The organism is Phormidesmis sp. 146-33, assembly GCF_052939515.1.
Map to the genome: position 1 here is coordinate 1 of NZ_JBJPHU010000035.1, position 56969 is coordinate 56969.

The window sequence follows — 56969 nt, forward strand, 5'->3', positions numbered from 1 at the left end:
CTGACTATTACCCATAAGTTCGGCTTTCACTAAACGGGAACAGGACAGGAATATGAGCAGAAAGGTTAGCTTTAATTTTTGAATTAAGAGTGCATGACCATCAGCCAGATGACCAAAGAGCAAACTTGGAGCGAGCGGGAATTTGAATCGGTCGATTTGGGTGATAAGCGCCTAAACACAAGACTAAAGAAGCTCGCAGAAGACTTGTCAACCGCACCAGAAGCGCCCATCAATCAAGCGAGCGAAGACTGGGCGGCGACCAAGGCTGCGTATCGGTTCTTTCAGAACGACCACGTTACGAGTGAACAAATTCTAAGCCCCCATCGCACTCGAACGTTAGAGCGGATGAAAGCGGAAGCCGTTGTGCTTGCGGTTCAAGATACCTCGTATTTAAACTTTTCAAGTCATAAACACACCCAAGGATTAGGTCCGATTGGCGACAGTCGCTCTGCTAGTCTTGGCTTAGTGACTCACAACATTCTAGCGGTCACGCCTCAAGGTTTGCCTTTGGGATTACTGAATCAAACCGGATGGGCAAGAAGCGGATACAATCAGCAGAGTGAGCGCGAACGCAAGAACACGTCGATTGAGCATAAGGAGAGCTATCGCTGGATTCAAGGACTTGAGCTGGTTCAAAAAATCAAACCTGAGAACACGAGAGTGATTACACTCTGTGACAGAGAGCGTGATATCTACGAGTTCTTGGTCGCCGCCGAGCGTTGCCATGCAGAATTTGTCATTCGCGCTGCTTGGAATCGCCATCTCAAAGACAGTGAATGCCCTCGCCCATGGGAACACCTGCAAGCCCAACCTGTGGCAGGATGCTACCAAATTACGGTGCCATCGCGGGACGCTAAACCGGAACGCACCGCGACTCTTGCAGTTCGGTTTGGAGCGGTGACTTTAGAACCCACACAGCGCCCGAAACAGTCGTTATTCTACCCGCTACCACCAGTCATGCTGAATGCCGTCTATGTGACGGAAGTCGATGCTCCAAACCTCGAAAACCAGATTGAGTGGATGCTTTTGACCCACATTGCGCTCACTTCATTCGAGCAGGCATTGGAAAAAGTGATCTGGTACTGTTGTCGCTGGCAGATTGAGGTCTTTCATAAAATTCTCCAGCACGGTTGCACGGTCGAGCAGTGTCGCTTGCAATCAGCGGAGCGCTTGAATCGCTACATCACCTTGATGAGCGTAGTGGCATGGCGGCTTTTCTGGATCACCTGGATGCACAGAACTGCTCCCACCGCTTCAGCTCGGACGATCTTGACCGAACTTGAGAGCCGCATCCTGCTACTGCTGACAAATCGCACCAACGATGCTCAACCCTCAAATTTCTGTGTGGCTCAAGCCGTGATTGCCATTGCGAAACTGGGTGGCTTTTTAGCTCGCAAGGGCGATGGCGATCCTGGACCAACGGTCATCTGGAGAGGATGGGCAGTACTTCAAAACACAGCTCGACTTGGCTTTCACCTCTTCCCTCAAAGTTGTGGGTAATAGTCAGGCCTCTACCAGAACTACCCTTTCAGTATGCAGACTTTGCGATCTGGCAGCGTAACTATTTTAGTGAAGAAGTTTTGGCAACCCACTTACCATACTGGCATCAGCATCTTGCCAATCTACCAGTCTTGCTCGATCTGCTACCTGCCGCTCAATCTCTGCAAAATGATTACCCTGCTTCCGAGCGTCAAGTTTTTCTACCTCAGAACTTAACAGCCGCGATCGTGGCCTTCAGCCATACTCATAGGGTCACGCCATTCACTGTCTTCCTCACTGCACTCAATATTCTGTTGTGCAAATGGAGCAATCAGACAGATATTCTGGTGCTGGGTACAATGGCAAATCGCACCATACCAGACATTGAAAAGCTGCTGGGTTGTTTCATTAGCGATCTACCGTTGCGTACTCAATTAGACCATGACCAAACTGGGATTTCTCTGCTAGAACACGTCAAGCAAATGGTAAGTGCAACGCTCACCCACGCAGTTCCACTAGAAGGAATCTGGGAGCCATTCGAGAACAAGATAGAGGTTTTGCGAACAGTTAATCTTGTGCTAGTTCCTGCAACGAACTGGTTAAATCAAACGCTAAAGTGTGACATTTTGCCTATTACCACTAGCCGTGGAGTTTGGAATGAACAATGTTGCCCTTTAGAGCTTTATGTTTCTTATCCTGAAGAAAAGACTCAGGCGATCGAACTTTTTGCCTCATATAGTTCAACAACCTTTACTAATGAGTCAATTGATTACTCTCTGAGTAGTTATCAAGCAATTCTCCAAAAGCTAACTGAGTCTCCAGAAACGCAACTTTCTAAATTTCAGTTGTTCCTCTAAGGCGTGTTCATTCCATTTGGGAACACTCTACTCAAACGCTGTGATTCGATCGCAAGTTTGAGTAAATTCAAGGATTGAATGAAATGATGAACAGTATGGTCGCACTATGGGAACGCTTCTTTCTAAGGCAATCAAACAGAGCCGAACAAGCCGCAGAGGAACAACAATTAACGCCAGAAAGCTTGAGCGATCGCCTTGAGATTTACAAGCAATTTAATCTAGAAATTAAAGAAGAGCGAGGGGGTTACGGTGATTCTCGATTTTATCGACCTGCACCCCGCACTCGCTATATCCAACGGTACTTCTAGAGCCGCTTACTGAAGCCCGCTCCATTCACGCAGAAAGGGTAACAGAAACGTAATCGGTGCGCGTTCTTCCACAGTTACACGCACCGCAGCGGTCGTACCCGAAGTCAGCTTGTTCGCGGGCCCCTTCGAGGACGACCACTTGTAACCACTGATCGTGTTCGTCTCTGGTTGCAGTTCCACTACCACTTCGACTTTGGCAGACTTACCCGTTAGAGTATCTGCCAATTCGGGATTGCTAACTTTGACGGCGGCTCGACTTGATGTTACTGGGTAGGGCGACACTAATTTTACCGCCCCCACAATGCCCCCAAACTGCTCTCGCTTTACTGTGTCTGGGGTGAGTTGCACCTTCATGCCCGGTTTGATCTGCTTGCCGTCTTTGACCTCAAAGTAAACCACTCCGGTTAAAACAGCCGATTCTGAACCCCCAGTTTGCAGCGTTCCGAGTCGCGTTCCTGAACTGACGACCTGCCCTAACACGCCACTCATGTCAAGAATCGCGCCATCCTGCGGACTCCGAATCAAACTACGATCGCTGATTTGCTGTTTCAGTTGCGCGATCGCGCGATCGACCTCCGCAATCTCATTAGTGCGCGTATTCGAGGCTTATAAATTCTCTTGATTCAGTCGCTTGCTGCGCGTTTCTAGTTCTTCGAGTTGCGCCCCAATTTCGGCGATCGTACTCTGACTTTGAGCATAGCGTTGCTCGGTTTCGGTCGCGTTCACTGCTAACTGACGCAGTTGTGCCTGCAAGTCTTGAATGTTCTGCATTTCCTGACGATACTCCCGTTCAGCAAGAATCAGAACATCTTGCTCGATTGCGCCTTGCTTCGCCAACTGTTCGCGTCGCTCCCAACGATCTTTTAGCGCAGGCAGCATCGCTTGAGCATTTTGTATCCGTTGCTCCAGACTTTGCCGCTGTTGTGCAATCGTGGTCAATCCTTGTTGCCGATGGAAATCGCTTGATAAAACCGGGTGGCAAAACCGCGGTCGCGCTTCAATTTTTCCCACAACAAGTCTTGCGGTAATGCCAGCAACAGGGAGTGTTCTGCACAGCGAATCGAAGCCGAAGCGACTCCGGTTTCCACAAACGACATTTCTCCCACGATTTCGCCACTCGCACGCCGCGCAATCTCTTTTTCGACTGGCTGACCGTCGATCTCAACCGTAAAGGTAATCGCTAAGTTACCTTTGAGGACAATGTAAATTGCCTCGACGGGTTGCCCTTGCTGGATGATCACGGTTCCGGCAGTGATTTGTTCGCGTCGTCCGTGTGTGGTCATCCAGTCGATGTCGTTGTCATTGAGGATCGCAAACACAAACAACACTTTTCGTAGTGCCTGTCCGGGCACAATCTGACTTTGTGCCAGCAGTTTAGACAGGCTGCGGAGACGAACTGACAGCGTAATAGCAATCTCTTGATAAAACCGGGCGGCAAAATCTGTATCCAGAGTAAGTTTCGTTTGGAGCGATCGCTTGGGAATTGCCAAGACTTGACTTGGTTCGGCGGCGCTGACGGTGGCAGAGGGTGGGCGATCATCAAGTAGTGACATCTCACCCAGCAGTTCGCCGACCCCGCAGCGGACAATTTCTTGATCGGTTTGGAATTGGCTCTGAGAAATGGAGACGATAAACGTGCCGCTCAACACAAGGAAAACAAAATCTGATGTGATGCCCTCGTGAATCAGAACGGTGTGAGTCGGGCAGTCCTGTGGGTGTGCGATCTGCTCAAGCCAGTCGCAGTCTTGAGATTGTAATACTTTGAAGTTTGGCAATCGCGTCGAAATTTGAGGCATAGACTGACAAGTTGCAGGTCGATCGCAGATGGCAACGAGCGATGTCGGTAGAAGTAAGGCTCCCCCTACACAGTCTCACAGGCATCTGCCTCCGTAGAATGCCCAGAAGGATGCCGCGTCTATCGGTTAAAGAGCAACTTCCAGGTGCCCTAAGCAAGCGAGACAGTCGATCTGCTCGATCCGCTCAATCAACGTCACACTTCGGAGAGCGAGTAGTAGCTGTCTATTTTCCCAGAGGTGAAATTTTTCCAGAAGTGTGATAAGTTTCAGAGCAATTGTTCAGCGTCTGCGCTTGTTCAACCCATGATGGCAGAGGAGTACAGTATTATCCTATCGAAGCTAGGCGAAGAGATCGATCGCCTATCCAAGCGCGTGGAGGAGCTAGAGCAGCGCAATCAAGAACTGGAAGCAGAGAATAAACAACTGAAAGAACTGTTACATCAGCAAGGCGCATCAAAGGATGCAAAAGCACCTCAGTTCAAAGAGAACGATAGTGTTGAGAAACATAAAGGCAAAGGGAAACGAGGGCAACAGTCAACGGGGCGACGTGCCCAAGATGAAAAGCTCGGCTGCGTCAGCCATCACGTGGATATCTATCCAGAGGGTATTCCCGCATCCGCGTGTATTGAACAAGCGTCAGCAATGTGCGTGGCGGCTGATATCGGGACGAGCGGAGTAAGTGCTGAACTCCGGCACTATTAAAGCCTTACACAGCGAGGGTTTGAGATACCCTAATACGAGAGAAGCATTTTTACCTAACCAATAATGAGAACACTTCAACGAAAACAGCCAGAGCGACGATTAATCTAGCTATCAGTCGGACAACCTTTGAAACATTGTTTTGAGGGGAAGCAGGACAACTTCTTCTAGAAGAGCTACTAGGGTTTCACCTCATTGTCTTTGACCCTAAAAGCGAGGAGATCATTCAATGGCTATACTCTAGTCGGCTAAGATCTGGATCTTGAAAGATTGAAACTTCCAACTCATCAAGCTTTTAAGCTGGTCGTGTTTGTCAATCGGAGCCGCCTCTATCACCGTTGAAATTGCCTGGTTGAACCGACAGCAGTCAGCATAATACTTGGAGTACAAACATTCCCGTCGCACAAACCGCCAGAGGCGTTCGATCAAGTTCAAATGCGGCGAGTAAGACAGCAAGTAGACTAACGTGATGCCCAAGCGTTCCGCACAGTCAAACACCGCAACGCACTGTTGATAACGAGCATTATCCCAAACTCAAGTCATCGGGATGCCCAAGGCTCACTGAGAAAGCTTCTGTAACATAATCTAACTGCTTGAGTCCCTCAATGCCCCCGGCTTGAGACTGTCTGAGATAAACCGTCAGCGTGGTTTTGCTAATATTGCACAGTCGTCGGATTTCTTGGTGGGCTAATCCTTGGCTTTTCAAGTACAACACCTCCAGTTTCTGTTGCACTCTTGGGTGAGGATAGTGATACCGTTCATAGTTCAGTTCAACCACCTTTTCGGGTGTGAATTCAATCCGAATCATGCTGACACCCTCTTTTCTCCTGCTCTAGGACAAGTCTCTTCTTATCCTTGCTGCGGGAAACCAACAAAAGTTCATTCCTCCGTGGCGAGGATAGACCGACCTCGCGAAAAGTCAGAGGGCAGAGTTGAGAGACCAGAAATACTAGCAGTGTCGCTTTCTATCAGTTGGATAAAGTCGAGCTAAGACACGATCGCTCAAAATCCGTAGGCCGCTCCTTCACCTCTGGGATCGGCAGCCCCTTCGAGAGAGCCGTCTGGCAAAACGACGATCGCATTCGCATTTCCCCAGCCCGATCGCTCCTCAACTTGATGACCTCGACGGCGTAGTTCTTCTAAGGTCAGGGTGTCCAGTCCCCAAGATTCGACGAGGAGGCGATCGGGAAGCCATTGGTGATGAATTCGCGGAGCCGCAATCGATCGCCGTGCATCCATGTCGTAGACCAAGACGTTTAATACAATTTGCAATACGGTCGTGATGATTGTGCTACCGCCGGGCGAGCCTGCTGCGAGGCGCAAGCGACCATTTTCGGTGACGATCGTCGGAGTCATGCTGGAGAGTGGTGTTTTTTGGGGGGCGATCGCGTTGGCATCCCCTCCCACTAATCCAAAGGCATTGGGGGTGTTGGGAGCGATCGCAAAGTCGTCCATTTCGTTGTTTAAAACAATTCCTGTGCCTTTGGCAACCATGCCTGCTCCAAATCCCAAATTGACGGTGAAGGTCAAACTGACGGCGTTGCGATCGTGGTCTACCACAGTTAAGTGACTGGTTTCAGTCGATTCCTTAGTTAATTGTTGAAGCACTGCGGGATCAATCGCTTTCACTTGGCTGGAAGGCGTGGCGTTTTTGGGATTGATTTCCTGGCGGCGTTTTTGAGCATAGCGGGGACTGATAAGAGACTGAACAGGCACCTTGACAAAATCAGGATCACCGAGATAAACGGCGCGATCGGCGTAGGCAATTCGCATCGACTCGACTAGCAAATGCAGGACATCGGGATTGTGCCAGCCTAAAGTCTTTAAATCGGTGTCGCTAATCAGGTTGAGAATTTGCAGTAAATGTACGCCTCCAGAAGAAGGCGGCGGCATCGAGCAAACTCTTGCCTTTCGGAAGTTTCCGCAGACTGGAGTGCGCCAGATTGAGCGGTATTGTTTGAGATCCGCTAGTGTGATCAATCCCTTATTTTTAGCCATGTCATCAGCGATCGCTTTAGCAATTCCCCCTGTGTAAAAATCGTTGGGATTTTGGGTAATCGATCGTAAGGTTGCTGCTAACTCTGATTGAATTAATATGTCCCCAATCCGATACGGCTTTCCATTTTTTAAGAATATTTTTCGTGAATCAGGATTTTCTAGCAGCGTTTTTTGTCGCATTTCCGTTGCTTTGATAAAATTCCAACTAACCGGAAATCCTTTGTCTGCCAGTCTGATCGCTGGAGCAATCACTGTTTTCCAGGGAAGCTTTCCATATTTGCGATGTGCTTCGTAGAGTCCTGCGATCGTTCCAGGTGTCGCGACTGCAAGATAACCGTTGATGCTGGCATTCGGCTTAACGTTGCCTTGAGCATCCAAATACAAGTTGCGAGTTGCTTTCAGTGGTGCCCGCTCTCGAAAGTCTAGTGCTTTCGTTTCATTACTTTTTGCTTGATACATTAAGAGAAAACCGCCGCCACCGATCCCTGCCGAAAAGGGTTCTACGACTGAAATTGCAAACGTAGTTGCCACCGCCGCATCGATCGCGTTTCCACCCTGTTGCAGCATCACCAATCCGACTTGACTAGCTAACGGATGAGCCGAGGTCACCATGCCTTGAGACGTTCGGGTGAGGGGAGGATTTGCCCTGGACGGAAGGGGGACTAAACAGAGAGTCAGGGTGAGAAAGAGGTGTGGCAAGCGATCGGTGCAGTTCATAGCATCCCCAATTTCAGGAAGTGTGTCAGAGTCCTTTGCAGAATAGCGCTAAAAGGGCAACACTGAGCCAGGTCAAAAAACACGATCGCGTTAGATTCAAGGCTGTTCGGATGCGCTCAGGCGTAATTGGTTGAATCGGATCTCCCAAAAAAGGCTTATGCTTTTCGACTCCGCGATACCAATTGGTGCCCCCAACCTGAACGCCCAAAACGGCCGCATAAGCGCATTCACTCCATCCAGAATTGGGACTGGGATCTTTTGCGGCATCTCGTTGACAAATTTGCCAAATCTGATGTGGCTTTTGAGACAGAATCGCTAACGTTAAGACAACCGATCGACAGGGCAACCAGGTGAGAATATCATCCACTTTGGCGCTACACCAGCCGATATGGGTAAAAGGAGCTTCTCGATAGCCCACCATCGAATCCAACGTACTGGCCGCCTTGTACGCCAACGCTAAAGGGACACTACCAATCACCGGAAAGAACACCCCCAGCAGTGCAAAAAACAATGGAGCCATGACCCCATCAGTTGCATTTTCGGTAACGGTTTCGAGAATGGCGCGTAAAATGTCTGACTCCGATAAAGTTTGGGTGTCGCGTCCCACATAGCGACTTAAATGAGAACGGGATTGATCAAGATTTCCATTCGCCAAAGGTTGCAGAACATCTTCTGCGGCCGATCGCAGACTTCGCCCCGCAAAACAGCTTGCCAACAAAACACTTCCTATCATGATCCCCAAAACTGGGTGTAACGCTTGAGCGATCGCAACGATGACCCAGCCAACAGCACCGCTGCCCACGATTAGAACAATCGCTAACACAATCCCCGCCAATCGGAGCGCCATCGCTGACTTCAACGCTCGAAACGCAAATTTGGTAAAGCGATCGATAACCCAGCCCATCACCTGCACAGGATGTAGCCACCCCCACGGATCACCGATCGCATAATCCAACAGAGCGGCCGTCAAAAGAATTAGCGCAGTATTTACAGTCAACACTCAGATTTAAACTCACAGCAAATCAGGATCAATGTTCAATTCTCGCAGTTTGTCGGACAGGCGTTGCGATCGTTGTCGTTCTTGTTCTAGCTGCTGTTCAACTTGATCGAGTTTTTCTTCAGGTTCCAAAAAGCGGTTGCCGCGATCGTCGTACCAGTAAAGCCATTCTCGCTCAATGCCCTGGTGAGTGCCGCGCGATCGTCCCAACCCCAGTCCGATTTCTGGCAGCCAGATTGGATTTCCGGTTAGCAGAACGTATTCACCATTTACGAGACGATAGAGTTCTAAAGGTGGCTTGCGGCGGCGACGAGACGAATAGACGGCGTAGTACAAAACGCCCATTTCAGCGTAGAGATTCTTTTTGCGGCTGTATTCGCCTCGATATTTCTGCGAAACGACCTCCAACACAAAAGTTGGCGGAATGTTGTTTTCCTCCCAAAGGACATAGCTGAGTCGCAGTTCTTCGTCAAAAATGCGCTCCACACCCAGGCTGAGAAATCCATCTGGGACAATGGCGGGTAGGTCGGGATCGTAATAAATTCCCATATCCACGCCAAAAAACCAGTCCATGCGATCGCCCCATAGATGCGCCAAAATCAGCTTGAGCAAACTGGGGATCAAATCTTGAAGTTCGTTATCCACGGGAGTCTCGTCCGAGTCAGGGAGTTCTTCGGAAGACGGCAGACAGAGCAGCGGATCGTATTTGAACATAGGGATTGCCTCGCAGTTGCCAAATGGGCGATCGATTGAATGCGAACTGCCTGTATCTTATCGAAATGCGTTGACTTTATTCTACCAAAAATAGTTCATTTGTTCTAAGTCGATCTCGCTTACTCTATAGATAAGAACCTGCTATATCCCGATGACTTATCAACCGCTCCATCACAAATATCGTCCCCAAACTTTCGCGCAACTCGTGGGTCAAGAAGCGATCGCCACCACCCTCACCAACGCGCTCACTCAACAGCGGATTGCACCAGCCTATCTCTTCACGGGCGCACGGGGCACAGGGAAGACTTCCAGCGCTCGAATTTTTGCCAAATCGCTCAACTGCATTTCTGGAAAGGTGCCGACGGCCCATCCTTGTGGGGTTTGTGAGACTTGTGTGGCGATCGGCAATGGTTCCGCCTTGGATGTGATTGAAATCGATGCCGCCAGCAATACAGGCGTAGACAACATTCGTGAACTCATTGAACGCGCTCAGTTTGCTCCCGTACAGTGTCGATACAAAGTGTATGTCATTGATGAGTGCCATATGTTAAGCCCTGCGGCGTTCAATGCCTTGTTGAAGACGTTGGAAGAGCCGCCCGATCGCGTCGTTTTTGTTCTGGCGACGACTGATCCGCAGCGCGTTTTGCCGACGATTATTTCTCGCTGTCAGCGGTTTGATTTTAGAAGAATTCCGCTCAATCCGTTGGTGCAGCATCTGAACATGATTGCCGAAAAGGAAGGAATTGAGATCGCGCCAGATGCCCTACAGCTAATTGGACAAATTTCTCAAGGCGGACTGAGGGATGCCGAAAGTTTGCTCGATCAGTTGAGTTTATTGGATGGAGAAGTGACGGTCGATCGCGTGTGGGATCTGGTCGGTGCCGTTCCGGAGCGAGATTTGATGGGACTGGTGGAAGCGATCGCCGCTCACAATCCTGAAGCCGTTTTGGATCACACTCGCCGTCTAATGGATCGAGGTCGCGAACCGATCATCGTGCTGCAAAATCTGGCCAGTTTCTATCGAGACTTATTAATCGCCAAAACTTCGCCCAGTCGTCACGATCTAGTCGCCATCACGCCGCCCACCTGGAAGAGATTGTGCGAATTTGCTAAAACGCTTGATTTGCAGACGATTTTGGCAGGTCAGCAACATTTACGCAGCAGTGAAACTCAACTCAAGCAGACCACTCAGCCGCGTTTGTGGTTAGAAGTGACATTGATGGGCTTGTTGCCTAGAAACACGTCTTCTCAGCCAGCTCTGTATCCAACTTCGAGTCAGCCTGTTGTATCTGTTTCAGAACGTCGATCGCCGCCCCCGATCGTTCCCCCAAAGCCTTCGGAGCCAGAACCTACGCTGTCAGAAGTTCCCCCGATTCCTGAATCGGTTCTAGAAGAAGCCAGCCAACCCGACGATCCCCAAAGTGAGCTTGCAAAAACCTGGCAACAAATTCTGGAAAACATTGATCTGCCCTCAACTCAGGGGATTGTCAGTGCTAACTGTCATTTGGTGGCGATCGACGGCAATGAGATCGTCGTGGGAGTTCGGGGAGAACACATGCTCAAAATGACCCAGCGAATGCTTCCTCAAATTGGCAAAGCTGCCACAAGAGCGCTTCAGACCAAGATTAAAGTCAGCATTCAGGTGTTGGATGCCGTTGCACCGTTACCGCTTCCTGAATCGCCCACTCAATCCCCTGCTGAACTACCGCCCCCTTCCAGCGATGTTGCAAATTCAGAAACCGCTTCTGCCCCTGAGCCACCAGACGTATTAGAGGAGTCAGTGGATGAGATTGCAGAAGTTTCCCCGCAGCGTAGAGAGTGGAAGGAAGATGATGAGGTCACCAAAGCCGCCAAGAGTCTAGCCTATGCCTTTAATGGTGCGCTGGTTAATTTAGATGACGATGAGTTGGCCGATGAAATACCAGATTCAGATCAGGTTGTTGAGGTGATTGAGCCAGACCCGATCGAGCCAGACGAGCCAGAAGAAGAATCAGACGATGAAGACGTAGATTTCTAGCTACTCGTCGCTTCCTTTGTGAACGGTCTTGACCCACTTCAAGCGCTTGGGACGAATGGACATGCGGGCAGTTGTGCTGGCGACGATCGGCAACCAGTGCATCATATACAACGCACCGCGCAACGATTGCAGCAACACGACCATGAATGAGAAGTCAATGCCTTTCAGCGTCAGGCGGCGTTGTTCATCTGATCCGCGCAGTCGTTGAATGCGTCGTAGCCCGCCCAAGGTGCCCGACAAAAATAAGAGAAGTGTCAGCGCAGACACCGGACTCAACAGTAAGGGACGATTGCGAACGATCGCCATCAAAAAGTCCGGAATCGCCGCCGTCGGCATCACGTATTGAATAATCCAGAACATCAGCAGGTCAATGCTTTTGCGCGTTCCCATGCGATTGCGGACAATCAGCCGCCAATAATCGAGATAGCGTTGATAGCCACCTTCTGCCCAGCGATTTCGTTGATGCCAGAGCGCGATCGCATTTGTAACGCCTTCCTCATACACAGCGGGAACGGTGATCACGTCAATATCCCAGTCGTTGAGATGCAGCCGAATCGTCAGATCCAGATCGTCCGTGATTGTTTCCTCATTCCAGCCGCCACACTGTTCGATCGCGGTACGCCTCACCAGTTGGCCATTCCCGCGCAGTTCGCCAATGCCACCGATCGCAATTCTTTGCTGATGAATAAAGGCATCCAGGGCCATCTCAGCCATTTGTCCCCGAATCCAAAAATTGTTGGTGTCTGGAGATTGAGAATTGGGTTCTGCTTGCACGATCGCCTTTCTCACCTGAACGGCTCCGACTTGTTCGCGATCGAAGACGGGCACGACTCGCCGCAAAAAGTCCGGTTCCACCTGAGCATCGGCATCAAAAACGACGACAATCTCACCCTGCGTCAACGGAAACACCTGATTGAGGGCACCCGATTTTCCGCCTCCCGCATTGAGCGGCCGATGGAATACTTGCAGTTGTGGATACTCTTTAGCCAACTGATCCAACAAAATCGGCGTTCGATCGGTGCTGTTGTCGTCGATGACCCAAACCTCGTAGCGATCGCCCGGATAATCCAACTGACACAGCATCTTTACCAGCTTACCGACGACCGCTTCCTCATTTTTAGCCGCCACCATCAGCGACACAAACGGGTAGGAGTCTCGCGTCTCGTCTGAAATCGGCTCCGGCAAATCTGAAGGACGGGCAAACAAAAATCTGACCGCATGGAAGCCCATCAGCGTGGTCAAGCCCAAAACCAGCCAATAGCCCCAGGTGACGAGATGGAGGGCGATCGTACCACTCCAAATCACCACCAAAACGGCTGCCGCTTTTCGCCTGCGTCCCCGATAGCCCTGAAACGGTTCAGGAATTTCGCTGTCTTCCTCTAAGATGGGCAAATCGTCGGCTGCGATCGGCTCAAACTCGTTGTAGGAATCGTTTTCGTGCCAGGAATTCTCCGACATAGGTTGCTTGGTTTAACACCCAATATTTGTCTAGACCTTTGAAAAAGCTGGGGATCAAGTAACACCAGACCGTACAGCCCTCACAGACTGATAGCTTACCCTGAGATTGTCGGAACTCCTCGACTTCTTCTGACTGCTTGTACATCTCATAGAGACGACCGTCGATCGCAATGCCTTTTTGAGCAAAGTGATAGCAAGGCAACAGCAGTTCATCGTTGGGCGAGATGGCGATCACTGCATCCACAGCTTTACAGCGAGGATTTTGAGTGTCGTTGCCGCCTGCTTCGATAAAGGCCAGTGCCGCTTTATTGTATCCAAGATTACTGTACTTCTTAGCAGCAGTTTCGATCGCCGTCACCATCGCTGGAGTCGGATTTTTCTTGGAATTGTAATTGCTGTGGGCGGTAAAAGCGGGATTGAGCCAAACTCTAGCATTCAGGCGCTGACCCAGTTCGGCGACTTCGGCGATGCGATCGTAGTTTTGCGCGGTGACGGTGTGGTTGAGAACGGGATATTCTCCTAGCGAATGGGCAAGTTGCACCGACTCGACCAGCGTATCGAAGATTTTGACCCCACGCGATTGATCATGAGTCTCTGCGTCGCCGCCGTCGAGGGAGAAGTTGAGAAAGTCCACTAGACCCTGCATCTCTCTGGCCCGCTTGGGGTAGAGAATCGTGTTGGTGGTCATGCTGGTGGTGAACCCCTGCCGTTTTGCTTCAGCAAAGATTTCATTCACGTCTCTTCTCAGCAACGGTTCGCCGCCTGTAAAGTCCACGTATCTAACGCCCAAGCGCCGCAGATCTGCCAGGTTTTTCTGAATGGTCTCGAAGGATGCTTCCTGTTTCGGTTCGAGGGCCCAGATGTCACAAAAGTGGCAACGAGCATTGCATCGGTAGGTCAGATAGTAGTTTGCTACCAGTGGAGCCATAAGTATTTTTGTCAAAGTCTCCTGTCAAACCCACAATAAATCTTAAGAGCAAGCAATACAAGCCTTTGCAAATTGCAATTCGTGAAGGCGATCTCTTCGAGTCATCCAAAAGGAACCGCTCTTCCTGCCCGATTGAATTGATTGAATAGATAAAACTCTTTGATAGGGATAGTTAAATGCTGCGCTTTGAAACCGATCGTCTTCTGATTCGAGACTGGAATCCGGCTGAGGATGCAGAACAAGCGTTTGAGATTTACCGCGATCCAGAAATTTTTCGCTTCTTTAGAACTGCTTTTAGCAATCCACAACCCTCGTCTAGTGTAGAAAGTCAGCGAGAACGACTTCAGAAAGTGGTTGATCTCTATGCTCAACTCAATGACGGAACGGGATATTGGGCAATCGTTCTCAAGACAACAGGAGAAATCGTCGGCAGCGTCATTCTCAAACAGTTACCCGATGGTGAAAATAATCCCACTGGAGACTATGAAGTTGGCTGGCATCTCAAGAAAAGCGCTTGGGGAAAGGGATTTGCCACAGAAGCGGGAAGAGGGGCGATCGAGTACGGATTCACAACGCTGAACCTGCCAGTGATTTACGCTGTCACGCATCCTGAAAACGACGCTTCCAAACGAGTCGCCCAACGGTTGGGAATGATCCCGCAGGGTCACACCGATCGCTACTACGGAGTCGAGACAGCGCTTTTTAAATGGGAACTGCACCAGTAACCGTTCATCCGTTTTTATCCGTTTCTCACTTACCCACAATTTTGGGAGCATCTACCTTCAAATCTAACGAGTCTGCGCTGACGGCCATCACAGGCGGGGAATTGATTAAACGTCCAAAGGGCGAAGACTGCGGAATATCCAAATTTACGCCAACCAGTCCAAAATTCGCCTGGGCCGTGCTGTTGAAGACCAGAAAACGGCCATCTTGTTGGCTAAAACCAGGGAAAGAAAACCGCTGACGTAGAAGGCTAAATCGTCCCGTCGATCGCATCGCACACAACAACTGATCCCCTTGCCGCACGGTCACGCTTCCCGACTCGCCCGACTCCCAGCGAAACTCCGCCATCTCCTTGGGCAAGCCCCAAATTTCTCGCCCCCCTGCCACAGAATCGGGATTATCGACATAGATATGAGATACCCAGGCTCCGATCGTTCCTTGCCAACTGACTAACCCCGCCACCACAATTAATTCGTTGTAAGTCAGGTCACCCTTTGTATACTGCGAGAGATAAACGCCCCCTAACGTCTTGCCCGGAAGCGAAGGAACGATCGCCAACTCTACCGGAATAAAGGGCGAAGCCTTGGCAATCTCAACTAAATGTAAGCTCAAAAAAGCGTAGCCTTTTAATGTCCAAGGTGCTTGCGGATATCCCATCTCATTGGCTCCCATGATTTAAGATTCAAAGGCTACTTTGCCTACCTGATCTTGGACAAATCAGCAATCAAAAAAGCATCTGTCTTAAGGAATAGTTGAGTATGTTGAACTGGGAGTGAGGGATCGCACTTTTTATTCAAATGAGCGATCGTAAAATCTGCAATTCATGACGGCTGACAGTCTATTATCAAAACATCTGTCCTTAATCTGATCAAAAACTGAGATAGCTCCTTCAAAGTGTAGATACTGGGCTGATGCTTACTTTCTACACTGTTGAGTAACTTTTAGTGGAGCGATCACGTCATGTCAGACGAGCAACGAATTGAGGAACAGGTGCTCTCAGAAATCGCTAGACAAGGACTCTTTACTCAAATCGAAACGGCTGAAAATATTGAGGTCGATGTCAAGACAGATCTTCTCAAAGCTGTTCAGGGGAAGGTCGATTCTGTTGCAGTGACGGGTCAAGGAATTGTTATTCAAGAAGAGATCAGAGTTGAGCAGTTAGAAATCGAAACCGATCGCATTTCAATTAATCCCTTGAGTGCAATTTTTGGCAACCTCGAACTAGATAAACCTGTTAACACAACTGCTCGAATTGTTTTGACCGAAGCTGATATTAATCAAGCTATTAATTCGGAGTTTGTGAGCCAAAAGATTCCCTCGATCGACCTAAATGTAGAAGGAAAAACCGTCAGACTTGAACTTTTGCTTCCCTTAGAAATTAAGCTGACCGAAGATACAAAAATGCACATCGGCGGTCAGGCAAAAATTCATCGGATGGAAGGCATTCAGGAAGTCCCTTTCGCGGCAGTCGCCTCACACCGTACCGATTCTCGCCCGATCTTGCTGGAATCTTTTTACTGTGCGCCCGATCGAGGACAATCGATTCCCTTCATGATTGCACTCATGCAAAAAATGCAGGAGATTGTCAACCAACCTTACTTTGAACTCGCACAAAATAAACTTCGCATTGTATCAATGGACGTAAAACCGGGAAGCCTATCCCTCGAAGTCGAAATTCAGGCGAAACAAATTCCTTCACTCTAAGTAGGGTAAGCTTGATTCGATTAGTATTTTTCTTTGATTAGTCTTATAAATTTTCTTTGCTTTTTTGGTGTTTGCTCATCTCGCCTGGGAATCTTAACAAGAACACTTTAGGTAAGACAAATCCCGGCGATGAGCCAAGTTCAAGACGTTGAGATGACCTTCTTCTTTCAGAAGGGACTGTATCTAAATAAGACGAAAGCTTACGAAGCTGCAATCTTAAGTTACGAAGCCGCTCTCAATCTTCAGCCCGACTACTCTGATGCGTGGTACAACCGGGGCAACGCCCTGTATCACCTGAAAGATTACGACAATGCGATCGCTAGCTACGATCAAGCGTTGGAGTATCAACCCGGATTCCCCGAAGCCTGGAACAATCGCGGTAATGCCCTGGATGAGCTAGGACGCTACTGTGAAGCCGTTGAGAGCTACGATCGCGCTATCAAATTTAGACCAAACTACTACTGGGCCTGGTACAACCGTGGTATCACGCTGCGAAACATGGAACGCTACGAAGACGCGATTTCTAGCTACGATCGCGCCATTGAGTTCAAACCTGATTATCACTGGGCCTGGTACAGTCGCGGTCTAGCACTTCGCAAACTTGGCAAACTCGAAAAGGTGATCGCCAGCTACGACAAAGCCTTAGAGTTTAAGCCCGATTTTGAGGAATCCTGGACGAATCGCGGCAATGCGCTCTACCACCTGGGTCAATTTGAAGCTGCGATCGTCAGCTACGATCACGCCCTCAAACTCAAACCCAACCTGCCGACGCTCTGGTACAACAAAGCCTGCTGTTACGCAATTCAGGGCAAGCCAGACCTCGCATTCGAGCATTTGCAGCGAGCGATCGAACTTAATCCCGACGAGTATCGAGAAATTGCTCAAAGCAACGCCGACTTTGATGGACTGCGCCAAGACAAGCGGTTTCGCTCTTTGCTGACCCATCGCTCTCCTCGTGAGGCCTAAACGCTCGCTTTATGTATCCCAGTGAAACCCCGCGACAGAACAGCTATCAGTGGGCCCGCTCGTTATCTCTTCTCAGCAGCTATGGGAAGCATGTTGCCAAACACGAGCAAGTCTTGATGGTCAATCCCGACCACACCAAAGCTTTAGTCTGTCGTGGGTATGCGCTTGAAAAATTGGGACGCTATGAGGAGGCGATCGCTAGCTTTGAACGGGCGATCGCCCTTCGTCCTAAGTTTGCGCTGGCCTGGCAGGGGCGAGGCATTTGTTTGGGCAGGCTGTGCCGCTATGAAGAAGCGTTGACTAATTTTAATCGCGCCCTCAAGTTTGAGCCAGATGACTATCGAGGCTGGCAAAATCACGGCAAAACTTTGATGACCCTCTGCCGCTACGAGGAGGCGATCGTCAGCTTTGATCAGGTCTTGACGCTCAAACCAGATAGTTACAAAGCCTGGTACAACCGAGCGATCGCGCTGGCTTCTCTCGATGATCTTGAGGCAGCGCTGCTTGATTTGGAAATTGCTCTCAAGATCAAACCTCACAGCGATTATGTGTGGAACTACCGGGGCGTGATTTTGAGCAAGCTGAAGCGCTATGAGGAGGCGATCGTCAGCTTTGACAATGCTTTGAAGTTTAACGATCGTAGTTCTGGTGCTTGGTATGGGCGTGCCTGCTGTTATGCCCTTCTGGGAAATGTGGATTTGGTGTTAGAAAGCCTACAGCAAACGTTTTGGTTGTCTCCGCGTCTGGGTCGGGCGATGGTCAGCACGGATGCCAGTTTTTATCCAATTTGGGGAGATGCAAGATTTCGGGAGTTGATGAAGGGCGAGTAGATTGCGGGGGATGGGTGCGTTTTGTGCCTCGACTGGCAGCAGATTTTGGGAAGATTTGATCCGTAACCAAACTGATTTCGATCGTCACGGGTCATGCCCATGCTCCTTAGAAATCGTGTGGCGGATTCTGCGGATTTGGGTAGTAGCTTCATGCTTCATCATTTTGCGCTCCAATTAGCTCTAATGGCGTGGAATCACCGAAAAGTAAAGGATTTAACTCCAGGACTCAGTGGTGAGGGGACAAACCTGCTGGATTCGAGTGAAGTCGCTGTCAGCCGAAACAAGAATAAGTTTGTGCTGCAAAGCGGTGGCAGCAATCCAAAGGTCGTGATCGTCGAAGCCGAGATTTTGAATGCTGGTTTTGCGACGCTTTGTCTGGTCTTTAGGTGCAAATTGGTTGAACACTGCAATTTTTAGGCGACTGTAAATCATTGCGGTTTCTTCATCAAGTTGATAGAGACCGATCGCGTCGAGAAATGATTGAATAGCTTTGTGGTTTTCAACTTTCTGTGTGGATTTCTCAACCATGTAGAGAAGTTCGCCGTAAGTGATGATGTTAATTCCAAAGCTTGTTTCTGATCGCGATCGTAATTCCGCGATGACACGAGGATGATGATTGATGATGTAACTACAGTGATTTGTATCTAGTAAGTACATGATGAGGGTCAAAATTCTGACTGGGAGCGAGTTTCCTGCACAAATTGGAGACAGTCTTCGAGATCATTTCCCTGCCATGTGTCCACAAATTTAAGCAGGTCTTTGCCCTGTGTCTCTTGTCGTAGGGGTTTAGTCCGACGGAGAGGAAGCGGTTTTAGGTCAGCCAGAAATGTGCTAAACGTCGCTCTAGGGTCGTCGGGTGGCTCTGCATTGGGATTCTCTGCGGATTTGGTATTTGTGGCTGAGTGCAAGACTGACTTTGTTTTCAAAAAGCGAATGAAGTCGATCGCTTCTGCTAAAACTTCGTCAGATGCAGTTTCTAGCTCTTGCAGCAGAATTTCTTTGTAAGTCATAAAGCATTTTCCCGGCAACTGCTTGTCTAGAATTCTAGCAAGAAGCCCGATCGCACGCCTGAAACTGAGAGATGCGATCGTATCCCTAAAAAAGAAGCCCGATCGACGCGATCGAGCCTTTGATATATTCGATCGCAAACGATCGGTAAGGGGGACTCAACTTCGGTTGTCCCGACTTTCTTATTGAGTTTCCAACTAATCCGATCGCAAGCAATCGGTAAGGTCTTCTGGTTCGTAATCTGATTGTGATCTTCTAATTTAATTCATATCGAGCTTTGAACTGTCTTTATGGACTGCTCTTTGAAGGATTTGAAATCAGGATATTGCTTTTGTAGCTCGATATAGTAATTCACTAGCTTTTGCGGGTCATGCCCATGCTCCTGAGAAATCGTGTGGCGGACTCTGCGGATTTGGGTAATAGCTTCATCCTTCATCATTTTGCGCTCCGATTAGCTCTAATGGCGTGACCAGTGTTGGAACATATAAGCCAAGCATAGCGTTGACTCGTCTAATGTGACCAAATTTATTCGCGTTTGCCAAGTGGCGACAATTCCAGGTTAATAGAAAGTCGCACTTGTGATATGAAGCTAGAGCAAGATGTAGGGCATCGCCGACTGGATCGACTGGCATGAGTTGTTGCCGGATGTAGGTTTCAACAATTTCCACGATCGCGGGTTCAATCGGAACAATGGTTAAGTTGCTGAGAAGCTCGATCGCTTCAGTTTTTCCCGGAAAGTCGCCTCGGTTAAGTTCATCTAACACTGCCAGACTGGTGACGAGGAGATAATTATCGCTGATGTTGTTCCACCAGTCCCGCGTCCAATCGCGCCGTGCTACCATATCAGGCTGAGTTCTGACCTCATAGTAAAAGCTGGGAATGGACGTTTCGATGTAGACTTTCGGCTTCATGAGTGAGCGTGAGGTACAAAGACATTTATATTACTGCGTTGCACGATCGCTCATTCAGAAATCTGCTCAATCATCCACAGAAGATTCTTGCAGTAAAAAGCGATCGCATCCATCTTTTTTAATCTCTGACAAATGCGATCGCAAAGGATCGGTACAACTTTCGTGGGCTACCTCGCCTCACTGGGTGCTGAAGAGTTTCCAACTAATCCGATCGCAAAGGATCGGTACAAGGGCGTGTTAGAAGAACCTCGAACCGCCGACTTCAAGTTTCCAACTAATCCGATCGCAAAGGATCGGTACAACAACTTGATTGCCGCGATCGGGAGCCAAATCTTACCGTTTCCAACTAATCCGATCGCAAAGGATCGGTGCAACCATAAAGACATTTTGGCAGCGATCGCTCCTTATGTTGTTTCCAACTAATCCGATCGCAAAGGATCGGTGCAACACTTGAAGATTGATGAAACTGCGGGCGATCGCAAGGGTTTCCAACTAATCCGATCGCAAAGGATCGGTGCAACTTCGATGCAAAGATACGTTGTCGAGCTTCTTGACAGTTTCCAACTAATCCGATCGCAAAGGATCGGTGCAACGAGAATTATTTGAAAATTCAAAAGTGGTTTGATGTGTTTCCAACTAATCCGATCGCAAAGGATCGGTGCAACAATTTCCCAACGGGCTAAACCGCAGTCCAGTCCCAAGTTTCCAACTAATCCGATCGCAAAGGATCGGTGCAACAATCGACAAACTTGAACGACAAACACAGCGCGAGAAGTTTCCAACTAATCCGATCGCAAAGGATCGGTGCAACTATCCATCACGCAAAGACCACAATCGCCAAGATGGAGTTTCCAACTAATCCGATCGCAAAGGATCGGTGCAACCAGCGAACGGAAACAATGGATATACGCTGACAACGTTTCCAACTAATCCGATCGCAAAGGATCGGTGCAACGAGTTCTAATTCATGGCAACCGATCGTCAGCACTTGTTTCCAACTAATCCGATCGCAAAGGATCGGTGCAACGAACTAGATGAGACGCTTTATGGGAAACAGTTTAAGGTTTCCAACTAATCCGATCGCAAAGGATCGGTGCAACAAGATGGATTGAAGATGATAGCTCGGCGTGGATACCGTTTCCAACTAATCCGATCGCAAAGGATCGGTGCAACAAAAGTACGTCAACAATAAAATCTCAGACGGTTCGTTTCCAACTAATCCGATCGCAAAGGATCGGTGCAACGGATGGAATATTCGCTTGGAATCCAAAGTATGCAAGTTTCCAACTAATCCGATCGCAAAGGATCGGTACAGGCAGGTGGATCTTGCCTGCTGTGAGCAAACGGGTGTGTTTCCAACTAATCCGATCGCAAAGGATCGGTACAGGTTTAAGAATTGGTTCACAGATCATATCAGCTAGTAGTTTCCAACTAATCCGATCGCAAAGGATCGGTACAGGCGCGGAGATCGTTACGTGCCAAAGCAAATACGAATTGTTTCCAACTAATCCGATCGCAAAGGATCGGTACAGGTTGGGATTATAATCAACGGTCACTTGAGACTTAGGAGTTTCCAACTAATCCGATCGCAAAGGATCGGTACAGGTGCAAACGGAATCTGCCTCACTAAAGCCCGTGCAGATGTTTCCAACTAATCCGATCGCAAAGGATCGGTACAGGGATGCTGTTGTTCCTAAGTTCGCGGCATGGAGAATGCGTTTCCAACTAATCCGATCGCAAAGGATCGGTACAGGGGCGAAGAATACGATCGGGCAAACGGTCTGTGGGATGGCAGGTGGTTTCCAACTAATCCGATCGCAAAGGATCGGTACAGGAGGAAATCAAGGCGCTAACCGGAAAACTCAACTGGGTTTCCAACTAATCCGATCGCAAAGGATCGGTACAGGGGGACGCTGTTGTTTTTCTACTCATTTCCACAGGTGTTTCCAACTAATCCGATCGCAAAGGATCGGTACAGGGTTTTGAACACGGCGCAAACTCAAGCAACACTCAAAGGTTTCCAACTAATCCGATCGCAAAGGATCGGTACAGGTCTGGCTTCTAGAAACCTCGCCCTGTCAGTATTGTAGAGCCAATTTTGGCAAACCGTTTTTTTGGGGTCAATAAGTCCTCCTTTGTTGAGAATGATTTGACCTCAAATCCTCGAAACCCCTGCTACAAGCAGATGACAAACCTCTAGGATAGAATGCGGGTTTCAGCCGACGGTCAACCTTTGCCAAACCGCCCTACTCCTCCCCCCAAAACGTGCTTCAACTTTGGAAGATTTCCCCACGTCAAAACCAGCCCCCGCTCCTGCAACGCTTGGATAAATGGCTGAAGTTGATCTTCCCCTTCGCGTTTCCAAGCATCGCGATCGCCATGAAACACAGTAACAACCTCCAAAAATCGATCACCCTCGATCGGCAGCATTCGATGCCATACCGAACTGACAGAAGTTGGACGTTTATCCCCTGGTATCTTCCCCCCGATCGCAGGCGTTGTCTTAAACACCTCATCATGAAACAAACGAATCGCCACCGACTCACTCACAACCTTGCTAAACACCGCCACTCGTTCAGGATTCCAGGACTCCTTCCAACTGAGCGCAGATTTAGAACCAAACTTACCTCGACACAACCGATACAACTCATCCAGAAAGCTCGTTAAAGCCTGAGACGATCGGATGCCCTCAATGTCTGGCGACTCCCAATGACACCCGATCGCAAACTTCCGATAATCAGGAAAAAAGCGATCGTGCCACACCCGCCGCCACGACTTCCCAAACCCACCCATCACAAACCCAAACCTCAGCACCTGCTGCAAAAACTCCCGATCCCCAGACGGAACATCAAGATGCAAAAAGCCCTCAGTCGCATAAGTTGGGTTCTTCCCTTGAGTGTCATAACTCTCCTGACGAGATTGCCACAACAACTGCACCACTCCCGGCTGACCCGTATGCCCAAAGAGCCGATCCGCCTCCTTCTGAACAACCTCTTTAGTGCCACAAACCCCCGCCAACAATCGCCGCACATGCCCTCTCAACGAAGCCTTAAACAAATTGGGGCGAAACTCAGGTACATCCGTTCTCAACAACGAACTCACCCCTACAGCCTTCAACTCCACACTCATAAAACAGCTTGGAGTAATCGGCGGCATACCCGGAAAATTTCCACCCAATCCATACCCAGTACTCGTCTTACCGCCCACCCCTAATTGCAGCGCAGCCAAAAGCAGCCACTTCACCTCCTTCCAATCAACGTCCGACTTCTGACTACTAAACTCAAAAACCATCTCTGGCTGATAGAAACTAATCAACGCTAAAGCCGTTGCGCTACCCGTTCCTTGAACCTGCCGTTCCTGTTGAGGATGCACCACATCCACCATGCGATTTGCCCAGTTTCCGCTCGGATACGCCCCATGAAATCGAAGACTTCCAGGCTGATCAGCATCACCACAATACAGTCTCACTTTGCTTTCCGCAGGACTCCGATTGTTCTGTCGATCGCTCCGCAGACAAGCCCGCCGAAACAGCCCTTTCACACTACTTCCCGGCAGAAAGGGAATCCCGTTTTTACCCATTACCGGACGATGAATACTATCCTGCCCACAATTGCTAAACAGACGAAATGGAAAATCAACTTGAAATCGATACACCTTTCCCACTTCACCCAGTTGGGGTTGCGAATGCTGATAGCGAGGTTGCCAACTTTTCAGATTAATTGGATCAACCCATTCCTCCTCCCATCGGCTCAAATCCTGATTGTTACCCGCAAACTGTAAGCTGCATCGTCCTTCAACTTGAGCGCGATACATCATCGGTACTTCTTGAGCGCTAGTCTGAGATCGCGCCAGATTCTTTTGGGAATTCTGCTCAACCTCAAACCCTAACTGTTGAGCTACTTGCTTCAGCCCTCGAATCATGTCCGTTCCTCCATTTCAAACTCCGGTCATCCCTCGATCGCTTAATTCCCAGGCTTCTTGATCTTGTAGCGTTGAGTCCACCACACTAACGAATCACACAACTGCGTTAACACCATTAATGCGACTCGCTGCTCCTCCAGTCCCAATTCCCAAAGCTGCTTGGCAACCGCTTCGATCTCTTCAGTTTTGCTTGACTTCATCGCCCGACCTGGAAGATCAATGCCTGCGGGTTCCAAGATTTTGCCCAGTGTCGCCCAAACAGACTTCCAATAATCTGCCTTCGGTTGTTCCTTACCTTGAAGCCGCAAATGCTCACCCCAAAAACGTTCTAAGCCATAGGCTACAGTCATTCGCATCTTGTGCGATTCATTCAACACATCTTTTTTGTCGCGATTTTGCAACACTAGCGATTGTGCATGCTGGTCTAATTTGTAAGGCTGCCAACCTTGCGGAGTTTGGGATTGTTCTACTTGCGTCATGACTTGCGCTCCTGTGTTGTTTTGTCTTCGACCGATTTCAACGTAACTTGCGATCGCCCAAATCCCACCGATTCCAACCCACCAAAATAGAGTTCCTGACCCTGCTCCATCTCAGCGTCTTCCAGAAATTTCTCCCACTCCACGACTTGACCCTCAAACATTTTGCGTAGCGCGATCGGAAACACCATCACGGTTCCCTCTGGTAATGCTTCTACATTAAAAAATGCTTTATTGCTGGCTTTTTTCTGATCGTCTTCCAAAGACACGCGACTCTGACGATACAACGCCATATCGTGAATCATCGCCATTTCCGTATCATCCACCACCACAAGGAGATACGAGCCTGCATCAGAAACCTCAGTAGGCATGTAATTCTTAAGAGTTTTGTCTTCCGTTCCCAGTGGTAGAAAGCCCAAATTAAAAAACAACCTGGAACTCGACTTCTTCCCGTAGTAACTGTAAGGCTGAAAGTCACGCGCTGGTTTTCCCGTCAGCTTGCCATAACGCTTTAGCAATCGTGGGCAGGAAACTCGCACAACTGGCTGATTTGGGCAATAGACTGGCAACCACAGAATAGATGCGTACTCAAATTTAACAATTCCTTCTGTCGTCCCATTTGAGTCTGACTGACTTTCGCTTGACTTACCAGATAGAGCATCTCTCCCATACCAATAATCTACTTTTTCTTTAGCAGATTTCCCACGCATATCTGCCCGAAACCGACCGCGAATCGAACTCCCTGGAATAATGCCCGTCTGCGTAAACTGATCCCGAAAAATCAGGTTGAGATTGCCCGTCTCTTCTCCCGCACTCGCCCCGATATGTAAGGGAGCCAGCGTTTCCAAAATGCCATAACGTTTGGTGTACATTCAGCGGTTCCTTTTGTGTAAATTATGCACTCTTCTCAGCGTTGAAGATTATTTTTCTAATTCGATCGCTCCAACGGTAACGCCAACCCACAGCCCCACCGCTTGAGTGATGGCCCCTCTTTTGGAAACCATTCGATCGACCATTTCTGCCAGGATTCTAACGGTTCCTCCAGCACGTACACCGTTCCAGCAGAGACCGCATAGCGTCCACGTGAGAGCAATTTTGGCTGATGCTGTCCGTGGATATCATTTTTGTCTTCATCAATGCGATTGCCCAACCGATATCGAAAGGGAGTTGGTCGATCGGTCAGCATCGTTTTCACCGACCACACAGTAGTATTCTCGTCGGACTGCCCCAGCGATCGCTGATGATTTTGAGGAATTGGTTCTCGATAAGACAATCGATTCGATCCCCAAATCGCAGGCGTGATCAGCGCAAAGCGTCGTCCCACAGCTTGCTTAAATAAGTCATGAGTCGATTGGCTCAAGTCGTGACAGGTGACCTCGACCATGTGCCCCTCTCCGCCAAAGCGATACCATCCCGGCTCGATCGCCAGATTCGAGAGATAGATCAAACAGGTTTCGGGGTGCATCTGCACTGAGTTTTCGAGAAACAAACTCCCCTGACCGTCTTCTGAATCGACCACGCGGCGCTCATTCTCTCGCAGCCTAGGATGCAAATGGGGCATAAATTTCCACGGGTCAGCATAAACGGGAATGTCCTTGAGGTGCGAGATATCGTCTCCAGTCGTGGGTGTTGCCAGGGTTTGCCAATGGTCGATCGCCACCCATCCCCCGCTCTGAGCTTTGCCACCCGGTTCTTTGTCGGTACTCTGCCATTGCTCGCCATCCCACGTCAGTTGAGCCGTGATGTGTCCTGGCTGAAGCGGTTTTTGGGGCTGATGCGGAGGCGTGTGAGTGTGAAAGTTGAGCGGCATGGGCACGCAGAAGTTTTGCGGCTCGTCACTCTTTGCCCAAAACGGCCCCGCAAGTTGTAAGTCCTGAATTGCAGTATTGCCATCATAGGCAGCAGCAAACAATCCCGATACAACCGCAGCACTGGGCGGAAAATGGCTCCCCGATCGACCCACTAAGTTTTCGGGTGACAGAAACCGTCCGGCGCTCCCGTAGAGCAATCCCAACGGCTCAATTTGAATCAAATAGTTGAACATCAGCTAACTCCAATCTCGATGCAAATGAAACCCAACTTTGGCTAAGTTAATCACCCAATCGTTGAGCGCTGGGTTAACTTCGTCAGGAGGACAGTGTTTCTTGTCGCCCAAAATCCCTGCAAAGATTGGACGATCGCGTTTATCGTAGCAATTCCACCAGTTTGTCTCGCTGAGTAAGTCGTTCTCTTCACCGAAGTATGCCTGAAACAGTGATTTAGTGACTTCTATATCGATGTCATTCCCATTACCAAAAGCGTGTCGAGATTCGAGCACAGCGACATCGTTGTAGAGATGAACCCATTTCTGTTTGCCTTCACGATCGCGATACTTTTCCAATAATCCGTCTTCCAAGATCCACCACGGACAGACCCATTCTAGATAAGTGCCACTGTTGAATAAGATGCGAAAATTGATACGATCGCGCCCTTTCCGTTTCGCAACTTTTTCAGCTTCGCGGCAGTGTTGCAAAACTTCTCGCTGAGGTACTTTCGCTCCTGCCCACACAAACCCCACGCTGACATTAATAGGCTTACGACTTCGTTGATTCCAAACCTGTGTCTTGAAGTGTGTAAAAAACTCTAAGCATTCTGTTGTTTCGATTTGCTTGTCTGCATTGAACAACACACCTAAAAAGTCATCTCCTCCAGCGTAAACAATTCGACTATCTTCGCCTGCAAGAAGTCTTTTTTTACCGTTGCGCGGATTTGATTTAAACCATTCTCCCCATTTACGCATCGCTAAACTGAATTCATGAATTTCCTGGGGTGATTTGTCTTTCAGATAACTTCCCGCACCGTCCCCATCGCCCTGAAACCAGCCTGTCCAGTATTCTGGCTCATTAGGATCTCGTTTTCGTTTAAGTCGATTCAGTTCTTTAAACGAACCAGGTCTGAGATGTTCCTTGATTTCTTGAATGAGCTTATCCAATTCATCTGGCTTTTTTGGCTTTGCTTCACCTAACAATTCGCGAAGACGATCGCCCACTTTTTGAGCGACTTCTCCATGAGTAATCATCCGCTTGACTAACTCTGGAATACTCAGTTCTTCTCTCGGATCAATGAACGCTTCACCCAACTTTTGACTGAGTTGTTGATAGAACCATTCGACTTTGGTTTTTTGCTCTTGATAGTTGTAGCAGCGAGGATCGGCAATGCGTCCAAGTTCGGGATAGGCGATCGCATCACTCCCAGACAGTGTAGAGCTTTCTCCCGTCCAATTGATGCCCGTCCACTGGCGCGATCGCTTGGTTTCACTTAGCCTGTTTTTGACTTCAGTAATAGTTTCACGAGGTTCTCCATGCACACAAAAAAACTCCCAGGCATAATTTGCCCAGAGGCTCCAATCTCGATCCCAGTGATAGTGCCATTTCTTACCGTTGTGATCAAATTTGAGTTCTTCTTGAATCCACTCACGACAAGTTTCAACAACACATCTCCAGGCTTGATTGAAGGCATCTTGGGCGACGGCTGCATCAAACTTCCCTTCGATAATGATGACGTTGGGTAGCCCTTGAGCAACATTAGTTAGTGCAGGAGAGACGATCGTGAATCTTCGACTTTCGGCAGCGTGGCAGACTGACCAGGAGAGAAAAGAAAGCAGGTAGGAGCTTCCGTAGAGGTCACGGAGTTTGCGAGAGTTTTCGATGAAGCCTTGAATGGGGGCGAAGGTAATCGCCGTATAAGAAGCGTCTGAGGGGTTGGACATGAATGCTGAAACATTTTTGCAGGGCGAAGCCTATTCCTAATTCACCTCTGTTAGCGTTGATTCCCGGAAGACTCCGTAAAATTGCGGTGTTTTTTCGTTAGAAGTACTTAGAAGACTGGCGGATAACCCTAGAGTAGGACTAAAATTGTGAGGGTCAGGCGATCGCCGAAAGGCTGATTCTTGCGTTGACCCCCGCAAATCGCTCATCCAGCATAGGTTTCACGGCTCAGAGTGGAGACTTTTTCTCAATAATCCTTTGCTTATTGACTCTGAAAATGACCCCCACAATTTTGGGGCTTGAAACGCGCTCTGGGTAAGGCTCCTACAAAGGCGGGGTTTCCGATCAAGTGCGATCGGATTAGTTGGAAACAATTCTTCAATCCAACTTTTGAGCGTAGCAATGCGATCGTTTCCGATCAAGTGCGATCGGATTAGTTGGAAACATAGCTGTGTACGTTACGCTCGCCTTCGCACTGGTTTCCGATCAAGTGCGATCGGATTAGTTGGAAACTTTGGTAATTCTCTTTCTATTTGTTCCAACCGAAGAATGTTTCCGATCAAGTGCGATCGGATTAGTTGGAAACCATCCCAATTGAGCCTGCGTTCCAATTGGGTAGCATTGTTTCCGATCAAGTGCGATCGGATTAGTTGGAAACTTCCTTGTCTCATTGAGAAGACTATGGTCTTGTTGTTTCCGATCAAGTGCGATCGGATTAGTTGGAAACTTGTAACCCCCATTCCACAGTTCGCAAACGAGTTTCCGATCAAGTGCGATCGGATTAGTTGGAAACGAGAAGTGTACTTAGGGAATCTCGATTTTCTGGAGGTTTCCGATCAAGTGCGATCGGATTAGTTGGAAACTCTTCAACAAGTTTTGACGTTCCACTGCTGAACGTTTCCGATCAAGTGCGATCGGATTAGTTGGAAACATTCCTGACTTGATATCAGTTGGGCAAGGAATCGTGTTTCCGATCAAGTGCGATCGGATTAGTTGGAAACTAGGATGATCTTTGAAGCCAACATTCTTAGGCGTTTCCGATCAAGTGCGATCGGATTAGTTGGAAACCTGTCAGTGCGTGCCAAAAGGCCTTGATGAGCAATGTCGTTTCCGATCAAGTGCGATCGGATTAGTTGGAAACCCAGTTCCACCGTTTCCAGTAGCAGTTCCACCAGTTTCCGATCAAGTGCGATCGGATTAGTTGGAAACTGTAATCACCTGTTACACCCATAAACTTATGTTCAGGTTTCCGATCAAGTGCGATCGGATTAGTTGGAAACATGAAAGGTGTCTCATTCTTTACGGAGTTCACAATGTTTCCGATCAAGTGCGATCGGATTTCTAAAAAGCTCGGTCAGAACGATCGGGCTTCTTTTTTGAGCGTGAAACGCGATCGCACTCAATCTCACTTCTTGCTAAAATACAGACCTGCTCAAGGCTCTTTCAGACCATTGCACAACAGCATCATGGCTAGAACTTATTGCCAACGCTGTCGCCGCTCTCTGAGTCCCAAACTATTTGATTGGAAAAAGTGGGAAGACAAGCCCTTTCAGATCTGTGAAACCTGTATTAGCCAGCTACGACGACAAGGAGAAACGATGGAAAGCGCAACCAAACCTGAAAGTGAAGCCATGATTCAAGTCATCATGCAAGAACGTGAAGGCGGAGAACGCGAAGTCGAAACCCCTGCTGGCGCGATCGACCTCCTCACCGATCAAGAAGTCATTGAAATCAAACACGTCCATAACTGGAAAGACGCGACAAAAGTACTGGTCTATCAAACCTATTTCCCCGATCGCAAACCCAGAGTTCATTTATTTGGTGGATACAGCAAACAAACCAAAGCTACGATCGAAGAAGCATTTGGCAAATTAGGCATTACGCTAACCTGGGAACGCGATCCTTTCTGAAGAGTTTGCGATCAGGTTTGTTGGTCTGCAAAGCGATCGTTGCGGTCTACAATCTGAATTGCTTCTGTGCGATCGCTTCGACTTCAACCGTGAAACGAGACACCATTTACTATCAGATCTTCAAACGCTTCCCCGAACTTCTATTTGAACTGGCTGATCTGCAATCTCTGCACCCTCAGAACTACCGCTTCGACTCCGTAGAGGTCAAAGAAACCTCCTTTCGCATTGATGGCGTATTTCTCCCAGTCGAAGGCGCAACGCCCAGAACCATCATTTTTGCCGAGGTGCAGTTTCAGAAAGACGAATCCCTCTACCATCGCTTCTTCACCGAATCCTTGACCTACCTCTATCGCAATCAAACACGCTACGACGATTGGTATGGCATCTTGATTTTTCCGTCTCGCACTATTGAACCATCCAATCTCACGCTTCATCGTGCGTTACTCAACAGCAGTCAAGTCTATCGAATCTATCTCGAAGAATTAGACACCCTCAACCAGCAGTCCCTCGGCTTAAGCCTGCTTCAGCTTCCCATTGCGTCTGATGCCGAAATGATTCAACAAGCAAAGCAACTCATTGCACGAGTTGGGCAAGCATCTATTCCATTGATTGAAAAAGACGAGATAATCGAAGTGATCAGCACGATCGCAATCTACAAATTCTCCAACCTGAGTCGAGAGGAGGTCGAGTCGATGTTAGGACAAAGCTTACAAGAAACTAGAGTCTATCAAGAAGCCAAAGCCGAAGGAAAAGCTGAAATGTTGCGAGTGACAGTTCCTTTACTAATGGAAGCTGGAATGAGTGTAGAGCAAATCGCACAGCGCCTTGATGTGGATCTCGCAACCGTCCAGAAAGCAGCACAACAGTAGTCATTGTTGTTGGCAACGAAATTGAGTCTTGGGCAGGAAAATGTCAGACCTCCAGTCGGCAGCGATCGGACTCGTTAGAAACTTTGTGAAAATTTCACCCAAGTTAAAAACAGCCGATCGTTTGCTCAAACGAGGGGACACGATCGAGCGTGTTGCTGAAGATGTTGACCTTCCGATCGCAGCAGTTCGTCAAATCGCAGGTCATCTCAAACTACATTTCGCAAACTTGGACATTGGGCAAGCGAGAATCCATTAAGCGATTCATCCAGCCTTCGAGATATTTGCGGTTTGCTTGTTGTTCTTGAAGATCTGAGGTGTCGATCGCAAAGGGCATTAAGCCTAAAATTGCAGCCGTTGTGACACAAAACATGGATTTCTGAAAGCTGATGCAAATTCTCACGCGCAAATCAGTTTCACCCCGCTCACGAACCTGATAAAAGTCTCGCAAATAATCAGGCAGATAGTGACGCAAATCCTGCATCAGCAGCGTCGGAGGAATGCCAGCGCCCCCAGTCGGCAACGGATCAGCATAGAGAACGCCGTAATTAAAGCGATCGGTGTCGGGTGAAATCTGTTGAGCTTGCGCGTTGTAAGAAACGGTGCCCATAAAGGGAAATGACTTCAAGAAAACGGCTTCGACATACGGCACGGCCGCATCCATTAAAAACGTCAGATTGGCAGACTTGGGAATAATCTCGTAAGTGCTGTCACCAATTTTCACCGCATAGGTAATGGGCACACTTGCCGCATTGACTAATCCATCTTTGACATGGGCAACCACATCGGGAATAGCTCGAATTTCGCCTGCATCGTAGCGATCGGACAGTTCAAAAAACATCTTGCTCATAATGTTCCAAAACTGACCCAGCGCACTGTAATAGCAAAGCTGCCTGATCTGTTCGGGGATGAATTCTGGAAACGCTTTAGCCAACCCTCTAATTGGCAGATTACTCTTGAGTTTGGCTTGAGTGGCCTGCTGCACCAGTTCTTCAAATTGGGGAGAATCGAGGTATTTATCTAACCCGCCGCCGCCGTGCCACATCATCGCTTTCATGCAGTACTCAGCGAATTCGTAGTTGATGCGATCGTGCCACCAGTGCTTGAGTAGTTTATTAAACGAAACGTCGCCGTTAAAGTATTTGAAAAACGGAAACAACACTAAAAACTGATCTTGTGAAATGTAAGTGAGATTGCGCCAGTAAGCATCTAAGACAACAGCATAGCTTTTGAGAACGCCCACGACTTCGATCACATTGTCCGGCGAATCAGGCAGAAGTGCGCCCCCAGATTCCAGGCGATCGATGATCTCAGTTAGGGGGTGGTTTGAGGGCTTGCGGGTGGTGCTGACCATAGAGGGAGGGATGAGGGATGAGGGATGAGGGATGAAGGACTAATTGTTGGGGGTGATTGGGTTTTCGGTGGCGATCGTTTGGATAGTTGGAGACGGGGTGACGATGTTTTTGAAGGGTTTGGTGGCGATCGTTGGATAGTCGGTCAACAGGGCGGTCGTCGTGGTTTCTGTCCAGCGGACTAGCCAGTTGGGTTGTAGTCCTAAAACGACAATTAATGCAGCGAGGACGAAACCTGGCAAGCGTTCTGACCAGGGCACTTTGGGAAGGTTGGAAAACTGCTCTGGAAGCCGACCGAAAAAGGTGCGGTTGACTAGCAATAAGAAATAAACCGCCGTCAAGCCAGTGCCCACCATTGAGAGCAGCGTTTGAACTGGGAAAATAGGGAAGCTGCCGCGAAACACTAAAAATTCTGAAATAAAGCCAATCATGCCGGGAATGCCTGCGCTGGCCATCACGCCAACCACCATCAGACTGCCAATAATCGGTAAACCGCGTTCTGGATTGAGCAAGCCTTTGAGAACGGTAATGTCGCGAGTGCCTGTTTTTTTATAAACCACACCCACTAACACAAACAGCATGGCTGAGATTAAACCATGACTGACCATCTGAAAAACCGTTGCCAACAAGCTGAGAGGAGTCGCTGCCGCCGCCGCTAGTAGAATGAAGCCCATGTGCCCGATCGAGCTATATGCTACCATTTTTTTCATGTCGGTTTGAGCGATCGCCGTAAACGCCCCAAACAAGACGCTGACTACGGCCCAGGTCGCTAACCAGGGAGCCAAAATCGCCCAGGCTTCAGGAAATAGACCCAGCCCAAATCGAATCAGTCCATAGGTTCCTAGTTTCAGTAATACACCCGCCAACAACACAGAAATGGGCGTAGAGGCTTCAACGTGAGCGTCAGGCAACCAGGTATGTAAAGGGAATAGCGGAATCTTAATTCCAAAACCGATGAGAATCGCACCCAGCAATACAAACTGAGTCGCTAATGGCAATCCCTGAGAAAGCGCCGGATTATACTCAAAGGAATGGGAGCCACCCAGCCAGGTTAATCCTAAAAATGCTGCTAAAATCAAAATTCCTGAAACGGCGGTGTAAATCAAAAACTTGGTTGCTGCATAGCCGCGTCTCGCTCCGCCCCAAATGCCAATCAGCAAGTAAAGGGGAATCAGTTCGATTTCGTAGAATAGGAAAAACAGCAGTAAGTTCTGTGCCAAAAATGCGCCAGCGATTCCCGTGTTGAGCAGCAGCACCAATGAGTAATAGAATCGAGGACGTTCAATTTCAACATCGCTACAGTAAATGGCAACGATCGTCAAAAAGTTTCCCAAAACCAGCAACGGTAGAGACAATCCATCCAGTCCCAGCCGATAAGTCAAGCCCAGCGAATCGAGCCAGGGAATGTCTTCTTGAAACTGAAAGCCAATGCTAATCGCATCAAACTGACTGGCAATTACAATCGTCCAGGTAAACACGATCGCACTAAAAGCTAACGCAATTTGCCGAATCCGACAGGGGGCGATCGTTCCTGGCAAAACCCCAATCAGGAGCGCTCCGACAACTGGAATCCAAACTAAAGCACTGAGCATAATTCAAAGTTTTGAGGGTTGAGGTTTGAGAGTTAAGTGTCAAATGCTTTTGGCTAAAACATCAAGCTCAAAAGAGATTCCCACATTGACCAAGTGAGGACAATACCCAGCACACCAACGCCAATGAGAATGGTCAACATATACGCTTGAGATTGACCTGAAACGCTATATTTCAAACTTTCACCACTAAAAATAGAAGCTAGTCCAACCAGATTGACAACGCCATCGACAATGTAGCGATCGAACCATGCACTAAATTGTGAAATGGTGCTGACGACAAAAACGACGGTGACGCGATAGAGGCGATCGACGTAAAAATCATACGCCAGCAAATCCTGTGCAAATCGCAAAGGTGCTTGAATCGGTCTCGACCAGTTATAGTTCAGCGTGATAGTGGCTCCCAAGATCAGACCAGCTAACCCTGAGCCAACCAGCATTATCGAAGCGGGCCCATTCAAATAGCGCCAGTTGGGTAACACCGCCAGCTTTTGCAAAATTAAGGGAATCGTCAACGTAAAGACGGTCAGCGTCACCAGCGGCACCGCCATCGTCCAGGGCACTTCAGGCGCACGACGAGTTTTAGGCTTCGAGTTGCCCAGAAACACCAGACGAAAGACGCGAGTTAAATTTAAAGCGCTCAAAGCGTTGGTTGCCAAAACGACGATCACAAGCCAGGGCTGGTCATACCAAAAGTCATCCAGTCCGCGCTCTAAGGCCCAAAATCCGCCGAGGGGAAGTAGCCCAATCAAGCCCGCCGAACCCACGACAAACGCTGATGTAGTGGCTGGCATCTTTGACCACAAGCCGCCCAATTCAGTAATATCCTGACAGCTTGTTGTAGCAATGACCGATCCAGTACTCATAAACAGCAATGCTTTCGCGATCGCGTGAGCAAACAACAACAACAGTGCAAATCCTGACCAATTCATGCCCACCGCGACAAAAACCAATCCCAGGTAGGCGCTCGTGGAATGGGAAAGGGCCCGCTTCATGTCAATCTGAGCGATCGCGACGAGAGAAGCCCCGATCGCCGTCATCGACCCTAACACCACCAGCGCGGTCGAAGCCACAGGCGACAAAATTAGAATTGGCTGGAGCTTGATCAACACATAGGCCCCGCAGCCAACGACAACAGAATTTCTCAGAATCGAAGCAGGGTTGGGCCCTTCCATCGCTTCATCTAGCCACAGGTGCAGGGGGAATTGGGCACATTTCCCGATCGGGCCCGCAATCAGCGCCACCCCCAATAGAGCCGAAACTGTGGGCGACAGTTCAGCCGTTTCTGCCCAATCGTATAAGTCAGGAAAGTTCATGCTGCCAGCAAACGTGGAAAGCGCCACAACGCCCATCAGTAGCAGAATATCACCGACGCGCTTCGTCAAAAAAGCATCTCGCGCCGCCGTGACTACCAGGGGTTGAGCATACCAAAATCCGACCAGCAGATAAGTCGAGAGGGTCAGCAACTCCAGCAGACAATACGTGAGCAGCAAAGAATCGCTAACAGCTAAACCACTCATCGCCGCTTCAAAAAAGCCCATCAGCGCAAAAAATCGAGCCAGCGCCCAATCTTTCTCCATGTAACCCAGGGCAAACAGTTGCGCCAAAAGACTCAGGCCTGTGATCAGTTCCATCGCGCCCACACTGGTCGAAGAAATGTCTAGCGTGAAAGACAAATCCAGGTCAACCGCTTTGAACCAATGCAGAATCAATTGTTGTGATTCTTGCCCCCAGGTGGCCGTAAACAGGGCTGTGCCGTGAAAAAATGCGATCAGCGTCGTCAAAAGGTTGAAATAAGCGGCGGGCCGTGGGCCAGTATTGCGAATCGCGCCTGTAGACCACGGTAACGTCAGGATCGCACCGAGCAATCCATAACACGGAACCCACCAGCTTGTTTCGATGAGGAACTGTTGCATTGAGTCTGTCCTTCGCCTGAAAAAATCTGCTAAAAACACCCCCCAAGGAGTTCTTGGAGAGCCGAATGGTTATGAAGCTTTAGAAAAGATGTCTTTTAATTTGTCTAAACTTCAGCTTACCGCTTAAACCCACCAAAACACAATGCGATCGCGATGCGGCCGACCGAGAAGCCAAATCATGTAGAAACGTAACTCTATGTGTATAAGTGTGACTTATGTTCAATAAAGTTCTCTATAAAGTGGGTTGAAAAGAGTCTATGATGACTTCTGTAGAATCTTCCAACAAATTTAAGACTTCCTTCGGTACGTGGTGGGAACTTCAGACTTTGAATAAGTTTAGATTATCCCTAAGATTTGCAACAATCATTAAAGGTTATATTGTCAAGTGTGTCACCCACCCCATATTCTTAATAAAGAACACAGTGGAAGCCTTGATAAAACTTGAAATGATGGATGGCCCCGTCCACAAACTTTCTTGGATTTAGGTAATTAGTTTCACTTATCAGGAGTTTAGAAATGCCGATCGCTGTGGGAATGATTGAGACGCTGGGGTTTCCGGCTGTTGTAGAAGCCGCAGACGCAATGGTGAAGGCCGCCCGCGTCACGCTGGTAGGCTACGAAAAGATTGGTAGCGGTCGCGTCACGGTGATCATCCGGGGAGACGTTTCTGAGGTGCAAGCCTCGATCGCCGCTGGGATTGAGAACGTCAAGCGCGTAAACGGGGGACAAGTCCTGTCTACCCACATCATCGCTCGCCCCAATGAAAACCTGGAATATGTCTTGCCAATTCGATATACCGAAGCGGTTGAGCAATTCCGAAGTTAGAGGATGGACTAGGGACATCAGACCTGCAACATTAGACTCCAGAGCATTCAGATACATGAGTGAGCAAAAAGTCTAAAGCCTAAAGTCCGATGACCAGGCGACTCGCGATCAAGTTCGATGTTTAGAAACAGATTGGAAGGGAGAATTAACGATGGCTATTGCAGTTGGCATGATTGAGACCTTGGGCTTCCCCGCAGTGGTAGAAGCCGCAGACGCAATGGTGAAAGCCGCTCGCGTCACGCTGGTAGGCTACGAAAAGATCGGAAGCGGTCGCGTTACAGTAATTGTGCGCGGTGACGTGTCCGAAGTTCAAGCGTCCGTGGCTGCTGGGATTGAGAACGTCAAGCGCGTGAACGGGGGACAAGTCTTGTCTACCCACATCATTGCTCGTCCTCACGAAAACCTGGAATATGTGCTGCCGATTCGATACACCGAGGCAGTTGAGCCGTTCCGTGAGAGCGTGAGTGGCATTCGCCCGCTTAACCGTCCATAACGCCTGATGCACATTGCCAAAGTTCGCGGCACCGTTGTCAGTACCCAAAAAGAACCCAGTCTTAGAGGCGTAAAGTTTTTGCTCTTACAACTCTTAGACGAGGCAGGGCAGCCGCTCCAAGAATTTGAGGTGGCTGCTGACAACGTAGGAGCAGGGGTAGACGAATGGGTTTTGGTGAGCCGTGGGAGTGCTGCCCGTCAGGTTCCTGGAAGTGAACAGCGTCCTGTTGATGCTGCGGTGGTTGCCATTATTGACACCGTGAGTGTGGATGGGCGATCGCTCTACAACAAAGGAACCCACTACTAGAAATCCTTTCAAACGTCGCTGCGTCTCGACCCGTCAGGGCAACTCAGAAACGGAGCGAAAAAGGTTTGAACTCATGCTTTTGATTTAACTTCAGACCCGCGCAGAATGCGATCGCAGTCAACTCCCCGCAAGCCTGCGATCGATCTGGCGCTTTCCAGTTAGGAGAAATTTTGTTATGGCAGTCCGTAGTTATGCGGCTCCGCCCACCCCCTGGTCACAGAGTCTCGCTGAACCTCAAATTCATCACACCGCTTACGTTCACTCGTTTTCCAACATCATCGGAGATGTGCGGGTGGGCGAAGATGTGATGATTGCGCCGGGTACGTCGATTCGGGCAGATGAAGGGCACCCGTTTTATATTGGTGACGACACAAATATCCAGGATGGAGTCGTCATGCACGGGCTGGAGCAGGGTCGAGTCGCGGGAGATGATGGCGAAGCCTATTCGATCTGGGTCGGTAGTCGGTCTTCGCTGACACACATGGCGCTAATTCACGGGCCGTGTTATGTGGGCGACGACTGTTTTATTGGGTTTCGCTCGACCGTGTTTAATGCACGAGTGGGCAACGGTTGCGTGGTGATGATGCACGCGCTGGTGCAGGATGTGGAGATTCCGCCTGGAAAGTATGTGCCTTCTGGCGCGGTGATCACCAGTCAGCAGCAGGCCGATCGCCTGCCCAATGTCCAAGAGTCCGATGTCAAGTTTGCGTCTCACATTATTCATATCAATGATGCGCTGCGATCGGGTTATCGCTGTGCCGACAATATCGCTTGTATTGCCCCAATCAGAAACGAAATGGCGAGTCCTACTATGAATCAATCTCCTTCAACTGCCAGTCGTGCCAACGGTTCGGGCAATGGCAGCATCGTCGAACACGTCCGTCAACTGTTGTCTCAAGGCTACAAAATTGGCACCGAACACGCTGACAAGCGGCAGTTTCAAACCAGTTCTTGGAAGACCTGTGCGCCCATTCAATCGACGCGCGAATCCGATGTAATCAATGCGCTTAATGCTTGCCTGGTGCAGCATAGCGGTGAATATGTGCGGCTGATTGGTATTGACTCCAAAGCCAAAAAGCGCGTCCTAGAAACAATTATTCAGCGACCGGGCGAACAAGCTGCCCAACTTGCGTCGAATGGATCTGCTTCTTACAGCGCTTCGTCCTACAGTAACGGGAATGGCCATGCTGCGTCTGGGTCTCTGGATGGGTCGATCGTGGCTCAAGTCCGTCAGGTTCTCAGCAAAGGTGGACGGATTGGGATCGAACACGCCGACAAGCGTCAGTTTCAGACAAGCTCCTGGAAGAGTGCCGCCCCCATTCAAGCGACTCACGAATCGGGTGTAATTGCGGCTCTAGAAGCGGCCATGGCGGAACATCGCGGTGAATATGTGCGCTTGATTGGCATCGACCCCAAGGCCAAAAAACGGCTCTTGGAAACGATCGTTCAGCGTCCCGATGGCAAGCCTGTTGCTCACGGCCACAAGTCGGCGACGAATGGAAATGGGGCAACCGCTTCTCGCGGCAACGTTTCGGTCAGTGCAGGTGGGGGCGTGGCGGATCAGATTCGTCAACTGCTGGGACAGGGAGCCGCGATCGGGCTAGAGTTTGCCGATGAGCGTCGGTTCAAGATCAATTCCTGGAACAGTGCGCCATTGCTCCATGCTCGGTCTGAAGGGGAAGCGATCGCTGCTTTAGAATCCTTTATCGCAGAACACAGCAGTCACTATGTCCGTCTGGTTGGAGTCGATACGCAGGCTAAAAAGCGAGTGTTAGAAACCGTGATTCATCGTCCCGGCAAAACGCCTGAAACTTCTTTGGTTCTCGATCCACCGATGTATGCTCCGCCTGCCGCTAAAAATAACTACTCGACTCCAGCTTCGGGCAGTCAAAAGCTGAGTGGTGAAGTGGTGGATCAGGTGCGTCAACTGGTGCGTCAAGGCGCTCGAATCGGTTTGGAGTATGCGGACGTGCGTCGCTATAAAGGCGGTGCTTGGCAAACGGGTGCTTCGATTCAAGCGGGTTCTGAATCCCAGGCGATCGCCGCGCTCGAATCCGCACTGTCTGAATATGCAGGTCAATACGTCCGTCTGATTGGCACCGATCCCAAGGCAAAACGCCGCGTCGTTGAGCTTGTGATTCAAAAGGCTGGAAAGTAAATAGTTGTGAATTTTGAGTTTTGGGTTTTGCGTGGGCAATCCATTCAGAATTCAGAACTCAAGATTTGGGACTCAAGAATTCTTGAACGATGGATTTTTTGTCGCTGCAATTACGCTCGATCGACACTGCTCATTATTTTGTGAGTGGGGATGTCACGATTCAAGCAGGAAGTGCGATCGGGTCGGGCGTTTTGATTCAAGCTGATCCTGGTAGCCGCGTTGTGATTGGTACTGGGGTTTGTATTGGGCTTGGCTCTGTGATTCACGCGCATGGGGGAACGATCGAGATTCAGGAAGGTGCCAACATTGGGGCGGGGGCGCTGCTGGTGGGCGCAATGAAAATTGGGGCGCGTGCCTGTATTGGATCTGCCTCGACGCTGCTCGATAGTTCTGTGGAAGCGGGCAGTCTGGTGCCGTCGGGGTCGCTGCTGGGCGATCGTAGCCGTCCTCACACTGAACTTCAAGTCACAGACACACAACCGATTTCTGAACCGCCCATCCAACCGACTGTGACGGTCGATCCCTGGACAGATGAGCCTGTGGTTGAAGAGAAGCTGCCTGAAGAGACGCCGCCTGAAGAGAAACCGCCCGACGCTGAGAAAGTCGCAGAAGTGAATGTTTATGGTCAAACCTACGTCAACAATCTTTTAGTCAGGCTCTTTCCCAATCAGCGAAATCTAAATAATCCTCCTGAGAATGGACATTTGAATGGGAGCTGAGAAGGGCGATTACCCCTTCGGGGAACGACGAAGCAACCGCGGGGATCGTTCTTTCGTTTCAAGTACGCTCAAAACATAGCTCTTCCGAACGGATTATTCCACTTCTACAAATCCTGAAGACCTTAACAAACCAGTTAAGATTGAAGGTAAGAATTGCCCTGTCGTTCCTTCGCTGATGAATCGTTTAGACAGATTTACTGATACCGCATTAGGTCTGGTTTCTACCGAAAGCTTTCCGGCGATCGTGGGCATTGCCGATATGATGCTCAAGTCCTCTGATGTGACGCTGGTGGGTTACGAAAAAACGGGCGGAGGCTTTTGTACTGCTGTAGTGCGGGGTGGTATTTCGGATGTGCGGCTGGCAGTTCAGGAAGGCATTGACTTAGCGGCGCAGTTTGGGCAAAAAGTTTCTACCCTCGTGGTTCCCCGTCCGTTGGCAAATTTGGAAGCAGTGCTACCGATCGGCACCAAACTTGCAGAACTAGCCAAGGGCAAACATGGTAATCCTTTTCGCAATCAAGCGGTCGGCTTACTCGAAACCCGTGGATTTCCGGCTATGGTGGGGGCGGCCGATGCGATGCTCAAATCCGCAGACGTGACGCTGACCGCTTATGAAACGATCGGGTCGGGACTCTGCACCGCGATTATTCGAGGGACGATCGCAAACGTGGCCATGGCGATCGATGTCGGAATGCAAGAAGCCGAGCGAATTGGTGAACTGCATTCTGTGATGGTGATTCCCCGTGCGCTAGAAGATTTGGATGCGACACTCCCATTGGCAAGCTGCTGGATCGAGGAAATGCAGCCGCTTCGATTGCCGATCAATATCAAAGAAGTCGAAAAAGAACTCGTCGCCCTGCCAGAACTTCAGCAAGAACAGCGTCAACTCGCAGAACCTGTACAAACTCCGCTCCAGCTTCCCGAATCCCGACAGATGCAAGTTGAAGAGTTGTTAGAGTTCACAACCCAGGCACCGATCGTAGAGCCACTTCCAACACCCGACCCAGCGATCGAGCCAACCCCAAAACAAGAACTGGATGATGACGAATAGCGTTACACCGCAACGCACTCGTGCTATAAACAAGCGCTGAATAACAAGGAACAGACCCTGCAATTCAGCACTTTTCCGTACTCTGAGCATCGTTCTAGCCATTGTCAAACTTAAAGGCTTGATCCAGGTAAAACTGAACGGCTCCTTTACCAATACGTCTACCAAGCTGCGACCAGGTAAACTGACCGACAAATCCAGCCAGCCCTAGAGCAAACAGCCACGCCAACAGAGGAGACAAGCCAAGCGCTTGCAAACCTGCCCCTAAAAAAACCCACAGTCCAGCGATCGTACCCGTAAAGGGAATCGCCAGTTTGAGCCGCTCCCATCGAGCCAGCTTTTGCGCGGAATGGTTCTTATACCAGGCGTTAATCTCCAGCCTGAGCGTGGCGACAAAGGCCAGTCCTGACGTTGCCCCAATCAAGAGGCCCACCGATAGCAAAACATAGGGGGGATGTTCTGATTTTGAAAAGACAAACTCTTGAAATTGTTGTAGATAGAGATCCCAGTTCATTCTAAAAGCCTCTCGTTTTGAAGAAATTAAATGGACGAGTGAATGCTGTGGATTGGATACGACCAGGGCGTGGAAAGTACGCTCACCCTCTAAATAGTCCCGTATTTCTAACTTAGCGATCGCGCCTCCCACTCGCGTCTGTCTTAAGAGGAGATACCTTTTTCATCTTTGAGAAACAGGCTTGGGTTCAGAAGATTTCTTCAAAAGACTTTTCCTCCTTCGTGAGAAGTCCTTTCTAGTCGGGCACTCTAGTCATGCCAACCTACTGCGCGTTTTACGAATGGCAGATGAATGTGTCCTGCAACGCTCCCAAAAAATCGCTGATCAGCTAGAACAGGATGCCAGCGCAGTCCGGGTAAAAAAGCTGATCATTTACGCCTGCAAAAGCTGGTGGGAGACTGACCCCGATATCCTCAGTGTTATCAACTTAGAGAAATTAGTGTCAGAGTTGCGCCAGCTTCACCCGACCTTGGAGCAACTACAAGCCAGACTCAAAACGCTCGTCGGGACGCTCAACAAAAGAGACGAATACTTTCCGATCGCTCACCTGATCAGCCAAGCAATGGAAGCGCTCTATGACGCTCAATCAGAGTTTGTAGAAGTGACAACGGCCGTTCCTCTTTGCCATCCTCAGATCCAAGAGATCGCCTCCCGGCTACAACAAAATCTCGATCTCAGTCGGATCAAAAAGCTCATGCTCAGTACCGCCCGTAACTATTGGGAAACTGATCCGCTCAAGATTCATCATGCTCAACTACAAGATCTGATCGACGAACTTTGGAAACGCTATCCAACCCTGGAGGAGCTAAGTACAGGACTCGCCGCCGTCGTCAAAATGCTCAACAAACCTGTGGAATATGCTCTGATTGCAGAAACGATTCTTCTGGAGATGCGATCGCTCTACCAAATACAATCCAACCTGCCAACCGATCTGTTGCCTCCTTCGGATCAAGTGACCGCCCCCGACTTGCTCAAGGTAAATCCTCTCCCCATAATCGCGCCCGTCCCTGCCGACCTGATTGATCTGTTTGATCTGCGCTTAGAGATCATCAAATATGCCAATCCGCTCAGGGCAAAAATTTTGTTGTTCTCGATCGTCTATTACCGGTTTTCTTTTTCGCCTCAAGACTGGTCAAACCTGAAACTCTACACGTTAGAAGGTTTATTGAGAAGCTTGACGACAGTGTGTGAGTCGATCGCAGACCTGCAAACCAAACTTCGGGAGACGGCTCAACATCTGAACCAGCCCGACGAATTTGTAGACGTGGCGCACGTTTTGCTCAAATGCCTGAAGCCGAGTTACTCCAAGCTCCAGCAGCAAGTCCAGCAAGCCATGAACGACAACATTACAGACCCCACACAGGCTAGTGCAACTCAAGTTTTGCTAGCAAGTCAGTCTACCCAAATCGAACTGGCTTAAATAGGGAGAACTCTGAACTGCTCACCCTCCTCACCCCTCACTCCTCACTCCTTACCCTTTACCTCCTCACCCTTTACCAAAGAAAATCATGAACGTTCAAGAATTGTTAGAGCGCTATGAATCGGGTGATATGGAGTTTGTCGGTGAAAACCTGAGCGGAGCGAATCTGATGGGAGCCGATTTGATTGGGGCGAATTTGGCTCAGGCTGATCTGCACGGTGCCATTCTAGTTTTAGCGTTTCTGAATCGATCGAACCTGACACGATCGAACCTTTCACACACGCAACTATCCGGTGTAAATCTCAGCCAGTCCACCCTCCACAATGCCAATTTACGAGATGCTGACCTGCACGGGGCTATTCTCTACGGAGCCGATTTGCGCGGGGCGGATCTGGGATTGGCGAACTTATTGGATGCCAACTTGCGAGATGCTGATTTGCGAAACGTCAATTTGAGTGGAGCCGATTTGCGGGGGGCTTGCCTGCGCGGGGCCAACTTGCGAGAAGAGAAACGCACCTACAAAGGCTCCAATTTACGGGGAGCAGACTTGCGCGGAGCCGATCTGCGGGGAGCAAATTTGACGGGGGCTGACCTGAGCCGATCGAATCTAGCAGGCGCAAATCTCAGTGAGGCTAGTTTGAGAGAAGCTGACTTAAGTGAGGCGAATTTGAATCAAGCCATTCTCAAAGATGCTTTTTTGTCAGATGCTAACTTAACCGGGACAACTTTGAGACACGCGAATTTACAGAATTGTCGATTGAATCGATCGGACTTCAGCGAAGCAGATTTGAGCGGAGCAGACTTGAGCGATGTCACTTTGAATGATGCCAAACTGCACAAAACGAATTTTCAAGGGGCGAATTTGTGGCGATCGCGCTTAAATCGAGCTGACCTGAGTCGGGCCAATCTTCGCAACGCCAACCTGATCGAGGCGATTTTGATTCACGCTTATCTAGGTCGAGCCGATTTTCGAGCAGCGAATCTCACGGGAGCAAACCTGGCAAATGCTGAAATCAGTAGTGCCCTACTGGGTGGAGCGATTTTGACAGGAGCCACCTTACCCGATGGCAGCGTTCAAGATTAGCCTCAGTTCGATGCAGTGCACTGGGCGCTTCGAGTTGCTCGAAAGAAGTTCTCACGCTCCCCAAATTCTTTATCAATATCGACTCTTACCCAATTTCTTACGATCTGAAATTGAAGATTACCTGCAAAAACTGGCGTGACACTCAGTTAAGTTGAATTCCTGGGAAGTCATCAACATCTCACAGGGCCATCCAATATTTCAATGCAGGTGCAGCTGTGGATATTTATCGTCGTGCCCGCAATCATGGTTGTCAATTGCCACCAGGTCTTGAGTTTGTAGACAGTTGGGTAGATTTAGACTACCTTCGAGACTTGATTGAGCAACACGATCGCATCATCCTGGGGTGGATTAGAACCGTTAAGATTGAGTGAGATTCTCTAACGTTCAAGCCCATGACTACGCCCGTCGAATTTTTGGATGCCTTTGATATTGTTGTCGTCGGAGCCGGACACTCTGGTTGTGAAGCGGCACTGGCAACGGCGCGATCGGGCTGTCGAACCCTATTACTCACCCTCAACCTTGATAAAATCGCCTGGCAACCCTGCAATCCGGCTGTCGGTGGGCCGGCAAAATCGCAACTCGTGCATGAAGTCGATGCCCTGGGCGGTGAAATGGGTAAGGTGAGCGATCGCACCTACCTGCAAAAACGCATTCTCAACGCATCGAGAGGGCCGGCCGTCTGGGCACTGCGGGCGCAAACCGACAAGCGCGAATATGCCACTGTGATGAAAGGCATTGTCGAAAATCAAGAGAATTTGACCATTCGAGAAGGGATGGCGACAGATCTGGTTTTGGGCGCAAATGACGAAATTATCGGGGTTGAAACCTACTTTGGGGTCGCGTTTCAGTGCAAAGCGGTGGTGCTGACGACGGGAACGTTTCTCGGTGGCAAAATTTGGGTTGGCAACAAATCAATGGATGCCGGACGCGCTGGAGAATTTGCCGCCGTAGGCATGACAGACACCTTGAATCGATTGGGCTTTGAAACCGGACGCTTGAAGACGGGCACACCAGCACGAGTCGATCGCCGCTCCGTCGATTTCACCCAGTTAGAACCGCAGCCCGGAGATTCTGAAGTTCGCTGGTTTAGCTTTGATCCCGATGCCTGGATCGAACGCGAACAAATGCCCTGTCACTTAACGCGCACGACGACTGAAACTCACCGAATTATTCGCGAAAATCTGCATCTTTCTCCCGTTTATGGCGGTTGGGTCGATGCTAAAGGGCCGCGCTACTGTCCCAGTATTGAAGACAAGATTGTGCGCTTTGCCGACAAAGAAAGCCACCAGATTTTTATCGAACCAGAAGGACGCGACACGCCAGAGCTTTACATCCAAGGCTTTTCGACGGGTCTGCCCGAAATGATTCAGCTACAAATGCTGCGATCGCTCCCCGGTCTCGAAAATTGCACCATGCTCCGGCCAGCCTACGCAGTGGAATACGATTATTTGCCCGCAACGCAGTGCTTCCCGACGCTGATGACGAAGAAAGTCGAGGGACTGTTTTGCGCGGGACAAATCAACGGCACCACGGGCTATGAAGAAGCGTCCGCCCAGGGATTAGTCGCGGGCATTAATGCTGCTCGGTTTTGTCGCGACCAGGAAATGATCATTTTCCCCCGTGAGCAAAGCTACATCGGGACGCTAATCGACGATCTGTGTACCAAAGATCTGCGCGAACCGTATCGCATGTTGACCTCGCGATCGGAATACCGTCTCCTTTTACGTTCTGACAATGCCGATCAGCGGCTGACTCCTCTGGGCCGAGAAATTGGCTTGATTGACGACCGTCGTTGGCAACGCTTTACGCGCAAGCAAGCGAATACGATCGCCGAAAAAGAACGATTGCATGAGACACGAGTCAAAGAACAGAGTGAAGCTGGAAAAGCGATCGCATCTTACACTCAACAAGCGATCAAAGGTTCAATCACTTTAGCCGATCTTTTACGACGATCTGGGTTTCACTACAGCGATTTGGAACGACATGGATTAGGAAACGCTGCACTGGATCGATCTGAAAAAGAAGGTGCAGAAATTGACATCAAATATTCAGGCTACATTCAACGCCAACAGCATCAGATTGATCAAATTGCGCGACAAGAACATCGCAAGCTACCACAAGATTTAGATTACGCCACGATTACCACGCTGTCTAAAGAAGCGAGAGAGAAGTTGGCAAAAGTGCAACCCTTAACGATCGGGCAGGCTACCCGCATCGGAGGAGTCAACCCAGCCGATGTCAATGCGTTACTCATTTACCTGAAAGTGCAAGCCCGTCAAGCCGTAGAGGTGATTGTATGATTGCCTACACCATTAACTTTGATCCGATCGTTCGCCTAACTGACGACCAGTTTTATCAGCTTTGCCGCGCCAATCCAGACATAAAATTTGAACGCAATCCCAAAGGAGAACTACTGATTATGCCCCCGACAGGTGGAGAAACCGGAAGAGGAAACGCTAAATTAACGAGCCGATTTGTCGTGTGGAATGAGCAAACTGACCTCGGTGAAGTATTCGATTCTTCCACCTGCTTCAAGTTGCCAAATGGCGCAAGTCGTTCTCCTGATGTCGCGTGGATTCGTCGCGATCGCTGGGATACTCTCACGCCTGACCAAAAGGAAAAATTTCCACCGATCGCGCCCGATTTTGTTTTAGAACTGCTTTCACCAACCGATAGTTTGAAAGAAACTCAAGCCAAGATGCAAGAGTACATGGCTGGCGGGGTTAAACTAGGCTGGCTGATCGATCCCAAGTCTCAGCGAGTGGAGATTTATCGCCCAGATCAAGACCCCGAAATTCTAGAATCTCCAGCAACGCTCTCAGGTGAAACAGTCTTAATTGGATTTAGCCTCGACCTCAAAACAATCTGGTAAAACAACCTGGTACAGCAATTTGAGCGCCCGCTCGATCGCGGCTCTCTCAGTAAAACGTTCCCTACAATCAATTTTCGCGATATCTGGCAGTTATCGAAGAAATTTTCACAAATTCATCCCGATTTACCTATCTACTCCGGAAGATCTCACCAACAGGCGAAGAAAGGAAGCATCAGCTTAAATGCTGTAGTTTTTCGTACTTTAAAGCTTCCGTTAGTCATTCAACGGTGAGGGTGGAGAGATGCTGGCACAAGACACAACGTTTGGGTTCAATGTACCGGGTAGCAATACCACGATCGAGATTTCCGCAGAAGGACTTCGAGAAATTTTAGGACAAGTTGAGGGAGAACTGTACCGCAGTGAAGTGTATCGTCGTGCCCTCAGTAATTTGCAGAAGATGCCTGTCAAAGGGGCAGAAAGCGCTCAGTTTTTGATGAAAGCGATCGGGCGCGAGGCTATTCGCTTGACGCTGCGACATTTTGTTCAAACCAGAGAAACCCCAGATCATGGCATCCGAGGAGCCGACGATCGCGAGGTGGATGAGTTTCCGGTGGCCGCCTTTTCTCGTGCCCTGGGTTCTCGATTGGCAACACTCCCTCTACCGACCGTCGAAGTGGTCGAAACTGCACCCGTACCCGAAGCAGCAACTCCTACCTTCACAAACCCGGTCTCGGCAATCGCTCAAAAAGTTGCTCCCAAAAAGTCATACAAAAAGCGGTCTCTAGCCGATCTCGCAGAACAGGCCGCCCAAGAAAGACTGGTCGGTTTGCAGCAGATTGGGGAGCAGATCAAGGCGGCAAGAGAAGCGCGATCGATGTCTCTGTCTCAGCTACATAACAAAACAATGGTGCCCATGCATCAACTGCTGGCGTTGGAGTCGGGGCAAGGCATTCATTTGCCAGAAGATGTCTATTTGAGAGGATTCATCAAACGAATCGGCACCGCTCTAGACCTCGATAGTGCCAAGTTGCTGGCGGTTCTTCCGACACCCGATCCGACTCAAGCGATTTTGCCCTCCTGGTATCATCCCCAGACAAAATCAAGCGGTATCAAAGGGTTGGCGGTTCAACCTCTCCATCTTTATGTCGGCTATGCGGCGCTAATGGCAGGCGGTCTTGTCTGGCTCTCTCACCAACAAACTCCCGAAACGCCTCCTGGTGCAATTCAACTTGATGCTCCAAATGTCAAACTTTCGCCCCAGTCTAATCAGCCTCACAGTATAAATTCGGGGTCAAACATTGCGCCGCCAGAAAGGTTTTGAGGAGGCGAGGAGGTGAGGTGTGAAGAAGCCCCAAGTCCAAAGACTGAAACGCATTCAAATCAAAGCTCTTCATCCCTCATCCCTCACGCGAAGCGGATTACCCCAAAGGGGGCAACAGATCATCGAAGTTCTCCCTCATCCCTGATATTGAACGCGGTAAATCCGATCGTTCCCTTCTTCCGTAAACAAGAGGCTGCCGTCTGGAAGGGTCAACAATCCAACGGGTCGGCCCCAGGTTGTCGGAGCGGTGGGATCGAGCAGGAAGCCTGTGACAAAATCTTCGTAATAGCCCTGGGGACGACCTTCTGCGTTAAAGGGGACGAAGACAATTTTGTATCCGGTGCCCTGGCTGCGATTCCATGACCCTCTAAAGGCGGCAAATGCTCCGTTGCGATATTTTTGAGGAAAGGTTTTGCCGTCGTAAAAGCTCAATCCTAGAGCGGCAGAATGCGCCTCAAACAAAACATCTGGGGTGCGAGTTTTGCTGGCCAGATCGGGACGAACGCTTTTACCATTTTGCGCCTGACGGGGATCGAGGCGATCGTTTCTCAAATAGGCGTAAGGCCAACCGTAAAACTCACCTGATCGAATGCGAGTTAGATAGTCGGGCACCAGTTCGTCTCCCAGTCCATCGCGCTCATTGACGGTGGTGTAGAGTTCTTGAGTCTGTGGGTGAAAGTCCAAGCCGACCGGGTTGCGAAGTCCGGAGGCAAAGTTTTGGCGACCTGATCCGTCGAGATTCATCACTTGCACGGAGGCGCGGGGGAGCGGTTCTTGATCGACATTGGTGCCAGAACCGATCGAGACAAACAGCCGTTTACCATCGGGGGCAGCGACGACATTTCTTGTCCAGTGATTGTTGTAGCCTTGGGCGGGGAGGTCAGCGATTTGTTGCCCGGTGCCCGTGATTTGTTCTTGTCCTTTCTGGTAGGGAAATTTGAGAACGGCATCGGTGTTGCCCAGAAAAAAAGAATCTCCTGCAAAAGCCATCCCAAGCGGACGATTTAACCCATTGCTTGCGGTTGCAAAGGTTTTTTTGACTTCTGCTACTCCATCCCCATTGGCATCGCGCAACAGTCGAATTTGATTGTCAGGCGTTTCGGTGACCAAGACATCTCCTGATGGAGTCAAGGCCAGCCAGCGTGGGCGGTTTAGCCCTTCTGCAAAGACATTCACCACAAATCCGGGCGGCACGCTCAAAATCGGATTGTTGGGAACGGGGACGACGCGGGGCGATTTTGAGGCGCTTTCGCTGGCGTAGGGCTGAGGAAGCTGGTCGATCGTAATCCGAATTGGCTGAGGAGATAGGGGTTCTGTCCGAATGGCGTTGGCGGGACGACTAGCAGGACTTTGAGCAACCTGAGCGGGGGAAGGCGAGGCCGAATTTTTGGAGGGCGGTTGCGTGATCGTTTGTCCGATCGACAGGGCATCACAAGCCGCTAAACTTGCCAATAATGGGAGACAGAGCGATCGAGCCGCAAATTTCCACTGCATCATTTATCTGAATTACTGAATTAAAGGATTTATGCCAAAATTCACACCCAAGATTATTCTAGTCACTGGGCCCGCTCGATCGGGCAAGAGTGAATGGGCAGAGTCTCTGGCGATGCAGTCTCAAAAATCTGTGATCTATGTGGCGACGGCTCAGTTGAATGAGGACGATCGCGAGTGGCAAGCCAGAATTGAGCAACATCAACAGCGCCGTCCCGACAGTTGGAAGACGTTGCAGGTTCCGATCAACCTTGCTAAAACGATTCAAGACTCTACGGCTACGGAATGTTTGCTGATCGATTCATTAGGCACCTGGTTGGCGAATCTGCTGGAGCAAGATGCTGAAGTTTGGCAACAGACGTTGGAAACTTTGCTACAAAGCCTCAAACAAGCGAAGAGCACAATTATTTTGGTGGCAGAAGAGGCGGGATGGGGCGTGGTGCCTGCTTACCCGATCGGGCGGCTGTTTCGCGATCGTTTGGGAATGGTGGTCAGACGAGTCGGAGCGATCGCCCATCCTGTGTACCTAGTGACGGGTGGACACGTTCTCAATCTCAGCCAAATCGGGTCTCCCTTACCAAACTTTTGAGGTCGGGAAGTTAGCGTCCTTTCAACGAAGTTTTTTCGCTGCATTACTTAGAGATTTTTAGAGATTTTGCCCTCTAACTTCCCAATTCCGGAAGACTTTTAGATAGGATTCGCGGTTCAAAATCCCTCATGGATTGGAGATTCAGGAACGTTCTCGACTGGAGGATTACAGCGAAGGATCTTATCGAATTCAGGTGAGAGTTAACATGTCTAAACTACAGAGGAGAATTTTATTTAGACAGTCATCTGTTGGAGATTATGTGATTCACAATTCCTAAAGAACAGACAGAGAGCTTGTTCATCCCTCATCCCTCATCCCTCATCCGATGTCCATCCGGATAGATTGTCGTTTGGTCAATTTGCGCGTCTGACAGATCGGCTTCTGTCGCGCGAAATAGATTGGTGCCGCTGAGGTTTGTGCCTGTGAGGTTGGCTTGTTTGAGGTTCGATCGACTTAGATCTGCATTCGTCAAATTGGCATAACTCAAATCAGCATTGTATAAGTTTGCGCCCTGTAAATTGGCACCCGACAGGTTAGCCCCGCTCAAGTTTGCAAAACATAAATCAGCGCGTGACAGGTTGATCTTCCGCAGGTCAGCATCCGATAAGTTTGCTTGATAGAGTTGAGCGTTGCCAAGTTCGGCATTCTGCATTTGGGAGGCTTTGAGGTTTGCCTGACTGAGATTGGCGTAGGGCAAATAAGCCTGATTGAGACAACTTCTGCACAAATTAATCCCTGGTAAAACCGCCTCAAACAGATGAGCTTCCTCTAAGCTGTGGGACTCAAACTTCCGTTCTCCTTGAGCATAGCGGGCAAGAAGATCTTCTGAGCGTAACCTTTCCATTGCATTCCAACGATCGGGGTAAAACAAAACTCACTTTGTAGAAATGTAAATTTTTTGTTGAACAGATCAAGGTTTTTTCACTTTTTCTTAGGCTTTTATACTTATTGCCACTGCTCATTCTCTGAATGGCGATGGTTTGACATTCCATAGATCTATCTGCATCCTTCTGTAGCGAAGGATTTATGAATAGTGCTTCACAAAGTTTAGTAAGATATTCTCATTAAACAGATAGGTATTTATTCTTATCGCCATGATGGATCAATTTCCTTGGTTGACAACGATCGTCCTGCTGCCACTCATTGCTTCCATGCTCATTCCGTTGCTGCCTGACAAAAGCGGCAAGCTTGTGCGCTGGTATGCCCTCGGTGTAGGAATCGCGGACTTTGCTTTGATGTGCTACACCTTTTGGAATCATTATGATGCCAGCAGTGCGACGTTCCAACTGGTGGAAACCTTCGCCTGGATGCCGCAGCTTGGACTCAATTGGACAGTCTCGATCGATGGCTTGTCCGCTCCCCTGGTTTTATTAGCTGGGTTTGTCACAACGCTTTCGATGTTGGCGGCCTGGCGGGTCGATCGCAGACCTCGATTGTTTTACGCGCTGATGCTGGTGCTGTATGCCGCTCAAGTGGGCGTATTTGTGGCTCAAGACTTGCTGCTGTTCTTCATCATGTGGGAGGTCGAGCTAGTCCCGGTTTATCTGCTGGTTTGTATCTGGGGCGGACAAAATCGGCGCTATGCGGCCACTAAGTTTTTGATGTATACCGCCGTTGCTTCTATCTTCATTTTGGTAGCTGCGCTGGCGATGGCCTTTTATGGCAACTCGATTACCTTTGATATTGCAGAACTTCGGCTCAAAGAGTTTCCGCTAACGTTGGAACTGTTGCTATATGCAGGGTTGCTGATTGCGTTTGGTGTAAAGCTGGCGGTCTTCCCGCTGCATACCTGGCTGCCTGACGCGCACGGTGAAGCCTCGTCTCCCGTCTCGATGATTTTGGCGGGTGTGTTGCTCAAGATGGGCGGCTATGGACTGATTCGCTTAAATCTAGAACTGTTGCCCAATGCTCACGTTTATTTTGCGCCCGTTTTGGCCATCCTGGGCGTGGTGAATGTGATTTACGGCGGATTGAATTCATTTGCTCAAACGAATATGAAGCGGCGATTGGCTTACTCATCTGTGTCGCACATGGGCTTTGTGCTGATCGGCATTGCATCCTATAGCGATGTGGGTGTGAGTGGGGCGCTGCTGCAAATGATTTCTCACGGACTGATTGCGTCGGTGCTGTTCTTTTTGGCGGGGGTCACCTACGATCGCACCCACACCATGATGATGAATCAAATGGGCGGCATCGGTCAGGCCATGCCCAAAGTGTTTGCGCTGTTTACGATCGCCGCCATGGCCTCGCTGGCACTGCCTGGAATGAGTGGATTTGCGAGTGAAATCGCCGTCTTTGTCGGCATGACGACGACTGACATCTACAGTTCGACTTTCCGCACGGTGACAGTGTTTCTCTCCGCAGTGGGGGTGATTTTGACCCCGATTTATCTGCTCTCGATGCTGCGGCAGGTGTTTTATGGGTCGAGTGCCGATCAAATGTGTGACATCTCGCCGTCTTGTGAGTTGAGCGATGTCAATCTCAAAGCTCAGGGCAATGAAGAAGCGGCTTGCTTTGGTAACAACTGTGAACTACCGACCGAGGCCAAGTTTGAGGATGCCAATCCCCGTGAGATCTTTATTGCAGCTTGCTTCTTGTCGCTGATTGTGGCGTTTGGGTTCTATCCCAAGTTGGCGACGCAGATGTATGACGTGAAGACGGTCGCGCTGAATGCTCAGATGCGTGAGTCTTATCGTCAAATTGCAGAAACCAACCCTCAAATCTACGCGAGCGTGTGGAGTTCGCAAATTGCCGACTCTAAGCCTGCCCCTGTATTGGGGTTGATCAAATAGTCTGATTTGAATGAAGTGAAGCGATCGTTCTTTAGGGAGCGATCTGCTCCGCAGTTGCCGCAAGGGTCGCTTTTTATGCGTAGCTTTCTCAATCTAAAATTCTCGGCGTTGCTGAATCAGGGGATGAATTGCCCCAAAGCGGAGGGAAACCCCAAGGTTCAAAGTCCCCCAATTTTGGGGGATTTAGGGGGCGAAAAGATGGACACTTCCTACAGAGTCATCCCTCCAATCAGCAACGCCAAATTCTCGATCTAAACGCTGGATGTTACATTAAGTAGCTTGAACTTGAAACCCTGACTGAATATGGTAAGTTCAAGTTTAGAGGGCTTGAGAACCCCTTTGACTGCATCGATCGACTATTCATGAGCGACCTTGGGTTCACACATTTTTAGAAGAGGAATCTTATGCAGGATAAAGTAGTCAGCGTCGTTAATCCGTTTAATTTGACTGATAGCCTCGCCGATCGCAATATTGTCGAGCCACTCAAAGACTTTCTCACTACAGGGACGACTAGAGTCCAAGTGGTGGCGATCGTCAGTTCTAAGTCCGCCGAAATCATCAAGCAAGCCATTAGTCAATTGTTTCAAGAGCAGCCTGAGCTAGTCCAACCGGGCGGCAATGCCTATACGACTCGTCGCTACAATATGTACGTTCGTGATATGGGCTATTTTTTGCGCTATTGCACCTATGCGCTGCTGACAGGCGACAACAGTGTTCTTGATGAGCGGCTCCTGGCAGGACTCAAGGAAACCTTTAACTCTTTAGGAATTCCACTGGGGCCGACGGCTCGAAGTGTGCAACTGATGAGAGATGGAGTCAAGCAGCAAGTACAATCCGCAGGAATTGAAAACGCTACCTTTATTGATGAGCCATTTGATTACGTCGTACGTCAAATTAGCGAAATGGACGTTTGACTTTAAGACGTGAATTGGATGAAGTGATTCGCTGCGGCTGTGAATTTAGCAAGCTAACTAAACTCCTTACAAGTGACAGACGTTGAACTAAAAATCTTGTCTGAAAGTCCCTCAGAGTGAGGGGTTGTAGAGCAGACGCACAAAACACCGCAGCGAAAAAACTCAATCTCTTCGAGTGGCCGCAAGGGGTCGAATTTACGTCAACTAGACAACTAAGGCATTGCTGAATCAGGGGATGAATTGCCCCAAAGCGGCGGGAACCCCAAGGTTCAAAGTCCCCCATTTTTGGGGGATTTAGGGGGCGAAAAGATGGACACTTCCCACAGATTCATCCCTCCAATCAGCAACGCCGACAACTAACTAGCAGCAATTGTAAATTCAGAACGATTTTGCGCCATTTCAGGGATCGAGCGATTCACGAAGAAAGGTCAAGATTTTGCTGGGTAAGGGTTTTGAACCATAGATTTTTCTAATTTATAACTGCTGACTAACTAGGCGTGAGCTTGACAACCAGCGGCGAATCGGGCACATTCAACGCTAATTGAGTCGGTGTGGAATAGGTTGCGGTGGGGTCGATCGATTGGTTGGTCAAATAAGTTGTCGCCTGCTTGATCGGACTCGACAAATTCAGCGTCACAGATTGATTGACCGCCGTATCTGCACTCACCACATCAGACCACAACACGAGATAAAACTCACCACTGCTCTTTTGCAACAGCGTATGACGCACATTTTGAGTGTTGCCCGCCAAGGAGTAGTTTAAGCCTCCCGAAGCCTTGCTGCCTTGAGCATCATTGAGCAGACTCATCAGATTTTTGAGCGAGTAGAACGCAGGTTTTGGCGTACCATCCGATCGAATCAACCCAAAATTATTTTCTTGGTCAGGCTGGGGCCGCTCGTCCATCAGTTCGTATAGAAACGTACGCTGGATGCCTCGATTGAAATATTCCAAAAAGAGCCGAGGAACGTACTTCGCCGCCACCTGTTCTGAAACACCTTTTTGACTGGCTTGGGTGTCGTTGATTGCATTATGCCATCCGGTTTCTGTGACGACGATCGGCTCATCTTCTGAAACCTGCTTTGTATGAGATATCCATCGCCAATCGAGATCTTGAGCCGGGAGATTGCCCCCTGCGTAGCTGTGCATATTGCCCATATCCACCACCGATTTGAGCGAGCCGAGGCGCGACCCATATTCTGGAATCGCCAGCGACGGCGCAATTACCGGGAGATGAGACGTTGCCGCATTGCCTTTGATCACCTTGTACAGATCGGTCTGATAGTCACGCACGCCATCCGGGAAGGATTTGCCTTTGTAGGTCAATCCGGTGTTGACATCCCACTCATTAGGGCCTTCGACTGCAATCACAGAAGACGTAACTTTTTTGAGCAGTTCGACGGCATTATCAGGGGTCACTCCGTCGCGAGCGTCCATCACCAGCGTCGATCGGATGCCAAACTGAGCCAATCGATTGAGCTTGTCAAACATGCCCGCATCATTGCCGCCATCGCGAACATGCCGAATGCCTAATTCTCGCAGTCTCGGCTCGACTACATCACCAAATCGAGCATAGCTGGTGTCGGTGTAGCGCAGATGCGTCACAATTCCTACCGAGTCGATAAAAGAATCGGCGCTTTTGGCCATTTCTGACGGGCTTTGGCTGGCGGCAATGGCCCTTCCAGAAATCGAAAACTGACTCTCAGGAATCACCTGTTTGGGTTGAGTCGGACTTGACCACAACAGTTTGGCCACGGCGTTGCCGCCCGCTTCGCGATACTCCATTTTTAGGGCGTATTTTTGCCCAGCGGAGAGGTCGATCGTGCCCCGGTCTTCGGCGACGGCATGGCCTTGCCAATGATCGATCAGCAGTTGGCCGTTGACCCACAAGCGAACGCTGTCATCCGATTGGGTATAGAACGTGTAGGTTGCCGATTCTGTCGGTTGGATTTGACCCGACCAGCGCACCGAGAAAGAATCTGACGCAATTTGAGGACTCGGCGAACCGCTGCCCCAATCAAAATCGATCGTGCGATCGGTGCGAACCAACTTGGAATCGGTAAAATTATCATCGTCAAAATATTCGGCACTGACCCCTATCATCCCCAGGGTAGAAGAACTGGAGACCGCTGCTACTCTATCTTCTGGGAATAGGGCGTTGGGTGTAGTTGCGATCGAACTGGCCCCAGCAGGATTGGTTTGCAGGCTAACGCTGCGGCTATCCGTCTGGATACCGAGATTGAGATCTGACACAATGCTTTTCCTCGTGAGAAGTTTACTTAGCTGAGTCTCTGAATGGGAACACATTCAAATTGACTAAGGCTGGCGCTTTGGGAAAAAGCCATAAGGAATCTAGCACAGTGTCTTTTTCGACACACGATAAATTAGTAAAGTGCGTAAGTACGGCTTTTTCAACGCAGGTTTCAGCCGATCGGCAGAGAAACGTTCAGTAAGTTAACGGATTAGTCGTGTTCGCAAAACTGTCCTCAAGATTATCCTCAACCAGTACACAAGTTTTTTCAGGTCGAATTAGTTGAGGGTTTGAACTTGTAGAGGTTGAGCTTGTCGTAGATGTTGAACTTGTAAATGTTGAACTTGT

52 protein-coding genes, 2 pseudogenes and 2 CRISPR repeat arrays are annotated in these 56969 nt (G+C 49.4%); of the genes and pseudogenes, 28 read left to right on the forward strand and 26 right to left on the reverse strand.

What is annotated here, in order from left to right; translation table 11 throughout:
- Window positions 1-93: 93 nt before the first annotated feature.
- The 3 genes from ACJ2PR_RS15715 (at window position 94) to ACJ2PR_RS15725 (ending at window position 2644) form a co-directional block, all read left to right on the forward strand.
- Window positions 94-1500, forward strand: coding sequence for an IS4 family transposase (locus ACJ2PR_RS15715; RefSeq protein WP_446877687.1), 1407 nt, complete (start codon window positions 94-96; stop codon window positions 1498-1500).
- Window positions 1491-2336 (forward strand): condensation domain-containing protein, encoded by an 846-nt coding sequence (locus tag ACJ2PR_RS15720; RefSeq protein ID WP_446877688.1) that lies wholly within the window; start codon window positions 1491-1493, stop codon window positions 2334-2336. Before ACJ2PR_RS15715 ends, ACJ2PR_RS15720 begins: the two co-directional genes overlap by 10 nt.
- An 83-nt stretch (window positions 2337-2419) precedes the next feature.
- A complete protein-coding gene (locus ACJ2PR_RS15725) occupies window positions 2420-2644 on the forward strand; it encodes a hypothetical protein (protein ID WP_446877689.1) in 225 nt (74 codons plus the stop codon).
- Window positions 2645-2650: 6 nt separating this feature from the next.
- Here ACJ2PR_RS15725 and ACJ2PR_RS15730 read toward each other — a convergent pair.
- From ACJ2PR_RS15730 to ACJ2PR_RS15740, 3 genes and pseudogenes are all read right to left on the reverse strand, one after another.
- Window positions 2651-3229, reverse strand: a pseudogene (locus ACJ2PR_RS15730) (NHLP bacteriocin system secretion protein); the annotation flags it as partial.
- A gap of 21 nt (window positions 3230-3250) precedes the next feature.
- Entirely contained in the window at window positions 3251-3583 is a 333-nt protein-coding gene (locus ACJ2PR_RS15735; RefSeq protein ID WP_446871830.1) for a hypothetical protein, read from the reverse strand.
- Window positions 3580-4440, reverse strand: coding sequence for a cyclic nucleotide-binding domain-containing protein (locus ACJ2PR_RS15740; RefSeq protein WP_446877690.1), 861 nt, complete (start codon window positions 4438-4440; stop codon window positions 3580-3582). Before ACJ2PR_RS15740 ends, ACJ2PR_RS15735 begins: the two co-directional genes overlap by 4 nt.
- Before the next feature lie 303 nt (window positions 4441-4743).
- Between ACJ2PR_RS15740 and ACJ2PR_RS15745 the strand changes: the two genes are divergently transcribed.
- A complete protein-coding gene (locus ACJ2PR_RS15745; RefSeq protein WP_446877691.1) occupies window positions 4744-5142 on the forward strand; it encodes a hypothetical protein in 399 nt (132 codons plus the stop codon).
- Between the two features lie 237 nt (window positions 5143-5379).
- Here the strand turns inward: ACJ2PR_RS15745 and ACJ2PR_RS15750 are convergent.
- From ACJ2PR_RS15750 to ACJ2PR_RS15765, 4 genes and pseudogenes are all read right to left on the reverse strand, one after another.
- A pseudogene (locus ACJ2PR_RS15750) lies at window positions 5380-5947 on the reverse strand (transposase).
- Between the two features lie 194 nt (window positions 5948-6141).
- Window positions 6142-7854 carry a gamma-glutamyltransferase gene (gene ggt, locus ACJ2PR_RS15755; protein ID WP_446877692.1) on the reverse strand — a complete coding sequence of 571 codons (1713 nt, stop codon included), beginning with the start codon at window positions 7852-7854 and terminating at the stop codon, window positions 6142-6144.
- Window positions 7855-7879: 25 nt separating this feature from the next.
- Window positions 7880-8851, reverse strand: coding sequence for an adenosylcobinamide-phosphate synthase CbiB (cbiB, locus tag ACJ2PR_RS15760; protein WP_446877693.1), 972 nt, complete (start codon window positions 8849-8851; stop codon window positions 7880-7882).
- A gap of 15 nt (window positions 8852-8866) precedes the next feature.
- Entirely contained in the window at window positions 8867-9565 is a 699-nt protein-coding gene (locus tag ACJ2PR_RS15765; protein WP_446877694.1) for a Uma2 family endonuclease, read from the reverse strand.
- A 151-nt stretch (window positions 9566-9716) separates the two neighbouring features.
- Between ACJ2PR_RS15765 and ACJ2PR_RS15770 the strand changes: the two genes are divergently transcribed.
- Window positions 9717-11582: a DNA polymerase III subunit gamma/tau gene (locus tag ACJ2PR_RS15770; RefSeq protein ID WP_446877695.1), complete on the forward strand. Its 1866-nt coding sequence runs from the start codon at window positions 9717-9719 to the stop codon at window positions 11580-11582.
- Here the strand turns inward: ACJ2PR_RS15770 and ACJ2PR_RS15775 are convergent, their stop codons facing one another.
- Window positions 11583-13040 carry a glycosyltransferase gene (locus tag ACJ2PR_RS15775; protein ID WP_446858655.1) on the reverse strand — a complete coding sequence of 486 codons (1458 nt, stop codon included), beginning with the start codon at window positions 13038-13040 and terminating at the stop codon, window positions 11583-11585.
- The gene (locus ACJ2PR_RS15780; protein ID WP_446877696.1) at window positions 12994-13968 is read right to left on the reverse strand and encodes a radical SAM protein; all 975 of its coding nucleotides are present in this window, start codon (window positions 13966-13968) and stop codon (window positions 12994-12996) included. Before ACJ2PR_RS15780 ends, ACJ2PR_RS15775 begins: the two co-directional genes overlap by 47 nt.
- A 176-nt stretch (window positions 13969-14144) precedes the next feature.
- Here ACJ2PR_RS15780 and ACJ2PR_RS15785 point away from each other — a divergent pair, with 176 nt between their 5' ends.
- Window positions 14145-14693, forward strand: coding sequence for a GNAT family N-acetyltransferase (locus tag ACJ2PR_RS15785; protein ID WP_446877697.1), 549 nt, complete (start codon window positions 14145-14147; stop codon window positions 14691-14693).
- A 25-nt stretch (window positions 14694-14718) separates the two neighbouring features.
- On the opposite strand, the gene ACJ2PR_RS15790 is transcribed toward ACJ2PR_RS15785, so the two are convergent.
- Window positions 14719-15348 (reverse strand): acetoacetate decarboxylase family protein, encoded by a 630-nt coding sequence (locus ACJ2PR_RS15790; protein WP_446877698.1) that lies wholly within the window; start codon window positions 15346-15348, stop codon window positions 14719-14721.
- 303 nt (window positions 15349-15651) lie between these two features.
- Here ACJ2PR_RS15790 and ACJ2PR_RS15795 point away from each other — a divergent pair, with 303 nt between their 5' ends.
- From ACJ2PR_RS15795 to ACJ2PR_RS15805, 3 genes are all read left to right on the forward strand, one after another.
- The gene (locus ACJ2PR_RS15795; protein ID WP_446877699.1) at window positions 15652-16395 is read left to right on the forward strand and encodes an LmeA family phospholipid-binding protein; all 744 of its coding nucleotides are present in this window, start codon (window positions 15652-15654) and stop codon (window positions 16393-16395) included.
- Between the two features lie 129 nt (window positions 16396-16524).
- On the forward strand, window positions 16525-17361 hold the full coding sequence (locus tag ACJ2PR_RS15800; protein ID WP_446858650.1) for a tetratricopeptide repeat protein: 837 nt from the start codon (window positions 16525-16527) through the stop codon (window positions 17359-17361).
- Window positions 17362-17372: 11 nt separating this feature from the next.
- Window positions 17373-18191 carry a tetratricopeptide repeat protein gene (locus ACJ2PR_RS15805; protein ID WP_446877700.1) on the forward strand — a complete coding sequence of 273 codons (819 nt, stop codon included), beginning with the start codon at window positions 17373-17375 and terminating at the stop codon, window positions 18189-18191.
- Between the two features lie 213 nt (window positions 18192-18404).
- Here the strand turns inward: ACJ2PR_RS15805 and ACJ2PR_RS15810 are convergent, their stop codons facing one another.
- Together ACJ2PR_RS15810 and ACJ2PR_RS15815 are read right to left on the reverse strand one after the other, a co-directional pair.
- Window positions 18405-18848 (reverse strand): type II toxin-antitoxin system VapC family toxin, encoded by a 444-nt coding sequence (locus ACJ2PR_RS15810; RefSeq protein WP_446877701.1) that lies wholly within the window; start codon window positions 18846-18848, stop codon window positions 18405-18407.
- A gap of 8 nt (window positions 18849-18856) precedes the next feature.
- Window positions 18857-19201, reverse strand: coding sequence for a hypothetical protein (locus ACJ2PR_RS15815; RefSeq protein WP_446877702.1), 345 nt, complete (start codon window positions 19199-19201; stop codon window positions 18857-18859).
- A gap of 22 nt (window positions 19202-19223) precedes the next feature.
- Here ACJ2PR_RS15815 and ACJ2PR_RS15820 point away from each other — a divergent pair, with 22 nt between their 5' ends.
- Window positions 19224-19388: a hypothetical protein gene (locus ACJ2PR_RS15820; protein WP_446877703.1), complete on the forward strand. Its 165-nt coding sequence runs from the start codon at window positions 19224-19226 to the stop codon at window positions 19386-19388.
- Window positions 19389-19464: 76 nt separating this feature from the next.
- Here ACJ2PR_RS15820 and ACJ2PR_RS15825 read toward each other — a convergent pair whose 3' ends face one another.
- The 7 genes from ACJ2PR_RS15825 to ACJ2PR_RS15855 all read right to left on the reverse strand — a co-directional run bounded on the left by ACJ2PR_RS15825 (window position 19465) and on the right by ACJ2PR_RS15855 (window position 28255).
- A complete protein-coding gene (locus tag ACJ2PR_RS15825; protein WP_446877704.1) occupies window positions 19465-19638 on the reverse strand; it encodes a hypothetical protein in 174 nt (57 codons plus the stop codon).
- Window positions 19625-20110: a type II toxin-antitoxin system VapC family toxin gene (locus ACJ2PR_RS15830; protein ID WP_446877705.1), complete on the reverse strand. Its 486-nt coding sequence runs from the start codon at window positions 20108-20110 to the stop codon at window positions 19625-19627. Before ACJ2PR_RS15830 ends, ACJ2PR_RS15825 begins: the two co-directional genes overlap by 14 nt.
- 121 nt (window positions 20111-20231) lie before the next feature.
- Window positions 20232-22163: a CRISPR direct-repeat array (repeat unit 37 nt; unit sequence GTTTCCAACTAATCCGATCGCAAAGGATCGGTGCAAC).
- A gap of 173 nt (window positions 22164-22336) precedes the next feature.
- Window positions 22337-24031 (reverse strand): RAMP superfamily CRISPR-associated protein, encoded by a 1695-nt coding sequence (locus ACJ2PR_RS15835; protein ID WP_446877706.1) that lies wholly within the window; start codon window positions 24029-24031, stop codon window positions 22337-22339.
- A gap of 41 nt (window positions 24032-24072) precedes the next feature.
- On the reverse strand, window positions 24073-24510 hold the full coding sequence (locus ACJ2PR_RS15840) for a hypothetical protein (protein ID WP_446877707.1): 438 nt from the start codon (window positions 24508-24510) through the stop codon (window positions 24073-24075).
- A complete protein-coding gene (locus ACJ2PR_RS15845; protein ID WP_446877708.1) occupies window positions 24507-25379 on the reverse strand; it encodes an RAMP superfamily CRISPR-associated protein in 873 nt (290 codons plus the stop codon). The genes ACJ2PR_RS15840 and ACJ2PR_RS15845 overlap by 4 nt, the downstream gene beginning before the upstream one ends.
- Window positions 25380-25435: 56 nt before the next feature.
- Complete coding sequence (locus ACJ2PR_RS15850; protein ID WP_446877709.1) at window positions 25436-26551, reverse strand: type III-B CRISPR module-associated Cmr3 family protein; 1116 nt, start codon at window positions 26549-26551, stop codon at window positions 25436-25438.
- Window positions 26552-26554: 3 nt separating this feature from the next.
- The gene (locus ACJ2PR_RS15855) at window positions 26555-28255 is read right to left on the reverse strand and encodes a Cas10/Cmr2 second palm domain-containing protein (protein ID WP_446877710.1); all 1701 of its coding nucleotides are present in this window, start codon (window positions 28253-28255) and stop codon (window positions 26555-26557) included.
- 335 nt (window positions 28256-28590) lie between these two features.
- A CRISPR array of direct repeats spans window positions 28591-29603; the repeat unit is 35 nt; unit sequence GTTTCCGATCAAGTGCGATCGGATTAGTTGGAAAC.
- A gap of 116 nt (window positions 29604-29719) precedes the next feature.
- Here ACJ2PR_RS15855 and ACJ2PR_RS15860 point away from each other — a divergent pair.
- Genes ACJ2PR_RS15860 through ACJ2PR_RS15870 form a run of 3 tightly spaced genes read left to right on the forward strand, consistent with a single transcriptional unit; the run spans window position 29720 to window position 31288 of the window.
- Window positions 29720-30163, forward strand: coding sequence for a hypothetical protein (locus ACJ2PR_RS15860; RefSeq protein WP_446877711.1), 444 nt, complete (start codon window positions 29720-29722; stop codon window positions 30161-30163).
- Between the two features lie 5 nt (window positions 30164-30168).
- A complete protein-coding gene (locus tag ACJ2PR_RS15865; protein WP_446877712.1) occupies window positions 30169-31032 on the forward strand; it encodes an Rpn family recombination-promoting nuclease/putative transposase in 864 nt (287 codons plus the stop codon).
- 40 nt (window positions 31033-31072) lie between these two features.
- Window positions 31073-31288, forward strand: a complete 216-nt coding sequence (locus ACJ2PR_RS15870) for a hypothetical protein (RefSeq protein ID WP_446877713.1) — start codon at window positions 31073-31075, stop codon at window positions 31286-31288.
- On the opposite strand, the gene ACJ2PR_RS15875 is transcribed toward ACJ2PR_RS15870, so the two are convergent.
- From ACJ2PR_RS15875 to ACJ2PR_RS15885, 3 genes are read right to left on the reverse strand one after another with little or no spacing between them, the layout of a single operon-like run.
- Window positions 31244-32383, reverse strand: a complete 1140-nt coding sequence (locus tag ACJ2PR_RS15875; RefSeq protein WP_446870301.1) for a CO2 hydration protein — start codon at window positions 32381-32383, stop codon at window positions 31244-31246. The two genes, ACJ2PR_RS15870 and ACJ2PR_RS15875, sit on opposite strands and share 45 nt — an antisense overlap.
- Before the next feature lie 39 nt (window positions 32384-32422).
- A complete protein-coding gene (locus tag ACJ2PR_RS15880; protein WP_446877714.1) occupies window positions 32423-33973 on the reverse strand; it encodes an NADH-quinone oxidoreductase subunit M in 1551 nt (516 codons plus the stop codon).
- A gap of 53 nt (window positions 33974-34026) precedes the next feature.
- A complete protein-coding gene (locus tag ACJ2PR_RS15885) occupies window positions 34027-35886 on the reverse strand; it encodes an NAD(P)H-quinone oxidoreductase subunit F (RefSeq protein WP_446877715.1) in 1860 nt (619 codons plus the stop codon).
- A gap of 516 nt (window positions 35887-36402) precedes the next feature.
- On the opposite strand from ACJ2PR_RS15885, the gene ACJ2PR_RS15890 reads away from it, so the two are divergent.
- The 6 genes from ACJ2PR_RS15890 (at window position 36403) to ACJ2PR_RS15915 (ending at window position 41438) form a co-directional block, all read left to right on the forward strand.
- Entirely contained in the window at window positions 36403-36711 is a 309-nt protein-coding gene (locus tag ACJ2PR_RS15890) for a carbon dioxide-concentrating mechanism protein CcmK (RefSeq protein ID WP_446858632.1), read from the forward strand.
- A 151-nt stretch (window positions 36712-36862) separates the two neighbouring features.
- Window positions 36863-37204: a carbon dioxide-concentrating mechanism protein CcmK gene (locus ACJ2PR_RS15895; protein ID WP_017290237.1), complete on the forward strand. Its 342-nt coding sequence runs from the start codon at window positions 36863-36865 to the stop codon at window positions 37202-37204.
- Between the two features lie 6 nt (window positions 37205-37210).
- A complete protein-coding gene (locus ACJ2PR_RS15900) occupies window positions 37211-37510 on the forward strand; it encodes a EutN/CcmL family microcompartment protein (RefSeq protein WP_446877716.1) in 300 nt (99 codons plus the stop codon).
- Between the two features lie 175 nt (window positions 37511-37685).
- A complete protein-coding gene (locus ACJ2PR_RS15905; RefSeq protein ID WP_446877717.1) occupies window positions 37686-39668 on the forward strand; it encodes a ribulose bisphosphate carboxylase small subunit in 1983 nt (660 codons plus the stop codon).
- 89 nt (window positions 39669-39757) lie between these two features.
- Window positions 39758-40387: a hypothetical protein gene (locus ACJ2PR_RS15910; protein WP_446877718.1), complete on the forward strand. Its 630-nt coding sequence runs from the start codon at window positions 39758-39760 to the stop codon at window positions 40385-40387.
- A 175-nt stretch (window positions 40388-40562) separates the two neighbouring features.
- The gene (locus ACJ2PR_RS15915; protein WP_446877719.1) at window positions 40563-41438 is read left to right on the forward strand and encodes a carbon dioxide-concentrating mechanism protein CcmK; all 876 of its coding nucleotides are present in this window, start codon (window positions 40563-40565) and stop codon (window positions 41436-41438) included.
- Between the two features lie 94 nt (window positions 41439-41532).
- Here ACJ2PR_RS15915 and ACJ2PR_RS15920 read toward each other — a convergent pair whose 3' ends face one another.
- Window positions 41533-41949: a hypothetical protein gene (locus ACJ2PR_RS15920; protein WP_446877720.1), complete on the reverse strand. Its 417-nt coding sequence runs from the start codon at window positions 41947-41949 to the stop codon at window positions 41533-41535.
- Window positions 41950-42229: 280 nt separating this feature from the next.
- On the opposite strand from ACJ2PR_RS15920, the gene ACJ2PR_RS15925 reads away from it, so the two are divergent.
- The 6 genes from ACJ2PR_RS15925 (at window position 42230) to ACJ2PR_RS15950 (ending at window position 48586) form a co-directional block, all read left to right on the forward strand.
- Window positions 42230-43369, forward strand: a complete 1140-nt coding sequence (locus tag ACJ2PR_RS15925) for a hypothetical protein (protein WP_446877721.1) — start codon at window positions 42230-42232, stop codon at window positions 43367-43369.
- Window positions 43370-43457: 88 nt separating this feature from the next.
- Entirely contained in the window at window positions 43458-44453 is a 996-nt protein-coding gene (locus ACJ2PR_RS15930; RefSeq protein WP_446877722.1) for a pentapeptide repeat-containing protein, read from the forward strand.
- 215 nt (window positions 44454-44668) lie between these two features.
- Window positions 44669-44824: a hypothetical protein gene (locus tag ACJ2PR_RS15935; RefSeq protein ID WP_446877723.1), complete on the forward strand. Its 156-nt coding sequence runs from the start codon at window positions 44669-44671 to the stop codon at window positions 44822-44824.
- A gap of 21 nt (window positions 44825-44845) precedes the next feature.
- Window positions 44846-46753: a tRNA uridine-5-carboxymethylaminomethyl(34) synthesis enzyme MnmG gene (gene mnmG, locus ACJ2PR_RS15940; RefSeq protein ID WP_446877724.1), complete on the forward strand. Its 1908-nt coding sequence runs from the start codon at window positions 44846-44848 to the stop codon at window positions 46751-46753.
- Window positions 46750-47325 carry a Uma2 family endonuclease gene (locus ACJ2PR_RS15945; RefSeq protein ID WP_446877725.1) on the forward strand — a complete coding sequence of 192 codons (576 nt, stop codon included), beginning with the start codon at window positions 46750-46752 and terminating at the stop codon, window positions 47323-47325. The genes mnmG and ACJ2PR_RS15945 overlap by 4 nt, the downstream gene beginning before the upstream one ends.
- A 241-nt stretch (window positions 47326-47566) precedes the next feature.
- On the forward strand, window positions 47567-48586 hold the full coding sequence (locus tag ACJ2PR_RS15950; RefSeq protein ID WP_446858617.1) for a helix-turn-helix domain-containing protein: 1020 nt from the start codon (window positions 47567-47569) through the stop codon (window positions 48584-48586).
- Between the two features lie 135 nt (window positions 48587-48721).
- Here ACJ2PR_RS15950 and ACJ2PR_RS15955 read toward each other — a convergent pair whose 3' ends face one another.
- Window positions 48722-50083 carry a PQQ-dependent sugar dehydrogenase gene (locus ACJ2PR_RS15955; protein WP_446877726.1) on the reverse strand — a complete coding sequence of 454 codons (1362 nt, stop codon included), beginning with the start codon at window positions 50081-50083 and terminating at the stop codon, window positions 48722-48724.
- 28 nt (window positions 50084-50111) lie between these two features.
- On the opposite strand from ACJ2PR_RS15955, the gene cobU reads away from it, so the two are divergent.
- A complete protein-coding gene (cobU, locus tag ACJ2PR_RS15960; RefSeq protein WP_446877727.1) occupies window positions 50112-50666 on the forward strand; it encodes a bifunctional adenosylcobinamide kinase/adenosylcobinamide-phosphate guanylyltransferase in 555 nt (184 codons plus the stop codon).
- A 304-nt stretch (window positions 50667-50970) separates the two neighbouring features.
- Here the strand turns inward: cobU and ACJ2PR_RS15965 are convergent, their stop codons facing one another.
- Window positions 50971-51510 carry a pentapeptide repeat-containing protein gene (locus tag ACJ2PR_RS15965; RefSeq protein WP_446877728.1) on the reverse strand — a complete coding sequence of 180 codons (540 nt, stop codon included), beginning with the start codon at window positions 51508-51510 and terminating at the stop codon, window positions 50971-50973.
- Between the two features lie 250 nt (window positions 51511-51760).
- Between ACJ2PR_RS15965 and ACJ2PR_RS15970 the strand changes: the two genes are divergently transcribed.
- Together ACJ2PR_RS15970 and ACJ2PR_RS15975 are read left to right on the forward strand one after the other, a co-directional pair.
- Window positions 51761-53458 carry an NAD(P)H-quinone oxidoreductase subunit 4 gene (locus ACJ2PR_RS15970; protein WP_446877729.1) on the forward strand — a complete coding sequence of 566 codons (1698 nt, stop codon included), beginning with the start codon at window positions 51761-51763 and terminating at the stop codon, window positions 53456-53458.
- A 404-nt stretch (window positions 53459-53862) separates the two neighbouring features.
- Window positions 53863-54372 (forward strand): allophycocyanin subunit beta, encoded by a 510-nt coding sequence (locus ACJ2PR_RS15975; RefSeq protein WP_446877730.1) that lies wholly within the window; start codon window positions 53863-53865, stop codon window positions 54370-54372.
- A gap of 487 nt (window positions 54373-54859) precedes the next feature.
- On the opposite strand, the gene ACJ2PR_RS15980 is transcribed toward ACJ2PR_RS15975, so the two are convergent.
- Window positions 54860-56623 carry a PA14 domain-containing protein gene (locus ACJ2PR_RS15980; protein WP_446877731.1) on the reverse strand — a complete coding sequence of 588 codons (1764 nt, stop codon included), beginning with the start codon at window positions 56621-56623 and terminating at the stop codon, window positions 54860-54862.
- Window positions 56624-56969 lie beyond the last annotated feature (346 nt).

Coding starts and splice junctions, on each gene's coding strand:
- ACJ2PR_RS15715 (WP_446877687.1), top strand. CDS start 94: ATGACCATCAGCCAGATGACCAAAGAGCAAACTTGGAGCGAGCGGGAA.
- ACJ2PR_RS15725 (WP_446877689.1), top strand. CDS start 2,420: ATGATGAACAGTATGGTCGCACTATGGGAACGCTTCTTTCTAAGGCAA.
- ACJ2PR_RS15740 (WP_446877690.1), bottom strand. CDS start 4,440: ATGCCTCAAATTTCGACGCGATTGCCAAACTTCAAAGTATTACAATCT.
- ACJ2PR_RS15745 (WP_446877691.1), top strand. CDS start 4,744: ATGATGGCAGAGGAGTACAGTATTATCCTATCGAAGCTAGGCGAAGAG.
- ggt (WP_446877692.1), bottom strand. CDS start 7,854: ATGAACTGCACCGATCGCTTGCCACACCTCTTTCTCACCCTGACTCTC.
- ACJ2PR_RS15765 (WP_446877694.1), bottom strand. CDS start 9,565: ATGTTCAAATACGATCCGCTGCTCTGTCTGCCGTCTTCCGAAGAACTC.
- ACJ2PR_RS15770 (WP_446877695.1), top strand. CDS start 9,717: ATGACTTATCAACCGCTCCATCACAAATATCGTCCCCAAACTTTCGCG.
- ACJ2PR_RS15775 (WP_446858655.1), bottom strand. CDS start 13,040: ATGTCGGAGAATTCCTGGCACGAAAACGATTCCTACAACGAGTTTGAG.
- ACJ2PR_RS15780 (WP_446877696.1), bottom strand. CDS start 13,968: ATGGCTCCACTGGTAGCAAACTACTATCTGACCTACCGATGCAATGCT.
- ACJ2PR_RS15785 (WP_446877697.1), top strand. CDS start 14,145: ATGCTGCGCTTTGAAACCGATCGTCTTCTGATTCGAGACTGGAATCCG.
- ACJ2PR_RS15790 (WP_446877698.1), bottom strand. CDS start 15,348: ATGGGATATCCGCAAGCACCTTGGACATTAAAAGGCTACGCTTTTTTG.
- ACJ2PR_RS15795 (WP_446877699.1), top strand. CDS start 15,652: ATGTCAGACGAGCAACGAATTGAGGAACAGGTGCTCTCAGAAATCGCT.
- ACJ2PR_RS15800 (WP_446858650.1), top strand. CDS start 16,525: ATGAGCCAAGTTCAAGACGTTGAGATGACCTTCTTCTTTCAGAAGGGA.
- ACJ2PR_RS15805 (WP_446877700.1), top strand. CDS start 17,373: ATGTATCCCAGTGAAACCCCGCGACAGAACAGCTATCAGTGGGCCCGC.
- ACJ2PR_RS15810 (WP_446877701.1), bottom strand. CDS start 18,848: ATGTACTTACTAGATACAAATCACTGTAGTTACATCATCAATCATCAT.
- ACJ2PR_RS15815 (WP_446877702.1), bottom strand. CDS start 19,201: ATGACTTACAAAGAAATTCTGCTGCAAGAGCTAGAAACTGCATCTGAC.
- ACJ2PR_RS15825 (WP_446877704.1), bottom strand. CDS start 19,638: ATGATGAAGGATGAAGCTATTACCCAAATCCGCAGAGTCCGCCACACG.
- ACJ2PR_RS15830 (WP_446877705.1), bottom strand. CDS start 20,110: ATGAAGCCGAAAGTCTACATCGAAACGTCCATTCCCAGCTTTTACTAT.
- ACJ2PR_RS15835 (WP_446877706.1), bottom strand. CDS start 24,031: ATGATTCGAGGGCTGAAGCAAGTAGCTCAACAGTTAGGGTTTGAGGTT.
- ACJ2PR_RS15840 (WP_446877707.1), bottom strand. CDS start 24,510: ATGACGCAAGTAGAACAATCCCAAACTCCGCAAGGTTGGCAGCCTTAC.
- ACJ2PR_RS15845 (WP_446877708.1), bottom strand. CDS start 25,379: ATGTACACCAAACGTTATGGCATTTTGGAAACGCTGGCTCCCTTACAT.
- ACJ2PR_RS15850 (WP_446877709.1), bottom strand. CDS start 26,551: ATGTTCAACTATTTGATTCAAATTGAGCCGTTGGGATTGCTCTACGGG.
- ACJ2PR_RS15855 (WP_446877710.1), bottom strand. CDS start 28,255: ATGTCCAACCCCTCAGACGCTTCTTATACGGCGATTACCTTCGCCCCC.
- ACJ2PR_RS15860 (WP_446877711.1), top strand. CDS start 29,720: ATGGCTAGAACTTATTGCCAACGCTGTCGCCGCTCTCTGAGTCCCAAA.
- ACJ2PR_RS15870 (WP_446877713.1), top strand. CDS start 31,073: ATGTCAGACCTCCAGTCGGCAGCGATCGGACTCGTTAGAAACTTTGTG.
- ACJ2PR_RS15875 (WP_446870301.1), bottom strand. CDS start 32,383: ATGGTCAGCACCACCCGCAAGCCCTCAAACCACCCCCTAACTGAGATC.
- ACJ2PR_RS15880 (WP_446877714.1), bottom strand. CDS start 33,973: ATGCTCAGTGCTTTAGTTTGGATTCCAGTTGTCGGAGCGCTCCTGATT.
- ACJ2PR_RS15885 (WP_446877715.1), bottom strand. CDS start 35,886: ATGCAACAGTTCCTCATCGAAACAAGCTGGTGGGTTCCGTGTTATGGA.
- ACJ2PR_RS15890 (WP_446858632.1), top strand. CDS start 36,403: ATGCCGATCGCTGTGGGAATGATTGAGACGCTGGGGTTTCCGGCTGTT.
- ACJ2PR_RS15895 (WP_017290237.1), top strand. CDS start 36,863: ATGGCTATTGCAGTTGGCATGATTGAGACCTTGGGCTTCCCCGCAGTG.
- ACJ2PR_RS15900 (WP_446877716.1), top strand. CDS start 37,211: ATGCACATTGCCAAAGTTCGCGGCACCGTTGTCAGTACCCAAAAAGAA.
- ACJ2PR_RS15905 (WP_446877717.1), top strand. CDS start 37,686: ATGGCAGTCCGTAGTTATGCGGCTCCGCCCACCCCCTGGTCACAGAGT.
- ACJ2PR_RS15910 (WP_446877718.1), top strand. CDS start 39,758: ATGGATTTTTTGTCGCTGCAATTACGCTCGATCGACACTGCTCATTAT.
- ACJ2PR_RS15915 (WP_446877719.1), top strand. CDS start 40,563: ATGAATCGTTTAGACAGATTTACTGATACCGCATTAGGTCTGGTTTCT.
- ACJ2PR_RS15920 (WP_446877720.1), bottom strand. CDS start 41,949: ATGAACTGGGATCTCTATCTACAACAATTTCAAGAGTTTGTCTTTTCA.
- ACJ2PR_RS15925 (WP_446877721.1), top strand. CDS start 42,230: ATGGCAGATGAATGTGTCCTGCAACGCTCCCAAAAAATCGCTGATCAG.
- ACJ2PR_RS15930 (WP_446877722.1), top strand. CDS start 43,458: ATGAACGTTCAAGAATTGTTAGAGCGCTATGAATCGGGTGATATGGAG.
- mnmG (WP_446877724.1), top strand. CDS start 44,846: ATGACTACGCCCGTCGAATTTTTGGATGCCTTTGATATTGTTGTCGTC.
- ACJ2PR_RS15945 (WP_446877725.1), top strand. CDS start 46,750: ATGATTGCCTACACCATTAACTTTGATCCGATCGTTCGCCTAACTGAC.
- ACJ2PR_RS15950 (WP_446858617.1), top strand. CDS start 47,567: ATGCTGGCACAAGACACAACGTTTGGGTTCAATGTACCGGGTAGCAAT.
- ACJ2PR_RS15955 (WP_446877726.1), bottom strand. CDS start 50,083: ATGATGCAGTGGAAATTTGCGGCTCGATCGCTCTGTCTCCCATTATTG.
- cobU (WP_446877727.1), top strand. CDS start 50,112: ATGCCAAAATTCACACCCAAGATTATTCTAGTCACTGGGCCCGCTCGA.
- ACJ2PR_RS15965 (WP_446877728.1), bottom strand. CDS start 51,510: ATGGAAAGGTTACGCTCAGAAGATCTTCTTGCCCGCTATGCTCAAGGA.
- ACJ2PR_RS15970 (WP_446877729.1), top strand. CDS start 51,761: ATGATGGATCAATTTCCTTGGTTGACAACGATCGTCCTGCTGCCACTC.
- ACJ2PR_RS15975 (WP_446877730.1), top strand. CDS start 53,863: ATGCAGGATAAAGTAGTCAGCGTCGTTAATCCGTTTAATTTGACTGAT.